45 protein-coding genes (1 of these 45 only partly in view) are annotated in these 57671 nt (G+C 72.4%); 20 read left to right on the forward strand and 25 right to left on the reverse strand.

The window, feature by feature from the left end; all coding sequences use genetic code 11:
• From ACSBPG_RS02645 to ACSBPG_RS02660, 4 genes are all read right to left on the reverse strand, one after another.
• Positions 1–645: the 5' portion of a tetratricopeptide repeat protein gene (locus tag ACSBPG_RS02645; protein ID WP_435535549.1), read on the reverse strand. Its footprint begins 429 nt before the window's first position; 645 of the gene's 1074 nt are visible here — the first part of the coding sequence; its start codon is at positions 643–645; the stop codon falls past the left edge of the window.
• Between the two features lie 12 nt (positions 646–657).
• Positions 658–1635, reverse strand: coding sequence for a replication protein RepA (locus tag ACSBPG_RS02650; protein WP_435535550.1), 978 nt, complete (start codon positions 1633–1635; stop codon positions 658–660).
• An 819-nt stretch (positions 1636–2454) separates the two neighbouring features.
• On the reverse strand, positions 2455–3330 hold the full coding sequence (locus tag ACSBPG_RS02655; RefSeq protein ID WP_435535551.1) for a hypothetical protein: 876 nt from the start codon (positions 3328–3330) through the stop codon (positions 2455–2457).
• An 8-nt stretch (positions 3331–3338) separates the two neighbouring features.
• Positions 3339–4871, reverse strand: a complete 1533-nt coding sequence (locus tag ACSBPG_RS02660; protein WP_435535552.1) for a hypothetical protein — start codon at positions 4869–4871, stop codon at positions 3339–3341.
• Between the two features lie 155 nt (positions 4872–5026).
• Here ACSBPG_RS02660 and ACSBPG_RS02665 point away from each other — a divergent pair, with 155 nt between their 5' ends.
• From ACSBPG_RS02665 to ACSBPG_RS02685, 5 genes are all read left to right on the forward strand, one after another.
• Positions 5027–5896, forward strand: coding sequence for a sulfotransferase (locus ACSBPG_RS02665; RefSeq protein WP_435535553.1), 870 nt, complete (start codon positions 5027–5029; stop codon positions 5894–5896).
• A 20-nt stretch (positions 5897–5916) separates the two neighbouring features.
• Positions 5917–6741, forward strand: coding sequence for a sulfotransferase family protein (locus tag ACSBPG_RS02670; protein WP_435535554.1), 825 nt, complete (start codon positions 5917–5919; stop codon positions 6739–6741).
• A gap of 44 nt (positions 6742–6785) precedes the next feature.
• Positions 6786–7517 carry a hypothetical protein gene (locus tag ACSBPG_RS02675; RefSeq protein ID WP_435535555.1) on the forward strand — a complete coding sequence of 244 codons (732 nt, stop codon included), beginning with the start codon at positions 6786–6788 and terminating at the stop codon, positions 7515–7517.
• 4 nt (positions 7518–7521) lie between these two features.
• Positions 7522–9171, forward strand: a complete 1650-nt coding sequence (locus tag ACSBPG_RS02680; RefSeq protein WP_435535556.1) for a hypothetical protein — start codon at positions 7522–7524, stop codon at positions 9169–9171.
• Positions 9172–9256: 85 nt separating this feature from the next.
• Entirely contained in the window at positions 9257–9553 is a 297-nt protein-coding gene (locus ACSBPG_RS02685; RefSeq protein ID WP_435535557.1) for a hypothetical protein, read from the forward strand.
• 51 nt (positions 9554–9604) lie between these two features.
• Here ACSBPG_RS02685 and ACSBPG_RS02690 read toward each other — a convergent pair whose 3' ends face one another.
• From ACSBPG_RS02690 to ACSBPG_RS02735, 10 genes are all read right to left on the reverse strand, one after another.
• Entirely contained in the window at positions 9605–12130 is a 2526-nt protein-coding gene (locus tag ACSBPG_RS02690; RefSeq protein ID WP_435535558.1) for a hypothetical protein, read from the reverse strand.
• Positions 12131–12243: 113 nt separating this feature from the next.
• Complete coding sequence (locus ACSBPG_RS02695) at positions 12244–13404, reverse strand: 2OG-Fe(II) oxygenase (RefSeq protein WP_435535559.1); 1161 nt, start codon at positions 13402–13404, stop codon at positions 12244–12246.
• Between the two features lie 51 nt (positions 13405–13455).
• Positions 13456–13611: a hypothetical protein gene (locus ACSBPG_RS02700; RefSeq protein WP_435535560.1), complete on the reverse strand. Its 156-nt coding sequence runs from the start codon at positions 13609–13611 to the stop codon at positions 13456–13458.
• Positions 13608–14408, reverse strand: coding sequence for an anti-sigma factor family protein (locus ACSBPG_RS02705; RefSeq protein ID WP_435535561.1), 801 nt, complete (start codon positions 14406–14408; stop codon positions 13608–13610). The genes ACSBPG_RS02700 and ACSBPG_RS02705 overlap by 4 nt, the downstream gene beginning before the upstream one ends.
• A gap of 4 nt (positions 14409–14412) precedes the next feature.
• Entirely contained in the window at positions 14413–14925 is a 513-nt protein-coding gene (locus ACSBPG_RS02710) for a sigma-70 family RNA polymerase sigma factor (protein ID WP_435535562.1), read from the reverse strand.
• Between the two features lie 162 nt (positions 14926–15087).
• On the reverse strand, positions 15088–15828 hold the full coding sequence (locus ACSBPG_RS02715; protein WP_435535563.1) for an SDR family NAD(P)-dependent oxidoreductase: 741 nt from the start codon (positions 15826–15828) through the stop codon (positions 15088–15090).
• Positions 15825–17180: an FAD-binding protein gene (locus ACSBPG_RS02720; RefSeq protein WP_435535564.1), complete on the reverse strand. Its 1356-nt coding sequence runs from the start codon at positions 17178–17180 to the stop codon at positions 15825–15827. The genes ACSBPG_RS02715 and ACSBPG_RS02720 overlap by 4 nt, the downstream gene beginning before the upstream one ends.
• The gene (locus tag ACSBPG_RS02725) at positions 17177–18154 is read right to left on the reverse strand and encodes a lysylphosphatidylglycerol synthase transmembrane domain-containing protein (RefSeq protein ID WP_435535565.1); all 978 of its coding nucleotides are present in this window, start codon (positions 18152–18154) and stop codon (positions 17177–17179) included. The genes ACSBPG_RS02720 and ACSBPG_RS02725 overlap by 4 nt, the downstream gene beginning before the upstream one ends.
• Positions 18155–18168: 14 nt before the next feature.
• Positions 18169–19047: a decaprenyl-phosphate phosphoribosyltransferase gene (locus ACSBPG_RS02730; protein ID WP_435535566.1), complete on the reverse strand. Its 879-nt coding sequence runs from the start codon at positions 19045–19047 to the stop codon at positions 18169–18171.
• Between the two features lie 175 nt (positions 19048–19222).
• Positions 19223–20080: an oxidoreductase gene (locus ACSBPG_RS02735; protein WP_435535567.1), complete on the reverse strand. Its 858-nt coding sequence runs from the start codon at positions 20078–20080 to the stop codon at positions 19223–19225.
• 141 nt (positions 20081–20221) lie between these two features.
• Between ACSBPG_RS02735 and ACSBPG_RS02740 the strand changes: the two genes are divergently transcribed.
• The 3 genes from ACSBPG_RS02740 to galE all read left to right on the forward strand — a co-directional run bounded on the left by ACSBPG_RS02740 (position 20222) and on the right by galE (position 23942).
• On the forward strand, positions 20222–21136 hold the full coding sequence (locus ACSBPG_RS02740) for a LysR family transcriptional regulator (protein ID WP_435535568.1): 915 nt from the start codon (positions 20222–20224) through the stop codon (positions 21134–21136).
• 83 nt (positions 21137–21219) lie between these two features.
• Positions 21220–22722: a hypothetical protein gene (locus ACSBPG_RS02745; RefSeq protein ID WP_435535569.1), complete on the forward strand. Its 1503-nt coding sequence runs from the start codon at positions 21220–21222 to the stop codon at positions 22720–22722.
• A gap of 224 nt (positions 22723–22946) precedes the next feature.
• Positions 22947–23942 (forward strand): UDP-glucose 4-epimerase GalE, encoded by a 996-nt coding sequence (gene galE, locus ACSBPG_RS02750; RefSeq protein ID WP_435535570.1) that lies wholly within the window; start codon positions 22947–22949, stop codon positions 23940–23942.
• Between the two features lie 79 nt (positions 23943–24021).
• Here the strand turns inward: galE and ACSBPG_RS02755 are convergent, their stop codons facing one another.
• Positions 24022–25827, reverse strand: coding sequence for a glycosyltransferase (locus tag ACSBPG_RS02755; protein ID WP_435535571.1), 1806 nt, complete (start codon positions 25825–25827; stop codon positions 24022–24024).
• Positions 25828–25952: 125 nt separating this feature from the next.
• Here ACSBPG_RS02755 and ACSBPG_RS02760 point away from each other — a divergent pair, with 125 nt between their 5' ends.
• Positions 25953–26882: an NAD-dependent epimerase/dehydratase family protein gene (locus ACSBPG_RS02760; RefSeq protein ID WP_435535572.1), complete on the forward strand. Its 930-nt coding sequence runs from the start codon at positions 25953–25955 to the stop codon at positions 26880–26882.
• 33 nt (positions 26883–26915) lie between these two features.
• Here ACSBPG_RS02760 and ACSBPG_RS02765 read toward each other — a convergent pair whose 3' ends face one another.
• The 4 genes from ACSBPG_RS02765 to ppk2 all read right to left on the reverse strand — a co-directional run bounded on the left by ACSBPG_RS02765 (position 26916) and on the right by ppk2 (position 31520).
• On the reverse strand, positions 26916–27875 hold the full coding sequence (locus ACSBPG_RS02765) for a UDP-glucuronic acid decarboxylase family protein (RefSeq protein WP_435535573.1): 960 nt from the start codon (positions 27873–27875) through the stop codon (positions 26916–26918).
• A 30-nt stretch (positions 27876–27905) separates the two neighbouring features.
• A complete protein-coding gene (locus tag ACSBPG_RS02770; RefSeq protein ID WP_435535574.1) occupies positions 27906–29237 on the reverse strand; it encodes a UDP-glucose dehydrogenase family protein in 1332 nt (443 codons plus the stop codon).
• Between the two features lie 45 nt (positions 29238–29282).
• Positions 29283–30473 carry a glycosyltransferase family 2 protein gene (locus ACSBPG_RS02775; RefSeq protein ID WP_435535575.1) on the reverse strand — a complete coding sequence of 397 codons (1191 nt, stop codon included), beginning with the start codon at positions 30471–30473 and terminating at the stop codon, positions 29283–29285.
• Between the two features lie 102 nt (positions 30474–30575).
• The gene (gene ppk2 / locus ACSBPG_RS02780; RefSeq protein ID WP_435535576.1) at positions 30576–31520 is read right to left on the reverse strand and encodes a polyphosphate kinase 2; all 945 of its coding nucleotides are present in this window, start codon (positions 31518–31520) and stop codon (positions 30576–30578) included.
• A 214-nt stretch (positions 31521–31734) separates the two neighbouring features.
• On the opposite strand from ppk2, the gene ACSBPG_RS02785 reads away from it, so the two are divergent.
• A complete protein-coding gene (locus tag ACSBPG_RS02785; protein ID WP_435535577.1) occupies positions 31735–35577 on the forward strand; it encodes a response regulator in 3843 nt (1280 codons plus the stop codon).
• 118 nt (positions 35578–35695) lie between these two features.
• Complete coding sequence (locus ACSBPG_RS02790; protein WP_435535578.1) at positions 35696–37357, forward strand: diguanylate cyclase; 1662 nt, start codon at positions 35696–35698, stop codon at positions 37355–37357.
• 4 nt (positions 37358–37361) lie between these two features.
• Here the strand turns inward: ACSBPG_RS02790 and ACSBPG_RS02795 are convergent, their stop codons facing one another.
• A complete protein-coding gene (locus tag ACSBPG_RS02795; protein WP_435535579.1) occupies positions 37362–37760 on the reverse strand; it encodes a response regulator in 399 nt (132 codons plus the stop codon).
• A gap of 222 nt (positions 37761–37982) precedes the next feature.
• On the opposite strand from ACSBPG_RS02795, the gene rfbD reads away from it, so the two are divergent.
• From rfbD to ACSBPG_RS02820, 5 genes are all read left to right on the forward strand, one after another.
• A complete protein-coding gene (gene rfbD, locus ACSBPG_RS02800) occupies positions 37983–38894 on the forward strand; it encodes a dTDP-4-dehydrorhamnose reductase (protein ID WP_435535580.1) in 912 nt (303 codons plus the stop codon).
• Positions 38891–40063, forward strand: coding sequence for a glycosyltransferase (locus ACSBPG_RS02805; RefSeq protein ID WP_435535581.1), 1173 nt, complete (start codon positions 38891–38893; stop codon positions 40061–40063). The genes rfbD and ACSBPG_RS02805 overlap by 4 nt, the downstream gene beginning before the upstream one ends.
• Before the next feature lie 77 nt (positions 40064–40140).
• The gene (locus tag ACSBPG_RS02810; protein WP_435535582.1) at positions 40141–41001 is read left to right on the forward strand and encodes a peptidoglycan-binding domain-containing protein; all 861 of its coding nucleotides are present in this window, start codon (positions 40141–40143) and stop codon (positions 40999–41001) included.
• Between the two features lie 70 nt (positions 41002–41071).
• The gene (locus tag ACSBPG_RS02815; RefSeq protein WP_435535583.1) at positions 41072–41758 is read left to right on the forward strand and encodes a formyltransferase family protein; all 687 of its coding nucleotides are present in this window, start codon (positions 41072–41074) and stop codon (positions 41756–41758) included.
• A 75-nt stretch (positions 41759–41833) separates the two neighbouring features.
• Positions 41834–42778 carry a replication protein RepA gene (locus ACSBPG_RS02820; protein WP_435535584.1) on the forward strand — a complete coding sequence of 315 codons (945 nt, stop codon included), beginning with the start codon at positions 41834–41836 and terminating at the stop codon, positions 42776–42778.
• A gap of 1 nt (position 42779) precedes the next feature.
• Here the strand turns inward: ACSBPG_RS02820 and ACSBPG_RS02825 are convergent, their stop codons facing one another.
• Positions 42780–44441: a glycosyltransferase family 4 protein gene (locus tag ACSBPG_RS02825; protein WP_435535585.1), complete on the reverse strand. Its 1662-nt coding sequence runs from the start codon at positions 44439–44441 to the stop codon at positions 42780–42782.
• A gap of 110 nt (positions 44442–44551) precedes the next feature.
• Between ACSBPG_RS02825 and ACSBPG_RS02830 the strand changes: the two genes are divergently transcribed.
• The 4 genes from ACSBPG_RS02830 to ACSBPG_RS02845 all read left to right on the forward strand — a co-directional run bounded on the left by ACSBPG_RS02830 (position 44552) and on the right by ACSBPG_RS02845 (position 52227).
• Positions 44552–45613, forward strand: a complete 1062-nt coding sequence (locus ACSBPG_RS02830) for a Gfo/Idh/MocA family protein (RefSeq protein ID WP_435535586.1) — start codon at positions 44552–44554, stop codon at positions 45611–45613.
• A complete protein-coding gene (locus ACSBPG_RS02835; protein WP_435535587.1) occupies positions 45603–47822 on the forward strand; it encodes a tetratricopeptide repeat protein in 2220 nt (739 codons plus the stop codon). The genes ACSBPG_RS02830 and ACSBPG_RS02835 overlap by 11 nt, the downstream gene beginning before the upstream one ends.
• A 355-nt stretch (positions 47823–48177) precedes the next feature.
• Positions 48178–49701: a calcium-binding protein gene (locus ACSBPG_RS02840; protein ID WP_435535588.1), complete on the forward strand. Its 1524-nt coding sequence runs from the start codon at positions 48178–48180 to the stop codon at positions 49699–49701.
• A gap of 150 nt (positions 49702–49851) precedes the next feature.
• Positions 49852–52227, forward strand: a complete 2376-nt coding sequence (locus tag ACSBPG_RS02845) for a tetratricopeptide repeat protein (RefSeq protein ID WP_435535589.1) — start codon at positions 49852–49854, stop codon at positions 52225–52227.
• A 4-nt stretch (positions 52228–52231) separates the two neighbouring features.
• Here ACSBPG_RS02845 and ACSBPG_RS02850 read toward each other — a convergent pair whose 3' ends face one another.
• Genes ACSBPG_RS02850 through ACSBPG_RS02865 form a run of 4 tightly spaced genes read right to left on the reverse strand, consistent with a single transcriptional unit; the run spans position 52232 to position 57617 of the window.
• Entirely contained in the window at positions 52232–53434 is a 1203-nt protein-coding gene (locus ACSBPG_RS02850) for a tetratricopeptide repeat protein (RefSeq protein WP_435535590.1), read from the reverse strand.
• A 26-nt stretch (positions 53435–53460) separates the two neighbouring features.
• A complete protein-coding gene (locus ACSBPG_RS02855) occupies positions 53461–54405 on the reverse strand; it encodes a glycosyltransferase family 4 protein (RefSeq protein ID WP_435535591.1) in 945 nt (314 codons plus the stop codon).
• Between the two features lie 56 nt (positions 54406–54461).
• Positions 54462–55844, reverse strand: coding sequence for an HlyD family type I secretion periplasmic adaptor subunit (locus ACSBPG_RS02860; RefSeq protein WP_435535592.1), 1383 nt, complete (start codon positions 55842–55844; stop codon positions 54462–54464).
• 6 nt (positions 55845–55850) lie between these two features.
• Positions 55851–57617 carry a type I secretion system permease/ATPase gene (locus ACSBPG_RS02865; RefSeq protein WP_435535593.1) on the reverse strand — a complete coding sequence of 589 codons (1767 nt, stop codon included), beginning with the start codon at positions 57615–57617 and terminating at the stop codon, positions 55851–55853.
• Positions 57618–57671: the final 54 nt, after the last annotated feature.

Raw genomic sequence — 57671 nt, forward strand, 5'->3', positions numbered from 1 at the left:
GACGCCGAAACGCCGGTCGGCGATGACGCTCTCCAGGAAGGGGCGCAACCCGAACCGGGCGTGGACGTAGGGCGCCATGGAATGGAAGGCGTTGCGCACCCCAACGAACACGGTGTGCGGGCGCCGCCGGACGGCGGCGCCGCACATCATGTCGGCCAGGAACTTCTCGCCCGCCCACAGCACCGTCGGCGTCGGCGCGTCGGCCAGCACCTCGACCAGCGCGGGTCCGTCGACGGGCCGGCTCTCGCGGGTGCGCATCAGCGCGCCGTCGGCGATGTTGAGCAGCGTCTCGGTCGCCAGCCCGACGTTGAGATCCGCTCCCATCAGGCAGCCGAAGAGGACGGCGGCGTAGGCGCCCATCGAGTTGCCGTAGGACACGACGCGGCCGCCACGCCGCCGGTGGCGGGCAGCCAGCTCGCGGAAGAAGGCGGCGCTCTCGCGCCACTCCCGGCCGACACCCGGCACCTCGGAAACGTAATAGCCGTTGTCCGGGCAGTTCACGAAGGCGACCGAGAAGGCGATGCCCTCCAGCGCCTGGAAGCCGTCGAAGCGGCCGGCCTCGGTGTTGGCCCCGCAGAAGAGCACGAGGAGATCGTCGCTATCCGGATTCTCGCGCAGGTGGAAGTAGGCGCCCTCACCGCTCATGGACGGCGACGCTCAGGCCGTCCTGACCGGGCGCAGCAGGACCTGGTGCTTGTTGGACGGCACCGCCGGCGCCGACGGCCGCAGCACCAGCCCCTTGGCGGTCGGCTCGACGTTGGCGTCGGGATAGACCGCCAGCACGTCCTTCAGCGCCTCCTTGAGACGGAAGGCGAGGACGCGGTGCTCGCTGACCGAGCCGAAATGCTGCGACAACGCGTGCCAGGGCACCACCGTCTGCTTGTCCAGGCGGTGCAGCCGGTGCACCAGCCAGACATAGGCGTCGAGCGCCAGGGCGGAGTTCTTGAGCTTGGCGATGGCGTGCTCGTCCAGGGGGACGGCGTGCTCCATCAGATGGTCGAAGAAGCTCTGGGTCAGGCGCACGTAGCGGGCCCACTCGCCGCCGGTGCGGAAGAGGTCGGGGGCGTCCTGGTCGTCGCGCCACAGCTTGATGCCGTCGATCAGACGCTGGTCGGAGATCTCGGCGGTCGAGCTTCCGGTGGTCGTGCGCAGGGTGAACTCGCAGCGCGCGATGCGCATGACCTGCTCGCGCACCGGCTTGTAGTTGCCGCGCTCGCCGCCGGTCGGCGACAGGCCGAGCCGGCGCAGCCAGGCGCTCATGCTGGGACCGAGGTCGATGGCCGGCTTGCGCGTCTTGCGCGCCTCGGTCTGCAGATAGATCATGATGAGGCGCGCCTTGGCGCCGTAGGGGACGCCGACCTCGACGACCGTGCCGTCGCGCAGCGGCAGGATGCCGGGCCGCACGACGAGCTGGTACTTGCCGTTGTTGCGCACCCAGGGAGCGGTCTCGTCCTTGGGTTTGCGGTGGGGCAGCGACGCCTGGCAGAAGCCGGCGTGCAGGTAGCCGATGGCGTCGACCTCGCTGCTCAGCGATTCGTGCGCCATGATCACGCGCCGCCGTTCCTTGGGATCGCTGGTGCGCGCCATCACCGCGTCCAGGCCCTCCAGGGTCAGCTGCTCGTGGATCTTGGCCATCGCCACCTCCGTCGCGGAACCGTCATCGTTCATGTCCCAGCTAGAACACAAAATGTGGGGCGATGGCTAGGCGGAACCACACCAGGATTCGCTGAAGTCGCAACGGCCGGGGCAGATTCCGTTGCAACTTCAGCGTCCATCCGCCGCCGTCCGGGGCGGGCGTTGCGACTTCAGCGTCGGCGCACCCCACGCCAGCCCTGGAAACGGCGGACCCGGCGTATCAAAATCAGCGACGGCGGGACGCGTATCCACAGGAACCTTCGATTGTCCACGCAGAGTCCGCAACGCGTCAGCATCGGGACTCGCCGATGTTGAAACACCGGCGACGCTGAATTGGAAACGCGGCAAGTTCATTTCACGCTGAAGTCGCAACCGGAACCCCGGTTATCCACGCTGAACTTGAATCCATTTCCTATATGAATCCCGATATCTCTTCCGAATAGATTCGGGCCGGGCGGCAGCGCGAGCCGGCGACCCCGGCAGAACTTCGACGCGGCGGGCCGGAGACTCGGGACGCCAGGGCCCCGCCAACCGGCACCGACGCTGAATTTGATACGGCAACCGGCGTCGGGTCCGGCCGACGGCCGCGTTCCGGCCGCCACGAAGGACGCTGAATTTGATACGTCAGGCGCCATCCGAACGACTCGCGCCCAACGCTGAATTTGTAACGCCGGACGGAACGGCCCAGGATCCGCGCGACTCCGTGCGTTTGTGCGACTCCGCCACGCTGAAGTCGCAACGCGGCCCGCTCCCGACCGCCCCGAGTCCCGCGCCACCGGCGGCGTTACCAATTCAGCGTGCCCGACTCGCCGCCGACCGTCACCGCCAGGTCGGCTCGGCGGGCACTTCCGGGCGGGCGAGCCAGTTGCCGAGATAGCGGTTGTTGCGATGGCGGATCTCCAGGAATCCGGCGGATTCGGCCGCCGGCTTGTAGACGCGGAAGGTCTTCAGCATGCCCAGCGTCGCCGCACTCTCCAGCGGCCCGGCAAAGGCGACGTCGCGGTCGAGAAACCAAGGGGAGGAGGCCCACCGGCGCATCTGCGCCGCGCTGAGAATGAAACAGCCGGCGTGCGGATTGTTGGGACGCTGGAGCACCACCCTGGCACCCATCACCGTTCCCGCGAGCCGCGGCTGCTCGTGCACGTTCTGCCAGCGCCCGGCGAAACCGGGATCGAGATGGCCGTCGATGTAGAGCTTTTCCGGCGAGTCGCGCAGCAGCTCGTAGCGGTTGGGCAGCAGCAGCGCCGACGGCCCGGCCAGCGACTGGAACCACGCCAGCTTCACCAGGAACAGCGGGTCCTGGACCAGCAGATCGTCCTCGAGATAGCCGTACCAGTCGTAGCCGTCGAGGTCGGCGGCCAGCGCCGCATGGCACTCGAAGCCGAGGAGCGTCGGTTCGGCGGCGGTGGGATGGTGGCGCCACGTCGCGGCGGGCAGGGCGAGCCCGTCCAGGGCATGGTGCGCGCCGGTGGTGCAGACGACCACATCCAGCACCGCCTCGGCCGCACCGTTCGCCCGTGCCCGCACGTTGTGGCGGCGGTTGAGCAGCAGCGACTGCTGCCCACCCAGCGTCCGGTGCAGGGCGAGAACGGTGTCGGCCAGCGCCGCCGCCCGCACGCTGCGGTCGGCGCCGGTCGACCCGTAGTAGCCGCTGCCGCCTTCGGCGTAATGGGGAATGGCGATCAGGATGCGCATGGGGCTCCTCAATCCAGACGGACCAGGCCGCGGCCTTCGGCCCGCTCGCGGTAGGCCGAGACCACCGAATCGTCGAAGCGCGGAGCCGGCTCCCAGTCGCCGTCGGTGTAGACGGGCCGGCCGAAGGGACGCAGGGTCGCCAGGAACTCGTCCCAGCTCTGGCCGCCACGGAACCGCACGCGGGGGTGCACGACGGCGACGTCGGGGCGCAGGTAGAAGACCTCCGGCCGGCCGAAACCGAAGACGTAGACGCTGCCGGGCGGCAGCGGAGCCAAGCGCTCGGCCAGGTCGCGGCGGATCTCGGGATAGGAGGCCCCGCCGCCGCGCACGAAGGCGAGCGCCGGACGGGCCACATTGTGCCCCCACGACAGCAGCCCCAGGCCGAGCGCCAGCCCCGTCAGCACCCGGGCGGCGCGGCCGCCACGGCGCAGCACCCGCCAGAACAGCCAGAGGGCCAGCGGCACCAGGCCGGTCGCCAGGAAGCGGAGGTCGAACGCCTCGAAGAACTGGCGCGCCCGCAAACCGTAGAGCGCGGCCAGGTAGACCAGCCCGGAGACCGCCGCCCAGGCGGCGAAGCGGTCGGCGAACGGATCGAGAATCGGCCAGGCGCGGCGGTCCCGCCGTCCCGTCAGGACCACCGCCAGCACCGGAGCGCCGACGAACAGCAGGGTCAGCAGAACCCCCCGCGGGCTTTCCGGGCCGGCGGTCTGCAGCACCGGGTTCGCCACCACCCAGACGCTGCGCGCCATGGCCAGCGCCAGATCGGCCAGGGGGACGGTGTTGGGCACGCGCAGGGTGCCGGTCCACAATCCCGTCTGCAGGTGGTTGTTCCACAGGTAGGCCAGCGCCAGCAGTCCGGCGGCGGCGAACCACAGGGCCAGCGGCACGGCGACGCGCCAGCGCCCCCACCAGGCGGCGCGCAGCACCGCCAGCCCGCCGACGACGAAGGCGTAGGCGCCGATGTAGCGCAGCAGGAACAGCGCCAGCGCGGTCGCCGCCGCCGCCGCCGCGAGGCGGCCCGGGCGGTGGCTGTCGTCGAGCGCCGCCAGCAGGGCGAAGAACAGGAACTGCACGGGCAGGAAGGGCGCCTCGGCGAGGCTCCAGGCGTGCATGCTCCACACCGTCGCGAACAGGTAGAGGGCGCCCGGGGCGATCGCCCGGCGGCCGAACACGCGGTGGAGGATCGCCAGGCCGGCGGCGATGGCGACGATGTTGACCAGCTTGGAGGCCCAGAACACGTCCAGCGGCGTCAGCAGCGACGCCGCGGCGATCAGCACGGGATAGCCGGCCGGCCACACCGCGAAGAAGGGAAACAGGGTGTCGCCGCGGTCGATGCCGCTCTTGAACACGCCGGCGGCGAAGCCCCGCCCCTCCTCCAGGAAGCGGGCGAGGCGCAGGTAGAGGGTGCCGTCGATGTTCAGCAGGCCGATCGGGCTGGTCCAGCTCGCCGTCACCACGCCGACGGCGGCGAGAACGAAGATCCCCGCCAGGACCAGGACCGGCAGGGACATCGGGCGCGGCGGCGCGGCGGAGTGGGGCATGCGGTCGGATCCGAGTCGGCGGGACATCCTTCATGCCCGAACCCTCGCTGAATTCGCAACACCCTCGGCCGGCCAAAGCCGTTGCCTCGCCCGCACCGGGTCTGGCATCAATACGCGCCTTGCGCCATCTCCTTCGACGACGGGACCCGAGAGCCGTGATCCGACCTTCCGCCCTGCTGCTGCCCACCGAGTTCGGGCAATCGATCGCCCGCAGCCTGGGACGCGGGGGGCTGTGCCGTCCCGTGGTCATCGGCGCCACCGGCGGCTCCGGCACGCGGGCCGTGCGGGCGGTCCTCGACCGGGCGGGCGTGTTCATGGGCGCCAACGTCAACAACGTCGGCGACGCCATGGACTACGAGCCGCTGCTGGACGAGCTGATCAACCGCATCCTCGAGGAGACCCACGCCACCGACTACGAGGTCGGCCGCCTGTCGCCGCGCCTGCGCGAGCCGGCGATCCATCGCCTGAGGACGCAGATCCGCGTCTATCTCCGGGACCGGCCGCGCGCCGCCGGGCGCTGGGGCTGGAAGAACCCGCGCTCCATGTACATCCTGCCGCTGATCCACGCCGTCTTCCCCGAGATGTGCTTCGTCCACGTCGTGCGCGACGGCCGCGACATGGCGGTGTCGACCAACCAGTGGCAGTTCAGGAAGCACCACGACGCCATGTTCGGCCGCGCCGCCGCCGAGGACGAGACGGCGGTGGCGTCGTGCGCCCTGTGGGGCCGTGCCAACCTGGGGGTCGCCGAGTGGGGCGAGCGGGTGATGGGCGGGCGCTACATCCGCATCCGGCTGGAGGATCTCTGCACCCGGCCGCTCGACACGGTGAGCGACCTGCTGCACCGGCTCGACCTCGACCCCGCGGCGGCGGCTCCCGCGGCCGCGCTGGTGGAGACGCCCCCCTCGCTGTACCGCTGGCAGCGCCTTCTCGACGAGGCGACGGTGCGAACGCTGGAGGAGGTGAGCGGCGACGCCCTGCGCCGCTTCGGCTATCTCGGCGCGGCGACGCCGGCCGCCGCGGCCTGAGCCGTCGCGGACGCCGGCCCATGCCCACCGCCAACCGGGCGCTCGTCGTGCTGGGGATGCACCGCAGCGGCACGTCGGCGCTGGCCGGGACCTTCCACAAGCTGGGCCTCGACTTCGGCAGCAACCTGATGCCGCCGGAGGAAGGCTCCAACGAGATGGGGTTCTGGGAGCACAACTCCATCGTGCCGATCCACGAGCGTCTCCTGCGGGCGCTCGGCTCCCATTGGAGCGACCCGGCGCCGCTGCCCGGGGGCTGGACCACCCGCACGGAGGTGCGGGCCCTGGCGCGCGAGATCGTCGACGTGCTGCGCCACGACTTCGACCGCCCCGGCGACTGGGGCATGAAGGACCCGCGGATGTGCCGGCTGCTGCCGCTGTGGCTGCCGCTGTTCGCCGAGGTCGGCGCCCGCCCGGTCTTCGTCCTGATCGGGCGCCACCCCTACGAGGTGGCGCAGTCGCTGCACAAGCGCGACGGCTTGCCGCTGGACCGCTCCTACGAGCTGTGGTACCGCCACATGGCCGAGGCGGAGGAGGCGACCCGGGATTTCCCGCGGGTCTTCCTGCGCTATCAGGCGCTTCTCGAGGATTGGCGCGCCTGCGTCGGCGGAGCGCTGGAATCGCTGGACGTCGCCGCCCTGCGGGCCGCCGTGGACGGACCGGCGGCGGCGGAGGTCGACGCCTTCCTCACCCCGGCGATGCGCCACAACGCCGCCGACGAGGCGCGCTTCCGGGCCGAGGCGCCGTCCCACGTCCAGGCGCTGCACGCCCGTCTGGGCGGCGCGGCGCGGCGACGGCGGCTTGGCGGCTGGGCCGCCCGCCTGTTGCAAGTTCTGCGTGGGCGGTGACCGGCGGAACGGTCGCCGTGTTCGCAATTCAGCGTGGAGTCCCGATGGAACCGGCCCGCACCCTGCTCGTCCTCACCCCTTCCGCCGACGCCGCGGCCGGCATCGGGGCGCTCGCCGCCGAGGCACGCCCGGCGATCCCCTGGAACACGCTGCACGTCCCGGCGATCGGCGACGGCCTGGCCGCGGCGGCGGCCCGCGCCGACCTCGTCGTCGCCCTCGACGGCTTCGCTGAAGACGCAACGCCGGTGCCCCCGGCCAAGCTGCTGCGCCCGGCCGCCGCCTTGCCGCCGCCGGCGCTCTACCGGCCGCTGCCCGAGGCGCCGAGCCGGCGGCTGGAACGCATCCTGGTGGTCGCCGACGAGCGGCTGGCCGAGCGCGGCGTGGCCCTGGCGCGGACGCTGGCGCACGGCGCCGCGACGACGCTGGGCGCGCCCACGGCCGCCCTGTTCCTGGCCCTGCCGGATCTCGACGGTGTCGCCGTCCGGGCCGTCGCCGGCGAGGCGGCCTGGCTCGACCTGCTGGCCCAGCACGATCTGGTGGTGACGGCCGACGCTGAAGTCGCAACGCTGGCCAACGCGCTGCTGAAGCCGGCCGTCCTCGTCGGCGGCCCGTCGACGGCGCCGTTCGTCTTCGCCGCGGCGGCCGACGGCGTGGCGGACGTGGTGGCGCGCTGGCGCCCGGCCGACTCGATGCCGGACCTGGTCAACTGGAAACGCGCCGGCCAGGCCGACTGGGTGGCGGCCCTCGACCGCGCCCTCGCGGCGCTGGGGCTGTAGGCCGATGCTGACCCTCATCGCCCGCCACGGCGACGCTCCCGACGGCGCGCGCAGCGCCGTGCACAGCGGCAACATGGGCGACGTGGTCTACGCGCTGCCGGCGCTGGCGGCGGCTGGCGTGGAGCGGCTGGTGCTGAACGTCTGCCGCGACCCCGGCGTCGGCGGCCGGGTGATGAGCGCCGCCATGGCCGAGTTCCTGGCGCCCCTGCTGCTGGCCCAGCCCGGCATCCGCCGGGTCGACGTGGCCGAGGTGCCGGTGCGCCTCGCCCCCGGCTTCGGCGCCCGGGCCCGCGGCGAGGTGCTGAGCCAGGGCCTGCCGCTGGAGCACGTGCCGGCGGCGGCGCTGGGCGTCGACCTGGTGCTCGACCGCTTCCGCCTGGAGCCGCTGGACCGCCTGCACCTGGTGGAGGCGCACGCCCGTGCCGCCGGGGTGCGCGTGTCCGGGGTCGGCCGCTTCCTGCACCTTCCCGAGGGGGAGGAGCCGGTGCGCCGCGACGGGCCGATCGTGCTGTCGTTGACCCCGCGCTACCGGCACCAGCCGGCCGAGTTCTTCGCCGCGCTGTTGAAGGGGCTGGGTCCGGTCGTCATGGTCGGCCTGCCGGAGGACGCGCCGGTGTACGCCGGGATCGCCGGGGAGCTCGTGACCGCCCGCGACGGCCTGGAGCTGGCGCGGCTGATCGCCGCGGCCCGCGCCTTCGTCGGCGCGCCGTCGATGCCTTACGCGCTGGCCGAAGGGCTGAAGGTGCCGCGGCTGGTGGACGTGCCGGCCTTTCCCGCCAACGCCTTTCCGCTGGGTGCCCGCGGCTGGGTGCTGCCGGCGCGGCCGCGGGCGGCGCGCCGCCTGCTGGAGGCGGCGTTGGCCGGCGACGCCGCGGCCGTCGCCGCGGCCCGCGGCGTGGGCGCGGACGTGCAGCTGGCGCCCGCCGCCGTGCCGCGCAGCCGCGTCAAGGCGTACGTGCGTCTGGGCGATGCGTACACCGAGCCGCCGACGGCGGTGACCGCGCTCGATCTCGTGCCGGTTCCCCAACGCCTCGAGCTCGTGCTGCCGCCCGTCGCCCACGCCCCGCGCGGCGTGCGTTTCGACTTCGGCGAACGGTCCGGCGTGTTCGACGTGGTGTCGCTGCGCGTCATCGACGCCGGCGGCGGGGAGCTCTGGCGGCTGGAGCCCGACCGCGGGGTCCTGGAGGCGCAGCCGCGCGGTGCCCTCGTCCTGTGGCCCGGCGGCCCGGACGGCCGGCTCGTCTGGGTCGGCCTCGAGGGGCAGGGCTGGATCGAGCTGCCGCTGCCGTCCGGCGTCCTGGGGCGGCTGCGCGGCGGCGGGCGCATCGTCGCCGACCTGCGGGTATGCGGTGCCGACGAGGCGGTCCGCCTGTGCGCCCGCGCCGCCGGCGAGGCGGCTCTGGCGGCGGAACGCGCCGGCCACGCCCGCGCCGCCGCGGAAGAGGTGCGCGACCATGCGCTGACGGAGGCGGAGACGGCGCGCGCGGCCTACGCCGCGACGCTGGCGGAACGCGACGCCGCGCTGTCGGAGATGCACCATCGCACCGGCGAGCGCGACGCGCTGCGCGCCGCCCTGGACGGGATCTACGCCTCCACCTCGTGGCGGGTGTCGGCACCGCTGCGCGTCGCCAGCCGCCTGCTGCGCCGCCGCTGACCGGCCGGCTCCCCACCGAATCTCTTTTCCTGCCGGCCCGTTCGCGCTAAATCAAAGGCGCCGAACCTTTTCGAGGACGAGAATCATGGCTGAAGGCACCGTGGACTACTACGCGATGGTCGAAGAGGCGTGGCAGCTCAGCGACACCGCCCGGGATTACGTGAAGAACGCCGGACGGGAGGTCGACAACACCGAGCTCTGGGAGAAGATCTTCGCCCCCTCGCCGCTGGTGGATCACGAGCGCACCCAGCGTGAGGGGGGCCAGCCCATGCAGAAGATCTTCTTCAAGAACCCGTACGGCCTCTACTACCGGCCGGACCATAAGGACTGGATCCCCTTCCGTCACGGGCAGCTCGATCCGGCCTATCTCCAGGCCGTGTGATCCCGTCCGCCGTCCCTCGCCCGCCGGCGAGGGACGGAGCGGGACGGCCGGTCAGCCGGCGAGGATCCAGCCGGCCTGCACGGCGGACGGGGCGATCCCCTGCAGCGTCACCGAATGGCCGTCGGCCAGGGCCAGCACGGCGTTGCCGCCGGCGTCCTGGCCGAGGCTCCAGGCCGCGCCCGGAGCGATCACCACCCGGTCGCCGGCCCAGGGCGCGAAGTCGGCGACGAGATCCGCCCCGGCACCGCCGCCGATCTCGAAACGGTCGGCCCCTTCGCCGCCCCACAGGGTGTCGTTGCCGCGGTTGCCGTACAGCCGGTCGTCGCCGGCCCCGCCGTAGAGGACGTCGGCGTTCAGGCCGCCGAACAGGGTGTCGGCGTCGGTCCCGCCGAACAACGTGTCGGATCCGCGGTTGCCGTAGAGGATATCGGCGTCGAGGTTGCCGTAGACCAGATCGTCGCCCGACCCGCCGAACAGCACGTCGTTGCCGCGGTTGCCGCACAGCCGGTCGGTGGCGGCGTTGCCGTAGATCTCGTCGTCGCCGGCGCCGCCCGACAGCTGGTCCAGCCCGTAACCGCCATGCATGGTGTCGGCGCCGGTGGCGCCGATCATCGTGTCGTTGCCGTCCTCGCCCCATAGGGTGTTGGCCGCGTCGTCGCCGACGACCCTGTCGCCGTGGTAGGTGCCCATGGCGTTGCGGGCATAGGGGACAGACTGCACGGCACCGTGCCCGTCGGCCACCGTCCGGGCGGCGAGGTCGAGGATGATCCCCTCGGGGGCGGCCGCGCCGCCGGCCGTCCAGGGCTGGTCGACGTCGCCCAGCAGGAAGGCGGCGGAGTCGTCGCTGCCGAGGTTGAAGTCCAGCGCCGTCAGCTGGTAGGAGCCGCCGATCCCGGTCAGCTCGATGGAGAACTCGGCGGCGAGGTCGTCGTCGGTGTTGCCCTCGACCACGACGTTGTTGCCTTCCACCGCCCAGCGCACCTGGCCGGCGGCGGAGAAGCCGGCCTCGCCGATGAAGGTGAAGCCCTGCTTGCCCGGCTCGGCGAACCGGGCGTCGATCTCCGAGAGATCGATGACGTCGCGTTGGGTGTGGGCGCCGGCCCCGCGGAAATCGACGATCTCCTGCCCGGGAACGAGCTGCGCGGTGGCGCCGCCGACCGAGGAGAAGGTGACGGTGTGCCCGCCCTCGAAGGATTCCGTCAGGCGGCCGCGGAAATCGGCGATGCGGTCGCGCGATCCCGGCGCCGATTCCGAGGGGTCGGCGATGGAGAAGGTGTCGGCGCCGGTGCCGCCGGTCAGCACGTCGGGACCGGCCCCGCCGGCGATCCAGTCGTTGCCGCCGCCGCCGTCGATCACGTCGGCGTTGGTGGCGTCCTGGGCGAGGCCGGCGTTGGTGCCGGCGCGGTAGCGGTCGGTGTAGTAGTCGCCGAACAGGCTGTCGTCGCCTTCCCCGCCCGACACCACGTCGGCGCCGGCGAGCCCCAGCATCGTGTCGCGTCCGGCACCGCCGTCGAGATGGTCGTCGCCGCCGCCGCCGTCGACGTAGTCGTTGCCGGCGCCGCCCAGCAGGATGTCGGCGTTGGCGGCGCCGACGGGGTCGCCGGAGAGGACGTCGTTGCCGGCGCCGCCGGCCAGCACGTCCGCGTCGTCGCCGCCCAGCAGCGTGTCGTCGCCGGCGCCGCCGGCGATGTTGTCCTTGAGCGGCGTGCCGGCGAGGCTGTCGTTGCCCGCGGTCCCGGTGCTGTCGTTGGCCAGGTTGTTGAGGCCGAGGTCGCGCAGGATGGCGATGTCGAGGGCGGTGAGGTCGAGGCGCGTTCCCGGGTGCGTCGCCGGTTCGAACAGCCCGCCCATGTCGCCGACGGCGGTGCTGTAGTGGAAGAGGTTGCCGTCCACCAGCGGCACCGGCTGGCCGTACACCATGGTGGCGCTCGGCCCGGCGAAGAAGGGCGCGGGGTTCGGCTGTGCGCCCTGGTAGATGGTCCAGCGGTCGAACACCGTCATGGTGGAGCCGATGGCGCCGGTGTCGTCGTCGCGCAGCCCCGACAGGCCGAGGCCGTGCGCCAGCTCGTGGCGCATCACGTCGTAGAAGTCGTACTGATCGTCGGGGACCAGGGGCTCGTCGATCGGCGTGCGGTCACGGGGGTTGGGATCGAAGTAGAACCAGCCTTCCGTCACCGCCTGGGTGTTCACGGTGATGATGATGTCGGGCGCCGCGCCGTTGGCGTCGATCCCGGTGGTGATCTCGTAGGCGGCGGTCGCCTGGCGGACGTCGTAGACCGTGCCGGCGGCCTGCTTGTGCCAGGCGGCGGGATCGGCGGGCAGGGCCGGCAGGTTCTTCAGCAGCATGTCCGAGGGCTGCGTGTACTGGCGCACCGGCACCAGGCCGCCGGGTCCCCCGGTGGCGAGGATGGTGGTGCCGAGATCGTCGGCCTTGACCAGGATGTCGAGGGTGGCGTCGGTCACATAGGGACGGCCGAGGCTGGCGACCGCCGCGGTCAGGATCGCCTCGACCGACGGTTGCACCGCGGCGATGGCGGCGGCGGTCTCGTCGAAGGTGATGGTGCTCTGCAACGCCATGGATCGGCCCCCGCGCTTCCGGCCGGCCGCCGGCCGGAAGGCGTCGTGTTCGGGTGGGAGATCCGCAACCCATACGGTGGGAAGGTTGACGTTCGCCTAACGCGGGGGCCGGCCTACGCGGCCGCCGGCTCGCTCGGCGCCGGCGCGGGCTGGTCGAGGAACTGGCGGTTGTTGCGCCGGACGGCCGCCTGCCGGTCGTCGTAGAGGAAGGTCAGGAACACCATCCGCCGGCCGGCGGTCACCGGCCGGACCTCGTGCAGCAGCGAGCACGAGAAGACCAGCGCGCCGCCGACCGGGGGACGGTACAGGGCGGGGCCGTATTCCGGGAACCACATCTCGCCACCTGCGTAGCGGTCGTCGAGCCCGATCGACACGGCGAACTGGCGGTGCGCGGTTCCCTTGGTGGTGTTGTCCCGGTGGGCCCGGAAATGGCCGCGGCTCTCGGCGTCGTAGCTGGCGACGATGTAGCGCTCGATGCGCGACATGCGGGCCTGGTAGCCGTGCTCGAGGGCGGGGAGGAGACGGCGGCGGATCTGGTCGACGACCGTCGTGCGCAGGGCCGGATCGTCGACCGACGCGTCGCGCCGCCGCTTCATGGCGGGATTGAGCATCGGCATCGTCCGGCCGTCGCGCTCCACCATGTAGCCGGACTCGCCGCCGCCGTCCGTCTCGTAGGCGGCGACCAGCCGGTCGCACAGGACGGGATCGAAGATCCGCGGCACGATCATCACCGGGGCGTGGCACGGCGCCGCGAACGGCTCCGGCACGGCGGGCAGGGATGCCAGGACGCCGGCGAGCCAGTCGGCGTGGCCGTCGGCGTCCCGGAAGCGCTCCACCGCGACGACGCGCAGCGCCGGGTCGAGCACGTAGGTGGCGGGCTCGTAGGTCGGCGGAGCGCCGCCGTCAGCGGCGGGCGCCGCCACCGCGCCGCCGAGCCGGCTGATGCGCATGTCGCTGTCGAAGAAGAAGCGCTGGCCCGGCGTGCGGTTGCGCAGCCGCCCCGTGCTCTCGTCCGTCGGATCGATGCTGACGCCGAAGAACGAGCAGTGGCGGTCGTCGAAGCGCTCGCCCATCGCGGCGACGCGCTGCAGGAAGCGCTCGCCGAATCCCAGCCCTGCCGAAACGAAGAAGCTCAGCACCAGGTAGCGCCCGGCCATGGAGTCGAAGTGGAAGTCCGGCCGGTTGGGCGTGCGCCCGCTGAAGTGTGGGAACGGGTCTCCGGGGGTGAGCAGCGGCATCGGCGTCGGCCCGATCTTGTGGGTATGTCGCGGCATATTCGCCGCCACCCGCCCCCGCAATCCCGGCTTGCCGGCGATCTTTTCCAGCTACCCCGTCGGGGTTCCGCCGCGGCGTCCGGGGTGGGGCGGCAACGCCGGCGCGCGTTCCCGGTCCGTGGTCAGCAGCCACACCAGGGCGAACAGCACCGACGCCGGCGCCACCGTCAGCAGCCGGCCCATGGCGCGCGGAAGCTCGCCGGTCAACCCGTGGTCTCTGCCATCTGGTTGGCGACACGCAGCAGATCCTCGTCCGTGTCGTCCCCGCCGAGCGTGTAGGCGACGCGGCCGGACTGCCAATAGACCAGGCGCAGCCCGTCGCGTTCGATCGCCTTCGGCGTGGTGCTCACCTCGTCCTCCTCGGTGACGACGAACAGGGTGATCAACTCGCCGTCGTTCTCGCGGTAGGCGATCTGCAGGGCGGTGCCCTCGTCCCAGGGCACCAGATCGGAGCCGAGATACTGCAGGCCGGCGGCGGCGCGGGGCAGCGTCACCAAGCGCCCGGCGGTCGCCGCCAGCGCCGCCGCCTGACGCGCCTGCAGGGCCGGGTCGGGCGCGACGACGGGCTGGACGGGGCCGGCCATGCGCGAGCGCACCGCCAGCGTGTGGTGGGCCTCGGCCGCCTCGTCGGCGAACAGGGGGACGCCGTCGCTCGCGAGATCCGCGGCGCGGGGCTCCGCCCAGTCCCGCAGGCCCCAGCCGCCGGCCAGCATCAGCGAGGCGGCGATGGCGGTTCCCACCCGGCGCAGCGCCGCCCGCCACAGCAGGCGCCGATAGAGGCGCTGCTCCAGGGCGGCGCCGGCGGGCGGCGTGGCGGCGGTGAGCCGGTCCAGCCCGGCGCGGATCTCGCGGTTGAGCCGGTGGTACTGGCGCAGCCGCGCCGCCTCGGCCGGATTGGCCTCGAGCCAGGCCTCGACGTCGGGCAGGCGGGCGGGATCGATCAGGCCGTCGACGTAGGCGTGCAGATCGTCTTCGGTGGGAATTCGGTCGTTCGTCCGGGACATCGATTCACCTCACCACGCGCAGCTTCGCCGGTCCGGAGTCCCGGTCGGTGGCCTTGCGCAACGCTTCGCGGCCGCGCGCCAGGCGGGACATCAGCGTACCGATGGGAATGTTCAGCATGGCCGCAGCCTCCTGGTAGGTCTGTCCTTCCAGGGCGACCAGCACAAGGGCCTGGCGCTGTTCGACGGGCAGGTCGAAGAGCGCGTCCATGGTCCGCTGCAGCTCCACCTGTTCGGGCTGCGCCGCCGGCACGGTGTCGTCGGCGTAGTCCTCCAGCATCGACGCGGCGCGGGCACGCACCTGGTAGCGGCGGGCGCTGGAGGCGTGGACGTGGTGCAGGATGCCGAACAGCCAGCGCCGCAGGTCGGCCTCCTGGCGGAAGCCGCCGGCGCCGGCGATGGCGCGCACCAGAGTCTCCTGGACGAGGTCTTCGGCGTCGTCGCGGTTGCGGACCAGCGCCAGCGCGTATCTCCGCAGGTTCCGCAGGTGCTCCGACAGGTCGTTTTTCAGGTTGAACATCGCGCCAGGCGGTACAGGGGATGCGGGTCCGGCCGGCGGAACCCGTTCCCGCCACCGCCCGTCCCATCTTGGTGCGACGCCCGGCGCCTAATCCCGGCGCCCGAAAATAGTTTCAGGGCGGGGCGGGCCGCCACGGCGGCCGTGCCGCCCGTCTGCCGGCGGTCAGATGGACAGGCGCTTGAACAGCGGCTCGGGGATGCTGCGGATGACGGTCATGATTCCATACCAGAACCATGGGAAGTACACCACCTCCCGGCCGCGCTTGGCGGCCGCCCAGCAGGCGGCGGCGCAGGACTCGGGCGAGGCGGCGAGGGGCACCTTCAGGCCCCAGGTCATCGCCGTGTCGAGGAATCCCGGCTTGACCGTCGTCACCGTCACGCCCTTGCGGAACAGGCGTGCCCGCAGGCCCTGGGCATAGGCGTGGAGGCCGGCCTTGGCGGAGCCGTAGATGTGGTTGGGCAGGCGCCCGCGGTCGCCGGCGACGGAGCCGAGGACCACCACCCGGCCGCACCCCTGCGCTTCCAGCAGCGGCGCCAGATGGCCGAGCACCGAGACGGCGCCGACGTAGGTGGCCTGGACGCAGGACAGCGCCAGGGCGACGTCGCGCTCCATCGCCGCCTGCTCCGGCATCAGGCCGAAGGCGAGGAACACGTTGAGGGTGCCGGGCGCCGCGGCGCGGGCCCGCGCCGCGAAGGCGGCGTGGGAGGCGGTGTCGGCGGCGTCGAACGGCAGGGCCTCGGCCGGCACGCCGCAGCGGGTGGCGAGGTCGGCGGCGGTGCGTTCCAGGTCGTCGCGGTCGCGGCCGGCCAGCAGGACCGCACAGCCCTGGCGGGCGGCGACCCGCGCGAAGGCGCGGGCGACGGCCGACGAGGCGCCGAGGATCAGCCAGGTTTCCGCGGTCATGCCCGGTCCCCGCCGTGGATGCGCAGGCGCCGCGCCATGTCGGACGACAGCCGGCGGTCGGGATCGACGGTCGCGAGCACGGCGCGGAACTCCTCCAGGCGCGGGTACATGGCGGCCAGCCCCTCGGCCGACAGCGCGCTGTCCTTGGCGAGGTAGATCCGTCCGCCATGGTCGCGCGTCAGCCGCTCCAGGGTCGTCAGCAGGTCCGCCACGCCGGCGCGGTGCGGCAGGTCGAGGGCCAGCGTGACGCCGCGCATGGGGAAGGAGAGCATGCCGCGCCCCGTCCCGCCGAGCGTCTTCAGCACCGCCAGGAAGGAGGCGGCGCGCGCCCCGGCGATCGCCTCCAGGAGGCGGCGGATGCCGGTCGGCGCCTCGGCGTCGGGCAGCACGCACTGGAACTGGTGGAAGCCGCGCCGGCCGTAGATGCGGTTCCATTCGTGGATGGCGTCGAGCGGGTAGAAGAACGTCTCCATCGGCACCGTCCGCTCACGCCCGGCGGCCGGCACGCGGCGCCGGTAGACGGCGTTGAAGGCGGCCACCGACAGCGGGTTCAGGGCCAGCGAGGGGAAGTCGACGGGCACCCGCCGGGCGGTCCGCGGCGCCAGTTCGGCGGCGACGCCGTCCGCCACCTCGCCGGTCTCGAGGATGCCGCGTCCCAGCGCGCCGCCGCGGGCCAGGGCGTCGATCCAGCCGACCGAATAGGTGGCGGTCTCCCGCGCCTCGGCGAAGGCGGCGAGGAAGGCATCGAGATCGGCGATGCGCCGCTCGCGCATGCGGATCCAGCGCGACGCCGCCGGCACCAGCCGCACACCGGCTTCCAGCACCAGCCCGGTCAGACCGCAGCCGCCGACGGTGGCGGCGAACAGGGCGGGATCGCCGTCCGGCGTCACCCGGCGCACCTCGCCCGAGGGCAGCAGCAGCGCCAGCCAGGCGAGATGGTCGCCGAAGCTGCCGATCCGGTCGTGGTTCTTGCCGTGCACGTCGTTGGCGATGGCGCCGCCGACCGTGGCGAAGGCGGTGCCCGGGGTGACCGGCACCATCCAGCCCCGCGGCAGGAACGTCGCCATCAGGTCGGCGAAGGTGACGCCGGCCTCGCAGGTGGCGACGCCGCTGGCCGGGTCGAAGGCGGTGATGCGGTCGAGGCGCTCCATCAGCACGACGCGGCCGGCCCCGTTCACCGCCTGGTCGCCGTAGCTGCGCCCGCGGCCGCGGGCCAGGACCGTGGCACCGGCCGCGCGGGCGTCGGCGACCGACGACGCCACCTCGGCCAGCCGCTCGGGCCGGGCGGCGGGGGCGGTGGCCGGCGCGGTGCGGCCCCAGCCGGCCAGGGTCAGGGTGTGCCAGCGGCTCATGCCGGGACGCTCCGTCGGGCGGTGCCGCGCAGGGCGAAGGGCAGCGCGGCGAAGCCGACCACCACGGCGAACCACAGGGTGGTGAGGCGGATCACCGCGGTGGCCGCCAGCGCCGTCGCCGGGTCGGTCCCGGTGGCAACCAGCAGGGCGACCATCGTCGCCTCGGTGCCGCCGAGCCCTCCCGGCAGCATGGAGACGGCGCCGACCAGCATGGAGAAGGCGAAGATGAAGACGCTCTCGGCCAGGGTGGTGCCGGTGCCGAAGGCGGTCAGCAGCCAGTGGAAGGCCAGGCTCTCCGCCAGCCAGCCGAGGCAGCCGAGGACCAGGGTGGTCAGGAACAGGCGCGGCGCGAAGAGGCGGACGTTGCGCCGCAGCGCCGTCCGCGCCCCGGCGAACAGCCGGGCGCCGCGCCGGCCGAGCAGGCGGAAGGCGACGCCGACCAGCGCCTCCAGCGCCGCCGGCCGCATCAGCGCGGCGTTGCCGGCCACCAGGCCGGCGAGCAGGACGGCGCCGATCCAGGCCTGGTCGGCGAACACGGCGAAGCCGACCAGGCAGAGGGCGGCCACCGAGTTGGCGTCGGCGACGCGGTCGCCGATCAGCAGCGGCGCCGAGCGGGTGTAGGGCACGCCGTGGCGCTTCTCCAGCAGCCACAGGCGCAACGCCTCGCCGATCTTGCCGGGGGTGGCGGTGAGGGCGAAGCCGGCGGCGAAGTAGAGCGCGGTGCGGACCGGCGGGACATGGATGCCGAGCCGCTCCTCGAAGAGGCGCCAGCGCAGGGTCCGCAGGGCGTAGTTGACCAGCGACAGGCCGAGCATGCCGCCGACCACCGCCGGGTCGAGCCGCGACACCGGGCCCACCACCTCGTCCCAGCCGGCCAGCACTCCGGCCAGGGCGAAGGCGGCGACCGACACGGCCACCGTCGCCACCGTCAGGTGCTCGGCGCGCGTCAGGGCGGCGCGGGAAAAGGCCGGCAAGGCGGGAATCCTTCTCAGAGATAGATCAGGGCGGCGAAGGTGGCGATCCAGCCGAGGATGGTCGCCACCATGAAGGGATCGCTGACGGCGATGCGCGTCGGCGAGCCCGACCGCTCCTCGACCAGCGTCAGTTGCAGATAGCGGAACACCCCGGCGACGACGAACGGGATGGTCAGGTACAGCCGGCTCGTCTCCATGCGCAGCACGACGTCGTCGTCGGTCGTGTAGATGATGTAGGAGACGACGAGGGCGGCCACGACCACCGTGAAGGCGGTGTCGAGGAACGGCTTGTTGTAGCCGTCGAGCGCCTTGCGGTGGCTGGCGCCGAGGTCGCGGACGAGGTCGTCGCGCCGCTTGGCCAGCGCCAGGAACAGGGCCAGCAGGAAGGTGCAGACGAGGATCCAGACGCTGGGCGTGATCGCCACCACCACCGCCCCGGCCTCGACCCGCATGACGAAGCCGACGGCGATGATCAGCACGTCGAGGATGGCGACGTGCTTCAGGCGCAGCGAATAGCCCAGGTTGAGCATGAGATAGGCGGCGGCGAAGGCCATGAACGCCGGCGCCAGCAGGAACGCGCCGCCGAGCCCGGCCGCCAGCAGCGCCGCCATGGCGGCGAAGGCGAGCGCCGGCGACACCAGCCCGGCGGCGATCGGCCGCAGGCGCTTGGTGGGGTGGCTGCGGTCGGCCTCGCGGTCGACGTAGTCGTTGACGATGTAGACCGCGCTCGCCACCAGGCAGAAGCACAGCGCCGCCAGCACCGCCCGCACCACCGACCCGGTCGACACCGCCGACGGGGTGAAGAACAGCGGAGCGAGGACGAAGCCGTTCTTGATCCACTGGTGCGGCCGCATCAGGCGCGCCAGGGCGAGCACGCGCCGGCCCGCGGACACGGGATGCCGTTCCGTGAGACCGACCGGCTCGGCGTCGGGCCGATGGGCCTCTGCGGTTTGATCGACCATGACGGGGCAACGCGGTGATGGGCACAGTCGCGTGTCGACCTACAGCATATCGCCCGGGCGGTAAAGGGGATACGTACGCCCCGGCCGGGCGGCCGGGGCGGCGAGGTCAGGGGGGCCCGCCGGGGGTGTGGTCGGTCGACCGGGTCACCGTCTCCCAGGCGGCGATCTCGGCGCCGAGGGCGTCGAGCTTCCGCCGGACCAGGGTCAGGGCGTCGGTGCCGAGCAGCAGGTGCATCGGCGGGGCGTCGGCCTCGACGATCCGGAGCAGGGCTTGCGCCGCCTTGGCGGGATCGCCGGCCTGGCGGCCGCTCTTTTCCTCCCGCGCCTTGCGGATGGGATCGAACAGCGCATCGTAGTCGGCGATGCTGCGGGCGGTCCGGATCATCGACCGCCCCGCCCAGTCGGTGCGGAACGAGCCGGGCGCGACGGCGGTGACCTTGATGCCGAAGCCGGCCACCTCCTGCGCCAGGGCCTCGGAGATCCCTTCCAGCGCGAACTTGCTGCCGCAGTAGTAGGCGATGCCCGGCATGGTGATGAAGCCGCCCATCGAGGTGATGTTGACGATGTGGCCGCGGCGTCGTGCGCGCATGCCGGGAAGCACCGCCTTGATCATCGCGACGGCGCCGAACACGTTGACCTCGAACTGGCGGCGCAGCTCCTCGATCGGCGATTCCTCCAGCGTCCCTTCGTGGCCGTAGCCGGCGTTGTTGACCAGCACGTCGATGGGGCCGAGATCCCGTTCCACGCCGGCCACCGCCGGCCCGATCGCCGCGGCGTCGGTGACGTCGAGGAGAACGGCGCCGGCGCGGCTCGGGTCGAGGGCGGCGAAGGCGTCGCGGTCGGTCCCGTTGCGCACCGTGCCGGCGACTCGGTGGCCGGCGGCCAGGGCCGCTTCCGCGAAGGCCCGGCCGAAGCCCGAACTGGCGCCGGTGATCAGGAAAGTCCGGCTCGTGGATTCGTTCATGCCGATGATCCCGTCAATGTCGATGATGGCGCGACGCCGCTCCTCCTGCGGTCCGGCGTCGGCCGGCTCGGACTCTAGCGGGACCCAATTCATTGGACTATCGTCCAGATACCGAACGCGTTCATTGGGTTTGGAGGCATAATGCGAGGGCACGAGTTCGCGGACCTCCGCGCCTTTGCGGTGATCGCCGAGCAGGGCAGCTTCGCCCGTGCGGCCGCCCAGCTCAGAATTTCGCCGTCCACGCTCAGCCAGACCATCCGCGAACTCGAAGCGCGGCTGGGCGTACGGCTGCTCAACCGCACCACCCGGAGCCTCTCGCTGACCGAGGCCGGCACCCGCCTGCTGGCGCGCTTCAGGCCGGCCATGGAGGAGATGGAAGCGGCGGTGGAGGACATCGCCAGCCTCCGCGGCACGCCGGCGGGCACGGTCCGGCTGCATCTGCCGCGTCCGGCGTGCGCGTTCCTGGTGGAACCGCTGCTCGGGCGCTTTCGCGAGCGCTATCCCGACGTCGTCCTGGAACTGGCGATCGACGATGCGGTGACCGACATCGTGAAGGCGGGCTTCGACGCCGGCATCACCCTCGGGGAACTCCTAGACAAGGATATGATCGCCGTTCCGCTGGGCGGCGACCTCCGCCAGCTGGCCGTGGCATCGCCGGACTATCTGGCCCGCCATGGCCGGCCGGCGACCCCGGCCGATCTCCACGGCCACCGCTGCATCAACTGGCGCAAGCCGGGCAGCGGCAAGCTGTACAACTGGGAATTCCAGCAGGACGGCCGCTGGATCGCCGTCGCCGTGGACGGTCCGCTGATCGTGTCCCACCGCGACGTCGCCCTGGAGGCCGCGGCGCAGGGTGTCGGCATCGCCTTCGCCTACTGGTCCGACCGATGGCTGCGCCCGCTCATCGAGGCGGGTCGGCTGGTCCCGGTCCTGGAGGAATTCTCGCCGGTCTTTCCGGGCTGGCACCTCTACTATCCGAAACTTCGCCACACCCCGGCGGCCGTCCATGCGCTGATCGACTTCCTGCGCCGGACCGTCGGCCCGTCCGCCGCGTGACGCGGGCGCGCCCCGGCTGGCGGAACGGTCACGCGCTGGGTATGGTCGCGCCGATGCGACCACCACGTCCGGGCGTCTCCGCCATGTCCGCCAGTTCCGCGACCGCCACCGCCGGCACCGTCCCCCTCGCGAGCCCGTCCGCCGTACCGCGCTGGAGCGGTTGGGCGATACTCGCCGCCGCCCTTGCCCTGTCCTACGCCCGGGCGCCCTGGCTCTTCGCCCATCCCCGGCTGGTGGCCGAGGACGGCTGGTTCCTGTCGCGGGCGGCGGAGATCGACGGGCTCGGCACGCTGCTCATGCTGCACTACCGCGGCTACTTCCAGCTCTTCAACAACCTGGTCGCCTTCCTCTCCTTCGAACTGGCGCAGGCGGACCTGCCGGAGGCGGTGCCCTACCTGATGGAGGGGGCGGCCCTGCTCGTCCATCTCCTGCCGGTGGCCATCATCGCCTTCGCCGGTGCCAGCTACGCCCGGCCGCCGGCGGTGCGCGCGGCGATGGCGCTGGGCGTCCTGGTGGTCCTGCCGCAGAACGAGGTGTGGCTGACGCCGATGATGTCCCATTTCCCGCTGGGGCTCGCGGCCTTCCTGGTCCTCCTCGACCGCGACCGGCCGGGCCGCGGCAAGGCGCTGGCCTACAACGGCGTGCTCGCCTTCGCGGTGCTGACCGGGCCGCCGGCCGCCCTGCTGGCGCCCGCCTTCGTCGTCAAGGCGCTGCTCGACCGGCGGCGGGACGTCATCGTCAACGCCGCGGTCGTCGTCGCCGGGCTGGCGGCGCAGATGCTCGCCATGAAGCTGTCGGGCAGCGCGGTGGTGCAGCCGGCCGCCGTGCCGCTGGCCGACAAGCTGCTGCTGGTGCCGGCGGCGCTGTTCTTCAAGTCGGTGCTCACGCCGACCCTCGGCTACGCCATGGCGAACGACGTGCTGTCCGCCCTGACCGGCGCACTCGGTCCGCGGGGCGCGGCGGCGGTCGCGGCGGCGGCGATGGCCGCCCTCGTCCTCGCCCTCGGCCGGCTGTTCGGCTGGCGCGCCCACGGCACCACCATCCTGCTGACCGGGCTGGCGGCCGGCGTCGTCGCCGCCGCCGCCATCGTGTCGGCGCCGGTGGACCCGACCGTCTACCTGCCGTCCTTCAACGCCTCGCGCTATTTCTACCAGACCAGCGCCATGCTGCTGTGCGCGCTCACCGCCATGGCGGCACCCCGGCTCCGCGACGCTCTCCCGGCGGGCCGGCGGGCGGTCGCCGCGGCGTGCGCCGTCGCCGTCGGGCTGCCGCTGCTGACCGGCCTATGGCATCTCGGGACCGGCATCGCCCGCAGCGGCCCGGACTGGGCCGCCCAGGTCGCCGCCTGGCGGGCCGGCACCGGCACCTGCTGCGTGTCGGTGTGGCCGGGGGCGGAATGGTACGCCATCTTCCTGCCGGACTACCGGAGCTGCGTCGAGGGCCGCCTCGACCTCCACGGCCTGGGGGCCGGCGACGGCGGCACCATGGCGGAGCGACTCGCCCGGCTGCGCGCCCGCTACGGCATCCAGTCGTGGGACCGGGTCCAGCTGCACAACCACCTGTGCCTGACGCCGCAGCCGAAATAGAGCAAGATCGCTTTTGGTCGATCCGGCCAAAAGCGATCCCGCTCGGGCGCCGCCGCCCGGGTGGGTGCGGCGAGTCGCCCGGGGGGAGGTCCGCCATCCGGCCGGACCGGGCGGGGTACACCGCCTCCGCCGCCGCCGCCGCGCAGGGGCGGCTTGGCAGTGGGCCGGCCGACCGGCATAACGGGGCGCAGCACTTCCCATCCTCGACGGACGCGGGACGCGACATGACTCAGGACATCGTTCTGGTGACGGGCGGGGCCGGCTACATCGGCAGCCACGCCGTCCTGGCGTTGCGGGCCGCCGGCGTCGGCGCGGTCGTGCTGGACGACCTGTCGGCCGGGCGGCGCGGTGCCGTTCCGGACGACGTGCCGTTCGTCCGGGGCGATGCCGGCGACGGCGAGCTGGTGGCCTCGGTGATCGCGCGCCACGGCGTCGGCGCGGTCATGCACTTCGCCGGCTCCATCATCGTGCCGGAGTCGGTGGAGAAGCCGCTCGCCTACTACCGCAACAACACCGTCAACAGCCACGCCCTGATCGAGACGGCGGTGCGGTGCGGCGTCGACCGGTTCGTCTTCTCCTCGACGGCGGCCGTGTACGGCATGCCCGAGACGCTGCCGGTGACCGAGGAGGCGCCGACCCGGCCGATCAACCCGTACGGCGCCTCCAAGCTGATGACCGAGACGATGCTGCGGGACGCCGCGGCGGCGTACGGGCTGCGCTACGGCATCCTGCGCTACTTCAACGTCGCCGGGGCGGATCCGCAGGGGCGGTCGGGGCAGTCCGGCACGGTGGCGACCCACCTCATCAAGATCGCCGCGCAGGTGGCGACGGGGCAGCGGGCCGGCATGACGGTGTTCGGCGACGACTACGACACGCCGGACGGCACCTGCGTGCGCGACTACATCCACGTGAGCGACCTCGCCGAGGCCCACGTCCTGCTGATCCGCCATCTCGCCGCCGGCGCCGCCGGGGTCACCCTGAACTGCGGCTACGGCCGCGGCTATTCCGTGCGCGAGGTGCTGGCCGCCGTCGAGCGCGCCGCCGGACGGCCGCTGCCGGTGCGGATCGGTCCGCGCCGTCCCGGCGACCCGCCGGCGCTGGTGGCGGGGGCGGACCGCATCCGCGAGGTGCTGGGCTGGCGGCCGCGCCACGCCGACCTCGACGGGATCGTCCGCAGCGCCCTGGAGTGGGAGCGGCGGACATCCGCGGCTGGCGGGTGACGCGTGTCGGGCCGGGGGCGGCCGTCAGCCCTGTGCTGAACCCGACCGGATCGCCGGCGGAGCCGCTGCCGGGACGGCCTCACCGTGCCGCCATGGCGCGGCGCCAGCCCTCCTCGTACTGGCCGGCGATGGTGGCGGTGGCGAAGCGGGCGCGCACCTCGGGAGCGGCGTCCCGCGCCTTGGCGGCGAACTCCGGCAGGGCCGCCTGCCAGCGGGCGAAGCCCTGGGCCAGGGCCTCGGCGTCGTCGGGCGGCACGGTGAAGCCGCTGCCGTAGTCCTCCAGCACCGCGCGGATGTCGCCGACGTCGGTGGCGAACACCGGCACGCCCATGGCCATCGCCTCCAGCATGGCGATGGGCAGCCCCTCGTAGCGCGACGAGACGACCAGCCCGGCCAGCAGCGGATAGACCTGGGTCAGGTCGTTGCAGAAGGGGATGCGCTGCACGTTGGCGAGGCCGTGCCCGGCGACGAACGCCTCGCACGCGCCGGCCAGCTCGCCGTCGCCGATCAGCACGAAACGGTCGTCGGAGCCGGCGGCGGCGGCGCGGCGGGCCAGCTCCAGAAAGTTGAGCGGCGCCTTCTGGTCGGTCAGGCGGCCGATGAAGGCGAAGCAGCGACGGTCGGCGGGGATGCCGGTCAGGGCGGAGAGCCGCGCCTTCTCCGCCGCGTCGGCCGGCGGCCGGTCGAAGCGCGGGGCGTCGATGGCGGAGTAGATCAGGTCGATGCGCGCCGGGTCCATGCCCAGGCGCTCGACGAACACGGTGCGGATGCGCCGGGTGATGGCGATGAAGCGGTCGAAGGATTGGATGCCGGGGTCGGGATAGTGGGCGATCCAGCCGACGTCGGTGTCGTAGACCTGCTGGTCGACGATGCCGGCGTCGCGGAACAGCTCGCGCAACGCCGCCGCGTGGTGGACCAGCCAGGGGGAGCCGTTGCAGATCCACACCACGTCCGGCCGGTGGGTGCGCGCCACCGCCGCCATCAGGGCGAGGTGGTCGGCGTTCTCCGCCACCTCGGCGAGGTCGTAGACGGGGGCCAGCGGCACCGCCTGGTGGTGCAGGCTGCCCTGGCGCGTCGCCAGCCGTTCGCTGGTCGCCATCACGAAGTCCCAGCGGCCGCGCAGGCTGCGCACGATCTCCACGGTGTTGCGCTCGACGCCGCCGACCGCCAGGAAGATCGGCAGCACCAGCACGGTCCGCCCGTTCGCCGCGGCGGCCAGCGGCAGGGCTCCTCCCGCCGTGGCGCGCGGCGCCGGCACCGCGGGGGCGCCGCCCAGGCCGATCCAGGCGCCGTCCCACTGCGGCGCGGCATGGCCCAGCGCCGCGCCCAGGCTCGTCGCCGTCGTCCCGGCCGGGGCCGGCAGCAGGCGCATCAGGCGGCCGGTGAGCGGCCGTGCCGGCGCGCGCCCCTCCAGGAACACCGGGGCGGCGTCCGCCGCGACCACCGCCTGGTCGGCCAGTGCCCCGGCGAGCGCCAGCGCCGGTGCCTCGTCGAGGGTGCGGCTGATCAGCAGGAAGTCGAGATCGCGGTGCAGCACCGCCAGGACGACGTTGCGCAGCTCGCGCTCGCCCAGCGCCGTGGCGCCCGAGCGCGGGGCGTAGACGTAGCGGCAGCCCCGGGCGGCGGCCTCGCCGGCGTGGGCCAGCGGCACCAGCATGGCGGGGGCGAGCGCCGCCAGCCGTTCGGCGAGGCCGGGCGCGTCGGCCGGCGCGACGATGCCGATGGCGGGCAGGGCGGCGGTGGCCGCAGTGGCGGAGGGCACCGCCGGCAGGGGTGCCGGGCCGGCGAGACGGCGGTACAGGCGGCGCAGGACGCGCTCGGCCGACGCGCCGCCGGGCGCCCGCGCCAGGACGCGGCGGACGAGCGGCTTCAGGGACTCCAGCATGCGGGCAAGGGCGGCGGTTGTCGGGGACGGGCGGGACGAGGCAAACTTAATAGACCGCCGGGCGGCCGACTGGTAGAGGAGATTGCCCCTGCGGCAGCGGGCGCCGCATCAGCGGAGGGAACAGCATGCGGACCATGAAGTGCGTCGTCCTCGGCGGCGGCGGGTTCATCGGCACCAACCTGTGCCGGCACCTGCGCGACCGCGTGGGCGAACTGCGCGCCTTCGGCCGCCGCCGCTCCTTTCCCGACGCGCTGAAGGGGGTGGCCTGGTACGAGGGCGGCTTCTCCGACACGGCGGCGCTGGCCACCGCGCTGGAGGGCTGCGACACCGTCTTCCATCTCATCAGCGCCTCGACCCCGGCCTCGGCCAACCTCGACCCGGCCCAGGACCTCCAGGCCAACGTGGCGGCGACCCTGCACCTCCTGGAGATGTGCCGCACCGGCACGGTCGGCCGCGTCGTCTTCGTCTCCTCCGGCGGCACCGTCTACGGCGTGCCGCGCACCGTGCCGACGCCGGAGACCGCCGCCACCGACCCGATCGCCGCCTACGGCATCGGCAAGCTGGCGGTGGAGAAGTACCTGGAGCTCTACCGGCACCTGCACCGGCTCGACCACCGCATCCTGCGCGTCGCCAACCCCTTCGGTCCCTACCAGACGGCGCACAAGCACCAGGGCGTGGTCGCCGCCTTCCTGCGCCGCGCCCTGGCCGGCCAGCCCGTGGAGATCTGGGGGACCGGCGACGTGGTGCGCGACTACGTCTACGTCGACGACGTGGTGGAGGCCCTGGCCCTCGCCGCCGTCCACGACGGCGGCGAGCGGCTGTTCAACATCGGCTCCGGCGAGGGCCGCAGCCTGGCGCAGATCGTCGCCGACCTCGGCACGGTGATCGGCCGGCCGCTGGAGGCGGTGCACCATCCCGCCCGCCCGGTCGACGTGCCGGTCAGCGTCCTCGACATCGCCCGCGCCCGCTCCGGCCTCGGCTGGACGCCGCGCACCGACTGGCACGACGGCCTGCGCCGCACCTGGGACTGGCTGCGCGCCGTCGCGCTGGAGTGATGCCGGAAAGCGAAGGAAGGGCGACGCGCGCCGTCAGGTGACGAAGCGCTGCCGGAAATAGGCGATGGTGCGCGCCAGCCCCTCGTCCAGGGGCACCTGCGGCTCCCAGTCCAGCAGCGCCTTGGCCCGCGCGATGTCCGGGCGGCGCTGCTTCGGGTCGTCCTGGGGCAGCTCCTTGTGGACGATGGGCGAGGACGACCCGGTCAGCCGCAGCACCTTCTCGGCCAGTTCCAGCATGGTGAACTCGCCGGGGTTGCCGATGTTGAGGGGGCCGGTGTGCTCGGCGCCCGTGTCCATGAAGCGCAGCATGCCCTCGACCAGGTCGTCGACGTAGCAGAAGGAGCGGGTCTGCGAGCCGTCGCCGTAGATGGTGATGGGCTCGCCGCGCAGCGCCTGCATGATGAAGTTGGACACCACGCGGCCGTCGTTGGGGTGCATGCGCGGGCCGTAGGTGTTGAAGATCCGCACCACCTTGATGGGCAGGCCGTGCTGGCGGTGGTAGTCGAAGAACAGCGTCTCGGCGCAGCGCTTGCCCTCGTCGTAGCAGGCGCGCGGGCCGATCGCGTTGACGTGCCCCCAGTAGTCCTCCGGCTGCGGGTGCACCGACGGGTCGCCGTAGACCTCGCTGGTGGAGGCCTGGAGGATCTTCGCGTTCAGGCGCTTGGCGAGACCCAGCATGTTGATGGCGCCGTGGACCGAGGTCTTGGTGGTCTGCACCGGGTCGTGCTGGTAGTGCACCGGCGAGGCCGGGCAGGCGAGGTTGTAGATCTCGTCCACCTCGACGTAGAGCGGGAACGTCACGTCGTGGCGCATCGTCTCGAACAGCCGGTTGTCGAGGAGATGGGCGACGTTCTGCCGCGACCCCGTGAAGTAGTTGTCGACGCACAGCACCTCGCAGCCGCGGGCGAGCAGGCGCTCGCAGAGGTGCGAGCCGAGGAAGCCGGCGCCGCCGGTCACCATGACCCGCTTGCCGTAGCCGCGCAGGGCGGTCATGCCGTCACCGTAGGGCATCGCCGGCGGCGCTCAGGCCGCCGCCCCGCCGGCCGCCCCCGGGGGGCGGCCGATCGAGGTGTAGCGGAAGCCGGCCGCCGCCATCTCGCCCGGGTTGTAGATGTTGCGCAGGTCGACCATCACCGGCGCCTTGAGCAGCCTCTTCACCCGCTTGAGGTCGAGCGCCCGGAACTCGTTCCATTCGGTGATGATGGCGACGCAGTCGGCCCCTTCCAGGGCGGCGTAGGCGTCGTCGCACCAGACGACGCCGTCCATCAGCCTCTTCGCCTCGTGCATGCCGGCAGGGTCGAAGGCGCGCACCGTCGCCCCCGCCTTCTGCAGCGCCGGCACGATGTCGAGCGCCGGGGCGTCGCGCATGTCGTCGGTGTTCGGCTTGAAGGTCACGCCCAGCACCGCCACCGTCTTGCCCGCCACCGAGCCGCCGCAGGCGGCGACGACGCGCTCGGCCATCTGGCGCTTGCGCTTGTCGTTGATGTCGACCACCGTCTCGACGATGCGCACCGGGCTCTCGTGCTGCTGGGCGGTGCGCACCAGGGCCAGCGTGTCCTTGGGGAAGCAGGAGCCGCCGTAGCCCGGGCCGGCGTGCAGGAACTTGCGGCCGATGCGGCCGTCGAGGCCCATGCCGCGGGCGACGTCGTGGACGTTGGCGCCCACCTTCTCGCAGAGGTCGGCGATCTCGTTGATGAAGGTGATCTTCACCGCCAGGAAGGCGTTGGCGGCGTACTTGATGAGCTCGGCCGTCTCCAGCTCCGTCATGACGATCGGCGTCTCGATCAGGTAGAGCGGCCGGTAGAGGCCGCGCATCACCTCCTGGGCGCGCGGCGAGGTGGTGCCGATGACCACGCGGTCGGGCCGCATGAAGTCGCCGATGGCCGAGCCCTCGCGCAGGAACTCCGGGTTGGAGGCGACGTCGAACTCGGCGTCGGGACGGTTCTCGCGGATGATGCGGGCCACCTCCCGGCCGGTGCCGACCGGCACCGTCGACTTGGTGACGATCACCGTGTAGTGGTCGAGGTGGCGGGCGATCTCCGCCGCCGCACCGTAGACATAGGACAGGTCGGCGTGGCCGTCGCCGCGGCGCGACGGGGTGCCGACGGCGATGAACACGGCGTCGACCCCCGCCATCGCCTCGCCCAGATCGGTGGTGAAGGACAGGCGTCCGGCCGCCACGTTGCGCGCCACCAGGTCGTCCAGCCCGGGCTCGTAGATCGGGATCTCGCCGCGCTGCAGCCGCTCGATCTTGCCGGCATCCTTGTCGACGCAGCAGACGTGGACGCCGAACTCGGAGAAGCAGGCGCCGGACACCAGTCCCACGTAGCCCGTGCCGATCATCGCAATGCGCATGCTAACGTCTCCGCGCCTCTGTCATGGGGGGTTGCAGGAGCGATCTCAGACGGCCCGCTGGGCCGCCCAGGGCAGCGCGCGGGCCAGGGGAAAGGCGTCGCCGAGGATCTCGTTGCGGGCGGCCCGGTGCAGGTGCCGGGTGGCGCGCTCGAGGATGTGGCGGTAGGCGTCGGTCAGGTTGGCGTCCGGCCGGCCCCAGGCCTGCACGAAGCCTTCGAGATAGGCGAGCTCGAACACGCCGCGCAGCAGGTCGTCGTGCCAGTGCTGGGAGCCGATGCGGTGCTCGACCTCCAAGAGGCGGGCCCAGGCCTTCAGCCCGTCGGCCACCGCCATCAGGTCGGCGAGGTCGCGGTCGTCGCCGGCGCCGGCACTGTCCAGCACCCGCACGAGCGAGGCGATGCCCAGCAGCTCGCCGACTTCCCCGTGCTGGTCCAGGAACACCTTGGCCATGCGCCCGCAATTGGCCTGGCGGCCGATGAAGCCGGCCACGGTGTAGGCGTGGTGGTGGGTGCCGACGGAGGCCGGGGTGTAGAAGAGCTGCAGCCCGCCCGGTCCCTTGGCGAGGCGGTAGGCGAACTCGATGTCCTCGAAGCCGTAGAGGGTGTAGCCGTGGCTGAAGCCGTCCCGCTCCCAGTCGGCGACGACCGCCCGCTTGACCGAGACGTTGGCGGTGTAGAAGAAGCGGAAGTCCAGGAAGCTGTAGGGCGTGAAGTCGGCGTAGCCGAACTGCTCGCCGCCCTTGCCCTGGATGTGCGCCATGACGAAGTTGACGTCGGCCTGCGGCCGGTCGGGCCACACCACCTTGCCGAGGACGCCGAAGCCGGGGTCCGGGTTGGCGGCGTGCAGTTCGGCGTGGACGCGCAGGAAATCGGCGTTGAGCGGCTGGATGTCGTCGCCCAGGAACAGCAGCACCGGGTGGCGCGCCAGACCGGCGCCGACGTTGCGGGCCTGGCCGGGGCCGCCGTTGGGGATGCTCTTCCAGGTCAGGTTCGGCAGGCGCCGCGCCAGCTCGGCCAGGCGCGCCGGGGTGTCGTCGGTCGAGCCGTCGTCGATGACGACGAACTCGTGCTCCAGGCCGGCGCCGGTGCGCGCCACCGCCTCCACGGTCTCCGCGAGCAGCGCGCCCCGGTTGTAGGTCGGGATGACGATCGACAGCGGCGCCAGCCGGCCGGCGCGGACGGTGCCGCTCTGCGGGGCGGGGGCGGGTGGGGCGGCCGGTCGGGCGTCGAGTGGCATCGCGAACGGTGAAGCTGCGGGTCGGAAGCGCGCGGATGCTATCGCCCGCCCCTGGTCAAGGCAAGCGGCCATTCGGCGAGCGCCGGCCGGGGGTGGTGCGCCTCAGAACACCTGCGGTACCCAGTTCTGCTTCGACTTCCGGGGGCGCTGGTAGCCGTCGTCGCTCTGGCGCGGCGGCAGCTCCATCTGCGTCGGCGCCAGATCCTTGTAGGGGATCTGGTGCAGCAGGTGCCAGATGCAGTTGAGCCGGGCGCGCTTCTTGTTGTCGGCGTCGACGATGTACCAGGGGGTCAGCGGCCGGTCGGTGTGCTCCAGCATGACGTCCTTGGCCTTCGAATACTCCACCCAGTGCTTGCGGGATTCCAGGTCCATCGGGCTGAGCTTCCAGCGTTTGATGGGGTTCTGCATGCGTTCGGCGAAGCGCTTCTCCTGCACCTCGTCGCTCACCGAGAACCAGTACTTCACCAGGACGATGCCGGAGCGCACCAGCATCTCCTCGAACAGGGGGCAGGCGCGCAGGAATTCCTGGTACTCGTCCTCGGTGCAGAAGCCCATCACCCGCTCGACGCCGGCCCGGTTGTACCAGGACCGGTCGAACAGCACGATCTCGCCGGGGGCGGGGAGCTGGGCGACGTAGCGCTGGAAATACCACTGGCCACGCTCCCGCTCGGTCGGCGTGCCGAGCGCGACGACGCGGCAGACCCGCGGGTTCAGGCTTTCGGTGATGCGCTTGATGACGCCGCCCTTGCCGGCGGCGTCGCGCCCCTCGAAGATCACCACCACCTTCAGGCCCTGGATGCGCACCCATTCCTGCAGCTTGATGAGCTCGAACTGCAGGCGTGCCAGCTCGTCGACGTACTTGTAGGACTTGCCCGGCTCCGCCAGCGGCTTGGCGTCGCCCAGAACGTGCCAGTGCGATTCGATCCTGGTCACCTCGCGGGCGTCCCGCAGCAGCTCGCCGCCCGGGGCGGGCGCGGCCCCGGCGGTCTTCTTCCCGGCCTTTCCCGTGTCCTTGGTCTTGGCGGGCCGCGGGGGGGTGTCGTCCATGGTGCGCTCTCCGGTGCGTGGCGTTGGCGGACTCCGGACGCTAAGCGGCGGCGTCACGGACATGCAACCGCCGTGTGCCGGGGGTGACGATTTCGCGCACGCACCATCCGACGTCCAACGATTGTCCCAGCCGCCGCCGGCGTCCGTCAACGCCCGATTAACCCGCGGGGGCGTAGCGTTGGCGTCCTTTGTCGCGTTTCGGGACGGTCGGGCGGTGGCGCGGGTCGAGAAGAGATCGGGATGGCTGGGCCTGCGGAACCGGCTGCTGCTGCTCGTCCTGGCGGTGCTCATGCCGGTCGCCGCGCTGGTCGTGCTCGAGACGCAGCAGCAGCGCCGCACGACGATCGCCGCCGCCCAGCAGGAGAGCCTGGAACTGGCCCGCATCGCCGCCCTGCAGCAGCGGGAGAAGACGGAGCAGATGCTGGCGATGATGCGCGCCGTGGGCGAGCGCATCGCCGGCCTGCCGCCGGAGACCTGTGCCGAGCGGCTGCGCGACGTCACGGCGACGCAGGCGTGGGTCGTCAGCGTCGTCGTGGCGCGCCCGGACGGCGTCGTCCTCTGCTCGTCGCGGACGGGCACCGCCCCGCTGTCCATCGCCGACCGGGCCCATTTCCAGGCGGCGCTGGACCGCAAGGCGCTGGCGTTCAGCGGCTACATCGTCGGACGGATAGCGGCCAAGCCGTTGCTGGCGATGGCCGAACCGGTGCTGGACGCCGACGGGAAGGTGGTGGCGGTGGTCGCCGCCGGGCTCGACCTCGGCTGGCTCGGCCGGCTCGCCCGGCAGGTGACGGAGGGCACCAAGGATTTCGCGCTGGTGGTCGACGGCGACGGCACCGTGCTGGCCCGCTATCCCGACGCCGACGACGGGATGGTCGGCCGGCCGGTGGCCAGCCATCCCTTCGTCGCCGCCATGCTGGCGGCCGACGAGGGGCGGATCGACGGCGCCGATCCCGACGGCACCGAACGGCTGGCCGGCTTCGCGACGCTGGGGCCCAGCGGCGCCAGGATCGCCGTCGGCGTCGCCAAGGACGCGCTGCTCACCGCCGTCGACGCCCAGTTCCGCCGCAACGTCGGCCTGCTGGCCGCCCTGACGGTCCTCGCCTTCGCCATCGGCTGGGTCGGCGTCGAGCTGTCGGTGATCCGCTGGGTGGCCGGGCTGCGCGGCACCGTCGACCGGCTGGCCGCCGGCGACCGCGCGGCGCGGGCGGCGGGGCCGCGGGGAAACAACGAGTTCGCGGTCCTCGCCGGTGCCTTCAACGCCATGGCCGATCGCCTCGACGCCGCCTACGCCGACCTGGCCGGCCGCGAGTCGCGCTTCCGCGACCTCACCGAGGTGTCGACCGACTGGTACTGGGAGACCGGACCGGACCATCGCGTCACCGCCGTCTCGACCGGGCTGCGGGCGCTCGGCGTGGAGCCGCAGGCCCTGATCGGGCGGCGCTGGGAGGAGATCACCGGCGACGCCGACCCGACCGGCTCCTGGACGGCCTTCCGGGACGGCGCCGGCGTGCGCCAGCCGTTCCGCGACGTGGTGACGCGGCTGTTCGACGCCGGCGGGCGGGTGCGCCACATCGCCCTGTCGGGCCGGCCGGTCGCCGGGCCGGACGGCGCCTTCGCCGGATACCGCGGCGTCGGCCGCGACATCACCGCCATGGTCGCCGCCGAAACCGCGCTCAAGGAGAGCGAGGCGCGCTTCCGCGTGCTGGCCGACAACGCCTCCGACGTGATCGCCCTGCACGCCGCCGACGGCGCGTTCCTCTACGTCTCGCCGTCGAGCCACGCCGTGCTCGGCTGCGCTCCGGACACCCTGGTGGGCCGCTCGCCGCTCGACCTGGTCCTCGCCGAGGACCGTCCCCTGCTGCGCGCCATGCACCGGCAGCTGATCGCGTTCGGCAGCTGCGAGCCGGCGACCTACCGCATCCAGCGGGCGGACGGCGGCTGGATCTGGGTGCAGACCGCGTGCACGCTGGTGGGCGGTCCCGACGCGTGGCCGCGCATCGTCACCAGCTCGCGCGACCTGACCGAGCGGGTGCGCCACGAATGCGAGCTGCGGGCCGCCCACGACAGCCTCGAGGAGCAGGCCGCACGGATGGCGGCCCTGGCGGAAGACGTCGACCACGCCCGCGAGATGGCCGAAACCGCCAGCACCGCCAAGTCCGAGTTCCTCGCCAACGTCAGCCACGAGATCCGCACGCCGATGAACGGCGTCATCGGCATGACGGCGCTGCTCCTCGACACGCCGCTCGACGCGGAGCAGCGCGCGTGCGCCGAGTCGATCCGCGACAGCGCCGAATCGCTGCTCGGCATCATCAACGACATCCTCGACGTCTCCAAGCTGGAGTCCGGCCGCGTCGACCTGGAGGAGATCGACTTCGCCCTCGACGAGATGGTGGACGCCGTCGTCGCCCTCCTGGCGCCGAAGGCGCACGAGAAGGGGCTGGAGATCGGCGCCCTGGTGGCGCCCGAGGCGCAGGGGGCCTACCGCGGCGACCCGACCCGGCTGCGCCAGGTGCTCCTCAACCTGGCGGGCAACGCGGTGAAGTTCACCGCCCACGGCACGGTCGCCATCGAGGCCGGCATCGACGGCGAGGACGCCGACGGCGGGGTGCGGCTGCGCATCGCCGTGAACGACACCGGGATCGGCATGGACGCCGCCCAGACGGCCCGCCTCTTCACCAAGTTCACCCAGGCCGACAGCTCGATCACCCGCCGCTTCGGCGGCACCGGCCTGGGCCTCGCCATCTGCCGCGAGCTGGTCACCCTGATGGGCGGCGACATCGCCGTCGTCAGCGAGCCGGGGCGGGGCAGCAGCTTCGTCTTCCGGGTGCGCCTGCGCCGCGCCGCCGACCCGCTGATCGGCCGCACCGCCCTGCCGGACCAGCTGCGCGGGCTGCGGGCCCTGGTCGTCGACGATGGCGAGCTGAACCGCCGCATCCTGCAACGCCATCTCGGCGCCTTCGGCATGACGGTCACGCTGGCCGCCGGCGCCGGCGAGGCCCTGGCGGAGCTCGACCGCGCCTGGCGGTCCGCGGCGCCGCCCGACCTGGTCCTCATCGACCATCGCATGCCGGGCATGGACGGGGTGACCCTGGCGTCGTGGATCCGCCACCACGTCCAGTTCGCCGAGACCAAGCTGATGCTGGCCAGTTCGGCGGGCGGCCCGGACGCGGCGCAGTCCGTCCTGTTCGACGGCGTCGTCGCCAAGCCGCTGCGCCAGCCGGTGCTGCTGGAGGCGCTGACGCACGTCTTCGGCGGCCAGGTCGCCCCCGGCGCCCCGGCCCGGGTCGCCGCCGTCCCGGCGGTCCCGGCGGCGGGCGGGCGCCGCGTGCTGGTGGTCGAGGACAACCAGATCAACCAGCGCATCGCCGTGGTGATGCTGGAACGGGCCGGCTACCGCGTCGCCGTGGTCGAGGACGGGGCGCGGGCGGTCGAGCAGGTGCTCGCCCATCCCTTCGACCCCGGGCCCTTCGACCTCGTGCTCATGGACGTGCACATGCCGGTGATGGACGGGCTCGAGGCGACCCGGCGCATCCGCGCCGCTGAAACCGGGCGCCGCACGCCGATCGTCGCCATGACCGCCAACGCCATGCAGGGCATGCGCGAGGAGTACCTGGAGATCGGCATGGACGACTACGTCGCCAAGCCCTTCGCCCGCGACGCCTTCCTCGCCACGGTGGCACGCTGGACGGAGGCGGCCGGCGAGCCGCCGCTGCTCGACGAATCGGTGCTCGCCGCCCTGGACGCGCTGGGCGCGGGCGACGAGATGACGCTCGTGATCGGGGGCTTCCTCAAGCAGGGCCGGGACTGCCTGCGGCGGATCGACGAGCTGGCGGCGGCCGGCGCGCACGCCGAGCTCGCGGAGCAGGCGCACCAGCTGGTGTCCGCCGCCGGCAATCTCGGCCTGCGCCGGATGCAGGCGCTGGCGGAGTCGCTGGAGCGGGCGTGCCGCAGCGGCGACGGCCGGACGGCCGGTGCGCTGGCCGCCCGGCTGCAGGCGGCCGGCCCGCCGAGCTGGGCGGCGCTGGAGCGGCGTTGCGTCGCCACGGCCGCCGAGTGAGGCGTCGAGCAGACCGGAACGACACGGCGGCGATTCCGGGACATCGGACACGGACCGGCGGGCAAGGGCGGCGCATGCCGCCCGCCCGCCGCACAAGCGAGGGATGATCGGGCACGCCATGGCGAACAGCACCGACGGAACGTTCGAGGCAAACGGAACGTTCGAGAAGGATCTCGCCGACCTGGCGGACCTGTACCACGGCACGCTGCGCGGCAAGGCCGACGCCATCGCCGCCGCGTGGCCGCCGGCCCGCGACGGCGACGGCGCCGCCGTCGCCGCGCTGGTCGCGCTGGTCCATGCCGTCGCCGGCTCCGCCGAAACCTTCGGTTACGACGACGTGTCGACCTTCGCCGGGACGGCGGAGCGGCTGCTGCGCGGATCGCTCGGCGAGGACGGCCGCATCGCGGCGGGCCGCGTCGATGCGGTTTCGGTGGTGCTGACGGCCCTGCAGGACGCGATCGACGCCGGGCTGCGGCGCCGCCCGGCCGTCGGCCTGACGGTGAAGGGCGGCGTGCCGCCGCAGATGGCGACCACCGTCTTCCTGATCGACGACGACGAGCCGCTGGCCCGCTGGCTGGCCGAGGCGACCGAGCCGTTCGGTTACCGGCTGCGCTGCTTCCCGACGCCCGAGGCGGCGGTGGAGGCGGCCGGGCGCGAACGCCCCGAGGCGGTCATCCTCGACCTCGGCCTGTACGGCGCCGGTCCGCCGGGCGACGCGGCGGCCGGCTTCGGGCCGGACGTGCCGGTGGTCTTCCTCACCGGCCGCGCCGACTTCGCCGGGCGCCTGGCGGCGGTGCGCGCGGGGTGCGCCGGTTATCTGGTGAAGCCGGTGGACGGGCTCGACCTCGTCCATGTGCTGGACGAGCTGACGGGGCGCCGCGAGGCGGAGCCCTACCGCGTCCTCATCGTCGACGACGACCGGGCGGTGCCCGAGATCTTCGCGCTGGCGCTGCGCCGTGCCGGGATGGAGGCGACCGTGCTGAACCGGCCCGAAGGCATCCTCGAGGCGATGGCCGAGGTGTCGCCCGACCTGGTCCTGCTCGACATGTACATGCCCGGCTGCAACGGGGTGGAGATCGCCCAGGTGCTGCGCCAGCACCGCCGCTTCCTCGCCACGCCGATCGTGTTCCTGTCGCGCGAGGGGGACCGCGACCTGCAGCTTGTCGCCATGCGCCCCGGCGTCGACGACTTCCTGACCAAGCCGATCGGCGCCGGCCACCTGGTGGACGCGGTGCTGCTGCGCGCCGAGCGGGGCCGGGCGCTGCGCGCCGCCATGCAGTCCGACAGCCTGACCGGCCTGCTCAACCACGCCCATTTCAAGCAGCGCTTGGCCGGCGAACTGGTGCGGGCGCGCCGCGTCGGCGCCCCGCTGTCGGTGGCGCTGATCGATCTCGACCATTTCAAGCAGGTCAACGACCGCTACGGGCACCTCGCCGGCGACCGGGTCATCCGCACCCTGTCGCGCCTGCTGAGCCGGCGGCTGCGGCGGACGGACGTGGTCGGCCGCTACGGCGGCGAGGAGTTCGCGGTGCTGCTGCCGGACACCCACGAGGCGACCGCCGTCATGGTGCTGGACGACGTGCGCGAGGCCTTCGCGCGGATCGTCTTCACGGAGGGCGAGGCGTCCTTCTCCGTCACCCTCAGCGGCGGCGTCTCCGCCTACGGCGAGGCGTCGACGGCGACGGCCGCCAGCCTGCTCGCGCGCGCCGACGCCGCGCTCTACGCCGCCAAGGACGCCGGGCGCAACCGCATCCTGCGGCCGCCGCAGCCGGCGGCGTGACGGCTCACCGGGTGGCGCACAGGGCGCGCACCTGGTCGGCCAGGGTGGCGGGGCTGAACGGCTTGGCGATCACCCCGGCCGCCCCCATGGCCCGGTAGCGGGCGGCGTCCGCGGCGTCGGGGTTGGCGGTGACGAACGCCACCGGCAGCGCCGCCAGGTCGGGATCGGCGCGCAGCGCCGCCAGCACGGTCGGGCCGTCGCATCCCGGCATGTGGACGTCGAGCAGCACCAGGTCCGGCCGGAGCGCCTGCGCCGCCGCGACCGCGGCGGCCCCGTCCCGGCACGCATCGACGGCGAAGCCGCCGTGCCGGCCGAGGACGAGCCGGACGAGCGCCTGCAGCAGCGGATCGTCGTCGACGTAGAGGACGCGGATGGGGGTATCGGTCGTGTGACTTCCACTCATCGGCTGGCCCCAAACTGAAGGGGTTGGACGATAGCTCATGGGATGCCGCCTCGCCTCATCGAAACTCGGCCGGCCGACGGCCGGTCCTCCCCGCCCCCGCCCCCGCCCCTCGGGTCGCCGGCGGCGCTTTCCATGGCAGCGGGCGGGGCGCTGGTATAGGATGCGCGCCGCCGCTTCCGGCGATGTGCCGGTGCCGCGGCCGTTGCATGGGACAGGCCGTCAGTGACCGATTCGGATCAGACCACCCGCATCCTCGTCGTCGGCGCCAGCGGCCAGGTGGCCCGCGAACTGGCGCGGGCGCCGCTGCCCGCCGGGATCTCCCTGCGCGGCGTCGGCCGGCCCGAGCTCGACATCGCCGACCGCGCCGCGGTGCACGCCGGGATCGCCCGCTCGGGCGCCGCGGCGGTCGTCAACGCCGCCGCCTACACCGCCGTCGATCGTGCCGAGGCCGAGCCCGACGCGGCCTTCGCCGTCAACGCCAAGGGCCCCGGGTTCCTGGCCGAGGCGACCGCGGCGCTCGGGCTGCCGCTGGTCCACCTGTCGACCGACTACGTCTTCGACGGCAGCAAGCGCGGTCCCTACCGCGAGACGGATCCGGTGGCGCCGCTCGGCGTCTACGGCGCCAGCAAGGAGGCCGGGGAGCGCGCCGTGCGCGACGGCAACCCGCGCCACGTCATCCTGCGCACCGCGTGGGTCTACAGCCCGTTCGGCGGCAACTTCGTCAAGACCATGCTGCGGCTGGGGGCCGAGCGCGACGAGCTGCGCGTGGTCGCCGACCAGCGCGGCTGCCCGACCTCGGCCGGCGAGCTCGCCGCGGCGATCGTCGCCATTCTCGGCCGCGTCCTGGATCGGCCGGACGAGGCGCCGTGGGGAACCTACCACCTCGCCGGCGCCGGGGAGACCACCTGGCACGGCCTGGCGGAAGCGGTGTTCGACCGCGCCGCGCCGCGCCTCGGCCGGCGCCCCGCGGTGGTGCCGATCACCACCGCGGAGTACCCGACGCCCGCCCGCCGTCCCGCCAACTCGGTCCTCGACTGCACGCTCGCGGCGCAGCGCTTCGGCGTCCGGCTCCGCCCGTGGCGCGAGGCGCTGGCGACGGTGGTGGACGAGCTGCCGGTCGCCGCCGCACCGTGATCACCGTCGCCCATCTCATCACCGGCCTGCAGACCGGCGGTGCCGAGACGATGCTGGCCAAGCTGGTCCGCACCATGGACCGCCGGCGGTTCCGCAACGTCGTCATCGCCATGACCGGCGGCGGCAGCGTGGCCTCCGAGCTGGCGAACAGCGGCGTGCCGATCCTGTCGCTGCAGATGCGGCGCGGCGCCGCCGACCCGCGCGGCTTGGCCCGGCTCGTCCATCTGCTGCGCGACGAACGCCCCCATCTCCTGCAGACCTGGCTCTACCACGCCGACCTGATGGGCACCGTCGCCGGGCGGCTTGCCGGGGTGCCGCGGATCGTCTGGAACCTGCGCTGCTCCGACATGAACCGGCCGAACTACCGCTGGCTGTCACGCAACCTGCCGCTGCTGCTGGCGCGGCTGTCGGGCATGCCCGACGCGGTGGTCGTCAACTCCTCGGCCGGGCGGACCGTCCACGAAGGCTACGGTTACCGGCCGCGCCTCTGGCAGCTCATCCCCAACGGCTTCGACACCGACCGTTTCCGGCCGAACCCGGAGGCCGGGGCGTGGCTGCGGCAAAGCCTCGGCCTGCCGCCGGAGGCTGTCCTCATCGGCCTGCCGGCCCGCCTCGATCCCATGAAGGACCACCCCGGCTTCTTCGCCGCCGCCGCCGCGCTGGCGGCGCGGGAGCCGTCGGCGCGGTTCGTGCTGATCGGCGCCGGCCTGGAGGCGCGCAACGCCGCGGTGGCACGGATGGTCGGTGCCTGCGGCCTCGCCGACCGGGTCGCCCTGCTGGGCGAGCGGCGCGACATCGACCGCATCCTGCCCGGGCTCGACGTCGTCACCCTGTCCTCGGCCTTCGGCGAGGGCTTTCCCAACGTGCTTGGCGAAGCCATGGCGTGCGGCGTGCCGTGCGTCGCCACCGACGTCGGCGACGCCGCGGCGATCGTCGGCGACGCCGGGCTCGTCGTCGAGCCGCGCGACCCGGTGGCGCTCGCCGTCGCCTGGCAGCGGGTGCTGCGGCTGGGGCCGGAGGCCCGCGCCGCGCTCGGCGCCGCCGGCCGCACGCGGGTGCTGCGGCACTTCTCGCTGCCGGTGATCGCCGCCCGCTACGAGTCGTTCTACGGCGACCTCGCCGGGCCGGCCGCCGCCGCGGCGGCGCCGGCCCTGCCGGGATGCGCCTGAGGCCGGACGGGGAACCCGGCAACCTCTCCCCCTGTTGGCGTGCGTGCACCAATCCTGCCAACGGGGGGAGAGACGCCATGATCCGCGCTTCCGCGCTCGCGCTCGCGTTGCTGGCCTCGACGGCCGGCCTCGCCGGCGCCCAGACCTACGGCAACGGCGGTCGCTACACCGATGGCGCGGCGGCGGTCGCCCCGGGCTATTCGGTGACGGCGCTGCAGCGTGCCCTGCAGCGGGCGGGGTACGACATCGGCCAGCCCGACGGCGCCATGGGTGCCCGCACCCGTGCGGCCATCACCGCCTACCAGCGTGACAACGGCCTGCCGGTCACCGGCGAGCCGAGCCCGCAGCTCTACGCCCGGCTCACCGGCGGGATGGCGCCCTCGGCCGGCGCCACCGGCGGCTACGGACAGCCCGTGCCTTCCGGCTCCGCCCTGGGGGGCGACGACCTCGTCGCCGACGTGCAGCTGGCGCTGCGGCAGCGGGGCTACGGCGTGCGCGAGGTGACGGGCTCGCTCGACGCCGAGACCCGCGCCGCCATCCGCGCCTACCAGCGCGACGCCGGGCTGGCGGTCACCGGCGAGCCCGACCGGCGGCTGCTGGCGGCGCTGGAGGGTGGCGACGCCCGCCGCGGCACCGCCGGGCGGGACGGTCAGGGCGACGGCCGGCGCCGGGACGACTTCGCCTTCGAGATCGAACAGCGCCTGCAGGACAAGGGCTTCACGGTCGGGCCGGTGGACGGCGAGATCGACGCCCAGACGACGGCGGCGATCCGCCAGTACCAGGAGCTGCGCGGCTTCACCGCCACCGGCGAGCCCAGCCGCCAACTGCTGGCCGACCTGCGCGCCTCCAACGCCACCGCCGGACCGACGACGCCCGAGGGGCTGGCCGGCAGCCTGCTGCGCGGCTTCGGCCGCCAGTTCCAGCAGCCGGGCCAGTAAGCGGCCTTGCCGGGGACGGGCGGCCGCGCGTAAACCGCTGGCGTCGAGCGGTTGCTGCGGGAGCCCGTCCATGGTGCCGAAGATCGTCGTCCTCACCGAGCCCCGCTACACGGTCGTCCTGCTCGCCCTGATCGAGCACATCGACCCGCGGGCGACGGTGCGCTTCCTGACCAGCGCCGCCGACCTGCGCGCCTGGTTCGCCGCGGAACCGCCGGCCCCGTCACAGCCGGTGCGGCTGATCGCCTTCTTCACCGACGTCGTGGTGCCGCCGGAGGTCCTCGACGGGATCGGCGGCCCCGCCTACAATTTCCATCCCGGACCGCCGTCCTACCCCGGCCGCTATCCCCTGGCGATGGCGCTCTACGACGGCGCCCGCCGCTTCGGGGCGACCTTGCACGTCATGACGCCGCGCGTGGACAGCGGTCCCATCGTCGGCGTCGTCGAGTTCGACGTGCAGGAGGGGGCCGACCTGGACTGGCTCAACGCCCGCACCTACAAGGCGGCGTTGCGGCTGTTCCAGCACTTCGGCCCGGCCTTGGTGCGCTCGCCGGCCCCCCTGCCCACCCTGGAGCGCGCGTGGTCGGACCGGCGCTCCACCGCGCGGACCCGCGAGCGCCTGTGCGAGATCCCTCCCGACATCGCCGCCGACGAGCTCGAGCGCCGCCTGCGCGCCTTCTCGCTGATCGAGCCCCGGCCCTTCCGCATGACCCTGCACGGCCGCCGCTTCCGCCTGGTGCCGGAGGACGACGGCCGCTGAGGAGGCGCTGGCGGCGGCTCGATTGCCTCGCCACCCTGCCGTGCGGCACGGCGGGAGAGGGAGGCAGGGGGCGGGGTGGGGCAGATCCACGATCTCATCCGGGAGCACGGGGTCGAGGCCGCCCGGACCATGGCGGCGGACGCCGACCGGCCCTTGGTCGATCTGGCGGCCGAGGCGCTGACCTTCGACCGCCGCGAGATCGCCTACCTCTATTCCGGATTGGCCCAGACTCCGCTGCCGCACCGCCGGCCGGCCGACGCGGCGGTGGTCTGGCGGTGCCGGCAGGGGCCGTACTCGCTGAGCGTCGAGCCGTCTCCCGGTTCGCCGCCTTCCGCCGGCGTGCCCTACGGCAGCCGCGGCCGCCTCATGCTGCTGTATCTGCAGACCGAGGCGATGCGCACCGGCTCGCCCGAGGTCCGGCTCGGGCATTCCCTGCGCGATTGGATGCGGCGGATGGGCGTCGCCTCGGGCGGCAGCAGCTACGCCGCCGTCCGCGACCAGGCCGAGCGCTTGGCGGCGTGCGTGCTGCGGGTCGGCTGGGCGCCCGCCGCCGCCGGCGACCCGCGTCCCGCCGGCGTCGTCGATGTCCCGCTGCTGGCGCCATGCGCCGGGCGGCGCGGCGCCTGGGGCGAGACGGTCCGCCTGTCGGACGCCTTCTTCGAGACGCTGCGGCGGCACCCGCTGCCGGTGTCGGCGCGGGCGGTGCGGGCGGTCCAGAACTCCAGCGCCGTGATCGACGCCTACGTCTGGCTGTGCCACCGCTTGGGCACCGTCAGCAAGCCGGTCGACGAGCCGTGGGCCGGGCTGCACCGCCAGTTCGGCGCCGAGTACAGGGAGATCCGGCAGTTCCGCGCCAAGTTCGCGGCGGCCCTGCGGGAGGCGCTGGCCGTCTATCCCGGCGCCAACGTCGAGATCCGCGGCGACGGCGTGCGGCTGCTTCCCTCGTCCCCGGCGGTCGGCGTGCGGCGGCTCCTCGTCGTCGGCCACCCCGTCGGGGCCGCGCGATGGCCGGGGCTCTGAGTCACCCCGCCTTGAGGGCCAGCAGGCCCATCTTCAGCAGCCAGGCGACGCTGTGCTGCACCTTGGCGGCGTCGCCCGGGGCCAGCCCCTCGATCTCGCCGAGGGTCAGCGTGCCGGCCGCGCCGACCCGGTCGAGGAGGGCGCGCAGGGCGCCGTCGTCGAGCTGCCAGTAGCGGGCGAAGCTGTTGATCTCCACCGAGCGCAACCGCGCCAGGCGCGCCGGCGCCTCGGCGTCGGCCAGCGCCAGCACGCTGTCGGCGCCCAGGCTGGCGCTGGCGAAGTTGGCGAAGAGGGTGAACGGGTCCTGGTGCAGCGGGTAGGACGGGTGGGGGATCCCCGCCCCGGCGCGGCGCACCTCGGCCAGCTCGGCCCACAGCGCCCGGAACTGGGCCGCCACCACCGGCCAGTCGTAGACGGTGCGCGCCCGTTCCCGGCCGGCCGCGCCGAGGCGGCCGCGCAGCCCGGCGTCCTCGGCGAGGCGGGCGAAGGCGTCGGCGGCCGCCGCGACGTCGACGGCGATGGCCTGGCTCACCGCGCCGACGTAGTTCTGGTAGCTCATGAGCTGGGCGGCGTGCGGGCGGACGATGTCGATGCCGCTGCCCGGCGGCGGCACGACGGTGGGGATGCGGAAGCCGACCGTGCCGTGGGGCACGGTGTCCTTGTAGCCGTCCCAGTCGCTGACCACGACCGGCAGACCGGCGGCCATCGCCTCGACCGGGGCGAGGCCGAAGGTTTCCTGGACATTGTCCACCAGCGAGGTGAAGACGTCGGCGGCGAACCAGATGTGGGCGCGCACGTCGGGGTCGTTGCCGTCGACGAAGTGGACGGCGACCGTGGGCGCCACGCCGGCCGCCAGCTTGGCGTACTGGCCGCGGTGCGCCTCGTGGGGGAACCAGCCGGCGAACACCAGGTGCAACCGCCGCCCGGTGCGCCTGGCGGCCGCCTCGGCGGCGGCCAGGGTGGCGAAGGGGTGCATCTTCTCGAAGAAGGACAGCCGGCCCATCCACAGCAGCACCACGTCGTCCTCGGCGACGCCGAGCTTGGCGCGCCAGGCGCGGCCGCGGGCCTGGCGCTCCGGCGTCGCCGCGAAGGCGGCGCAGTCGACGCCCAGCGGGATCACCGGCAGCCGGGGCAGCGGCGTGCGGGCGCCGCCGAAACGGGCGCGGTAGTAGTCGCCCCAGCCCTCCAGCAGGTCGGTGGTGGTGCGCAGCACGGCCGAGGAGGTGCAGACCAGGGCGTCCCACGGCTGCACCGGTGCGGTCAGCACCCTCGACAGCACCTCCTGGGTGGCCGGCGGCGCCAGCGTGTGGATCAGGCCGCACAGGCTGTAGGCGGTGGCCTGCTCCGGCCGGCGCTGCCAGGCGAAGTGGTAGATGTTGGGCTGGCCGTGCATCAGCACGTCGACGCCCGGCGTCTGCGGGATCTGCTCCGGGCGCAGGACGGCGAGGCGGGCCGCGGTGGCGGCGTCGAGGCCGAACTGCTGGGCGACGGCCTGGGGGGTGCGGCGGTCGAGCGTGCAGAAGCGCTGCGGCCGGCCGGCGCCGTCGGCGAGCTGGGCGGCGACCAGGGCGCGGATCAGCCCGGCGTTGGCGACGTCCTTGCCGAACAGGCGGGGACCGGTGTTGCTGGTGCCCTCGGTCAGGAAGATGGCGGCGTCGTGCATGGCTGGACCGGCGGCTGGGGGAGGATGGGCCGGCCGTTTTCGCTTGGCCGGTGCGGCGCGACCCGCTAAGCGTACGAGTCGGAGCGAGGAACTAGCAGGAAGGCGCCGTCTTGAGCAATCCCGTGCGTGTCGGCGTGCTCGGCTGCGGCCGGGTTTCGCAGCGCTATCTCGAAGTGTTCCGCGACGAGCTGGCGGGGGAGACGCAGGTGGTCGCCTGCGCCGATCTGGTGGGCGACAAGGCCGGGCGGTTCGCCGCCGCGCTGGGCGCGCGGGTGGTCGACGGGATCGACGGGATCGCCGCCGAGCGGCCCGATCTGGTGTGCGTGCTGACCGAATCCGGCAACCACGCGCGCCATGCCCTGGCGCTGATCGAGCGCGGCCTCAACGTCGTGGTGGAGAAGCCGGTGGCGCTGCGCCCCGACGACGCGCTGGCCATGCGCGACGCGGCGGCGGCGCGCGGGGTGATCTGCGCGGTGGTGAAGCAGAACCGCTACAACCCGGCGATGCGCTTCCTGCGCGGCGCGGTGGACGCCGGGCGGTTCGGCCGCCTCGTGCTGGCCGGCGTGCGCGTCCACTGGTGCCGCACCCAGGCCTACTACGACGATCCCTGGCACGGGCGCTGGTCGATGGACGGCGGCGTGCTGGCGCAGCAGGCGATCCACCACCTCGACGCCCTGCAGTGGATCGCCGGCCCGGTGGCGGCGGTGTGCGCCCACGGCGAGGCGGTGCTCAACCGCCTGGAGGCGGAGGACACGGCGGTGGCGGCGGTGCGCTTCGCGTCGGGCGCCATGGGCACCATCGAGGCGACGACCTCGGCCCGCCCGCGCGACGTCGAGGCCTCGCTCCACGTCGTCGGCGAGGGGGCGCTGGCGAAGATCGGCGGCATCGCCCTGAACCGCATCGAGACCTGGGAGCCGGTGGCGCCGGAACCCGGGGATGCCGGCGTGCCGGAGCGCCATTCCCAGGAGGTGCCGAGCGGCTACGGCCTCGGCCACGGCCCCTATCTGCGCGGCGTGATCGAGACGCTGCGGGCCGGCCGCACCGACGTGCCGGTGGGGGTGGACGAGGGCATGGGCGCGCTGCGCCTGCTGCACGCGCTCTACGCCAGCATGGAACGGGGGGGCTGGGTGTCGCTGGCCGACGGCCCGGTGTCGACGCGCCTTGGCCTCTGACGACCGGCTGGCGGCCGGGCGGGCGGCCTTCGCCGCGGGACGGTGGGGCGAGGCGGCGGCGCTGTTTCGGCTGGCGATCGCCGCCGATCCGGCGTCCATGGCGGGTTGGGCCAACCTGGCCGGCGCTTCGCGTCGGATCGGCGGGGCGGCGGAGTGCGTCGCCGAATCGGCGTTGCGCCGCGCTCTGGCGGTCGAGCCGACACGGGCGGAACTGCATTTCAATCTCGGCAATCTGCTGCGGGCCGGCGGTCGGAGCGAGGCGGCGGTCGAGCCGTTGCGTCGGGCGCTGGCGATCCGCCCCGATCTGGTCGAAGCGCTGGTCACCCTCGGTCTGTGCGCGCACGAGTCGGGACGGGCCGGTTCCGCCGTCCGGGCCGTGCGCCGAGCGCTGGTGGTCCATCCGGAGCATATGGAGGCCCGGGTCAATTTCGCCGCGTTGTTGACGGCCGCCGGTTGCGCGCCGGACGCGGTGGAGGCGTCGGCAGAGGCGTTGCGTCTGCGTCCCGAGGATGCCGGCCCATGGCGGGATCGCGCCGTCGCCTTCCTCATGCTCGGGCGAAGCGACGAGGCGCAGAGGGCTTTGGAGCGCAGTGCGGCGCTCGATCCCGCGGCAGGCATCACGTGGTTCCGGATGGCTCAGGTGCCGCCCGAGACCGCGCGCGGGAAGAGGATTGCCCTGCTGCGCCGTGCCGTTCGGCTGGACCCGGCGGACGTCGACGCGGGCAGGGACCTGAGCGGCCACCTCATGGCGGATCTCCGGCGGCCAGGCGCGCTGGCGGTCGCCCGTCAGGCCGTCGCGCATCGGCCGGACGCGCTTCGGCTGCTGGAATGGTTGGGTGATATGTCCAACCGGGCCGGCCGGCCCGAAGACGGCGAACGCTGGGGCCGCCGGGTGCTCCGGTTCGAAGGCGACAACCCGAAAGCTTACGCCGTACTGATGGTGGCGTTGCGGGACCGTGGCCGCATGGACGCGGCGCGGAGCGTGTCGCAGCAAGCGCTCGCCCTGTGGCCGGACGACCAGCGCGTGCTGGTTAACGTCGCCGTCATGGCCGTCGAGAGATCGGACTGGCTCGCCGTCGAAAGGCTGACGCGCCGCGCCCTGCATCTCGACCCCTCCCGTGGGCCGGTGCACTACATCCTGGCCCTGGCGCTGCGCGGTCAAGGACGGACCGCCGAGGCCCTGCGGTCCTTTGACGACGGGGTTCGCCTGGCGCCGGAGATGCCGCGCGAACGTTTCAACCGCGCCGCCGCGATCCTCGCGTCCGGCGATCTGGAGCGCGGTCTGGAGGAATACGAGTGGCGCTGGCACCTCGCCGACTTTCCTGCGGGCCGCCGTCTGCTGCCGCAGCCGAGCTTCCCGTTTCCCGTGTGGCAGGGAGAGGCGCTGTCCGGTCGCCGGCTCCTGGTCTGGGGCGAGCAGGGAGTCGGCGACGAGATCTGGGACGCCGGCAATCTGCCGGCGGTCCTGCGTCGCGCCGCCGGCTGCATCGTCGAGTGCGAACCCCGGCTGGTGCCGCTCTTCCGCCGATCCTTCCCGGCCGCCACCGTCGTGGAACGGACCGCCCCGCCCGACCCGCGCACCGCCCGGGCCGACGTCCAGTGCCCCATGGGCAGTCTGTTGCGTCATGTCCGACCGCTGGAGGGCCTGCCCCCGCCCGGCTACCTGTGCCCGGACGCCGATCTCACGGCGCGGCTGCGGGCCCGCTACCGGCGTGACGGCCGGCCGGTGGTCGGGATTTCCTGGCGCAGCCGCAAGCCGGTGGTGCATCGCTCCTTCGCGGCGCCACTGGGGCACTGGGCGCCGATCCTGTCGCTGGCCGGCGCGAACATCCTCAGCCTCCAGTACGGGGACGTGTCTGACGACGTGGCGGAGATCCGCCATGCGCTCGGCATCGACATCCAGGTCGATGCCGACATAGACGCCCTGAGCGACCTCGATGCCTTCGCCGCTCAGGTGGCCGCGTGCGACGTGGTGGTTTCGATCGCCAATGCCACGGTCCCCATGGCGCATGCGGTCGGGCGCCCTGCGGTGGCCGTGCTGCGTCACGACCAGGACGATTGGCGCTACGGGGGCGGCTGCCCGCGGCCGCCGCCCTATCCGCTTGTGAGGACCGTGCGGCAGTGCGCCACAGGAGACTGGGCCGTCGCCCTGCAGTGCGCCGCCGAGCTGGCGGCCGATGTGCTGTCAGGTCGCGGGACCTGCGACTGATGCCGTCCGGATTTTCGCGGATCGTCGTTGGCGTCCACTCACCGGCCGGATCGGCTCGGTCCACATGGTGCGGCAAGCGCCGCTGCAACATGTGCTCCTTCCGCAACACCGTAATTCAACCTGCGGCGACGCGGCAATTTCGGATATTACGGGTTGCGAGCCGCGCTTGCGTGCGGGGTTGGGGCACTGTACAAGGAATGCGCCTCGTGCTCCTTGGCCGGCAAGGGCACGGGGCTCGTGAATTGATGGGGGCGAAGATGGAGATTGGATCATTGAGTTCCCGTTGGAGCTGACCGGTGATTCAGCCCCCCAACAATACTCGCAATAGCTTCGAAGCTTACGGGAGTTGAAAGAAATGTCGAACATCACGGGTACCACGTCGAGCGAAAACCTTACCGGGACCTCGGGTACCGATACCATCACTGGCTTGGCTGGTTCTGACTCGATCACCGGTGCCGACGGCGCCGACATCATCTACGGCAACCAGGGCAGCGATCTGATTTCTGCCGGTGCGGGCGCCGACACGGTCTTCGGCGGCCAGGACGGCGACACCATCAGCGGCGACAGCAGCGGTGACCTGCTCTACGGCCAGATTGGGAACGACGCCGTCTATGCCGGCGCCGATGCCGACACGGTCTTCGGCGGCCAGGGCAACGACACCCTGTTCGGCGAGGACGGCGACGACCTGCTGTACGGCAACCTCGGTGACGATCAGCTGATCGGCAGCGACGGTGCCGACACCCTGTTCGGCGCCGACGGCAACGACGTGCTGCTCGGCGGCACGGGCAACGACGTCCTGTACGGCGAACTCGGTGCCGACACGCTGTCGGGCGACGCCGGTGCGGACACGCTGTTCGGCGGTCAGGGCAACGACAGCCTGATCGGCGACGCCGGTGCCGACCTCCTGTATGGCCAGCTCGGTGCGGACACCCTGAACGGTGGCGACGGCAACGACACGCTGTTCGGCGGCCAGGGCAACGACCTTCTGGCGGGCGGCTCGGCTGCCGACCTGCTGTACGGCAACCTGGGTGCTGACACGCTGAGCGGCGGTGCCGACAACGACACGCTGTTCGGCGGCGACGGCAACGACGTGGTGTCGGGCGAGGCCGGTGCCGATCTGCTGTACGGCGACGCCGGTGCCGACACGATGATCGGCGGCGACGGTACCGACACGCTGTTCGGTGGCGACGGCAACGACGCGCTGTCGGGTGACATCGGTGCCGACGTCCTGTACGGCGAGGCTGGTGACGACGTCCTGGCGTTCGGCGCCAGCGCGCTCAGCACCGTGGCCTACGGCGGTGAGGGCAACGATAGCTTCTCCGTCACCGCCGGTGGCTCGGCCACGTTCGTCCTGTACGGCGATGCCGGTGCCGACACCATCGCCGGTGGCTCGCTCGCCGACACGATCTTCGGTGGCGACGGCAACGACATCATCTCCGGCTCCGACGGTGCGGACATCCTGTCCGGCGGCGGCGGCGACGATTCCCTCGTTGGCGGCAGTGCCGCGGACGTGATGTACGGCGGTGACGGCAACGACACGCTCGTTGGCGGCGGCGCCTCCGACGACGACGCGATGTACGCCGGCGACGGCGCCGATCGCTTCGTGTTTGCGTCCGGTGGTCTCAGCGCCGGTGTGGGAACCGCGGGCAACATCTTCGGTTTCCAGGACGGCCAGGACGTGATCAAGCTGTCGAACTTCGGTTCGGTCGCCGCGTACGTCGCCAGCGGCACGACGTTCGATACGACCACCATCCCGACGGTCATCTTCGCCTCGGCCGGCGCCAACGGGGTGACGGCATTCGTTCACGCCAACGGCACCTATCTGACGCTGCACATCGAGGGCGTCACGACCCTCGACATCAACGACTTCTCGTTCTGATCCCGCAAGGGTCGCGAGAAACGGGGGGCGCCCTTCGGGGCGCCCCTTTCTTTTTATCTATGCCGAATGGAGCTGAGCGCACCACCCGTTTCGTGTTCTGCGCTACTATGGGGACCGCAATGCCCACAGTGGGCGGCATGAGAGCGTGATATGACCTTGCTGAACAACATGGCTTCGAGCGACGAGTCCAAACTTGAACTGGCGCGCCGAGCGCTGCGGTCTGGGGATATCGGACAGGCCGAGAACTTGGTCCGAGATGTTCTCCGAGCCGATTCACGGTCCGTCGCGGCGCTCAATCTGCTTGGAAACGTCGACATCCGACGGGGGCGACCGCTTGACGCGGTTCGATCGTTCGCCGCGGCCGCCGCGTCCGATGATGGCCCCATGTCGGCGCTCAATCATGCACAGGCCTGGGACATGGCTGGCGACCACCGTCGAGCCGTGGCTCTGTACCAAGCGCTCCTTGAACGCTTCCCGGATCATCCGACCGCGCGCCAACGTCTCGTCAAGGCCCTGTTCGCCGTTGGCGACAGCGAACGTGTGGTGGCATCCCTCGACCATCGGCCGGTGGATGCACTGCGGGACGCCGAGTCCTGCACCTACGCGGCAATCTGCCATTTCCAAAGGTCACAGGAGCGGCGTGGCGAGGCGTTCCTCGAGCGCGCTCTTGCCATAGATCCCACCTTCGTCACCGCCGCGCTGTTGAAGGCGGCACGGCTGGTGGCCAACGGCCGGTACGCCGAGACCGTAGCGCTGCTGGAGCCTTTGCCGGAGGGCGGATCCGACGACGCCGAGGTCCACATGACCCTCGGGAGGGCGCTGAAGGGGCTGGGGCGTGACAGCGATGCCCTGCCGCATTTCCTGACGGCGGCAAGGGCGCCGAGCCTGGCTTCCTTGGCCGCCCGCGAAGCGGGCCTGATTCTGCACGGTTCGGGGCGGCACCGAGAGGCGGTCGAGCACCTGCAACTGGCCCATCAGGCCGACCCGGGCAACATCGCGCTTGCCGAACGGCTGATCGAGTCCTTGCTGGCCGTTAGGCACGGCCGTGAGGTCTTTCCGGTCGTCCGCGCCGTTCTCAACGGCAGCGAGCCTGACATTGCGGTCTGGAACGGTTTCGCCATCCACGCGAAGACCGCGGGCGACAAGGAACTGTCGGTCCGGATACTGCGCGCCGCCCTTCTGCGCGACCCGGCGAACGCCACGCTGCTCTACAACGCCGGCATCACGCTTAACGAACTGTCGTTGGCGGAAGAGGCGGAGACGCTGCTTCTCCGGGCGGTCCGGCTGTCGCCCAGCTATGCCAAGGCTTGGAACGCACTCAGCGTTTCCCTGTCGATACAGTTCCGTTTCGACGAGAGCGAGGCCGCCGCCCGGACCTCGTTGCGGCTGAAAGGCGACAACCGCGCGGCATGGCTCAACCTCGCCGTCGTGCTGCGCGCCCAGGCCCGTTTCGTCGAGTCCGTTGCCGCCTTCCGCAAGGCGCTGGAGATCGACGCAAAGTACGGCGAGGCGAACTACAATCTCGCCTACACGTTGCTCATGGTCGGTGAACTGCAGGAAGGTTTCCGCCAGTACGATTGGCGCTTCGCCATGCCCGACTTCCCCTCCCCCAAGCGGCCTTACCGGCAACGGGAGTGGACCGGCCAGGATCTCGCGGATTCGGGCATCGTCGTCTACATGGAACAGGGCATGGGCGATGAGATCATGTTCTCGTGGTATCTGCACCACCTGAAGGGGCGGGCGGGGCGCATCGTCGTCGAATGCGATCATCGCCTGATCGCGCTGTTCGAGCGGAGTTTCCCCGACATCACCTTCGTGCCCCGCACCAAAGCGCCCGATCCCCGGGCGGTGGCGCCGCACATCACGTACAAGGTGCCGGTCGGCCACTTGCCGAAGTTCTTCTGCATCGAGACCCGCGAGCACATCCACCGCACCTGCCATGTCGTGGGCCGGCCCTATGTGCGCGGCGAGCCTTATCTGCAGGTCGATCCCGAACGTCGTGCCCATTGGGCCGCATGGCTGAAGGAGCGGGCCGGCGGCCGGCCCCTGGTCGGCACGTCCTGGCGCAGCGCCCGGCATTCGCGGGCACGCGACCTGCAGTACCTGGAGCCTGCGGAAATCTCCCGCGCCTTCGGCAGCGGCGTGGCCGTCGTCAACCTTCAGTATTCAACGGCCGACGAGGAGTTGGAGGAGTTCGGGCGCCTGAGCGCGCAGCACGGATTTCCCTTCATCCATCCCGAGGGCATCGATCTCAAGGACGATCTGGACGACGTGATGGCGCTGATCGCCGCGCTGGATCTCGTGATCACACCGCTGATCTCCGTCGCCTGGATGGCCGGTGCCCTGGGGGTGCCAACCTGGGTGTTCCGGACGTCGGAGGTGTCGCGGATCTGGCAGCAGCTCGGCATGCCCTACGTCCCGTGGTGCCCGAGCATGCGGCTGTTCTTCCGCCATCCTTTGGAACCGTGGAAGCGACCGCTCGCCACGGTGCGGGGCGAGGTGGAGGCTTGGCTCGCGTCGCGCTGACCGGTCAGCGCCACTGTTCGGCGAGCGCGGTGGCGACCTCCTCCAGCGGGGGCCGCCATTCGCCGAGCTTCCGTTGGCGGAAGAGACGGGCGGTCGGGTACCATGGCGTGTCCGTCCGGTCGCTCAACCACCGCCAGTCGGCCTGCGCCGCGAGCAGGATCCAGACCGGCTTGCCGAGCGCTCCCGCGAGATGGGCGACGGACGTGTCCACCGCGATCACCAGATCGAGCTGGGCGATGACGGATGCGGTCGCGGCGAAGTCGCTGAGAGCGGACCCGAGCTCCACCAGCCGGGAATCGCCCACCGGATCGCCCTTTTGCAAGGCGTAGAAGTCGACGCCGGGCACGTCCAGGAGGCGTGAGAACGTCGGGAAGGGAATGCTGCGCCAACCGTCGCGAAGGTGTCGGGGATTGCCCGCCCACACCACGCCGACGCGAGGCTTTCCACGGTCCGGCACGATGACGGCGGGTTCCGCTGGCGGACGGAGGTAGGGAACGGCCGCCGGAATCGTGTCGGGCGTGGTTCCGAAGCGGGCCGGCAAGCTCATCATCATCTCGGCCGCATCGAAGTGGCGCAGCCGTCCCACGACGACCTCGGCGACGCCGTCTGCCGTTCGAAGCAGGCGGGCGAGCGACGGCTGGCAATTGACGACGACCCTGGCTCCGCGTTCCGCCAGCAGGGCGGCGTAGCGGACGAACTGGATCGTGTCGCCGATCCCCTGCTCGGCCATCAGAGCGATCGTCCGGCCGTCCGTCGCCGCGCCATCCCAGACGGCGATCCCGGCTGTCTCCATGACGCGCAGGAACTCGCGCCGGACCTGGCGCTCGTCGTAATGGGCGAAGCCTGCGTCCCAGGCGCCGGCCTGCATCAGGGCCAGGGCGAGGCCCATGTGCATCGGTTCCTCTCCCGGAGAGAGGTTCAATGCACGATGGTAGGCGCCGATGGCCCCGGCCTGGTCACCGAAGGCGCGCCGTGCGTTGCCCAGGTTCAACCACAGCTTTGCCGAATGGGGGCGCTGCGCCACGGCGGTGTGGAGCAGGGACACCGCCTCTTCGAACCGATAGAGCTGCTGCAGGGCACGGGCCCCTTCCGCCAAAGCCGGAACGCAGTCGGGACGCGCACGGATGATCTGCCTGTACAAATCCGCGGCGCGCTTGAAGTTGCGCCCGGCCATGGTGCGCTTGCCGAGCGCCAGGGCCTCCTGCAAGGAGTAGGACCGGACGGACGGAGAGGTCACAGCGCCGTCTCGTCGTGCCAGAACTCCAGGAGCTCGCGCTCCATCCGCGCGATGCCATAGCGTTCGGCCGTGGCCCGCCCGGCGGCATAGCGGCGTGCCGTTTCGGCATCCTGGCGCTCGCAGACCTCCATGGCACGCGCCAGCGCATCCGTGCAGCCGGTCCAATCCTCGGCGGCGCACCAGAAGCCGTTGTCGTCGGTGGCGAATTCATCGCCGCCTCCGCCCGTGAATCCGGCCACCAGGCAACCCGCGGCCATCGCCTCCAGGGGGGGCAGACCGAATCCCTCCATACGGCCGAGCGCCAGGAATACGGCCGACTCGCCCAGGACGCGTGCGACCTCGTGACGGGGCACGCCGTCGATGGAGGTCCATGGAACGCGAGCGTAGCGAGGGTGCCGACGCCGGAACGTCTCGCGCAGGAAGTTGGCCTCCACCGGCATCTTCCGGGGCATGACGGCGATCTGCCGACGTTTGACCTTGGCCGGCCGGAAGAGCGCCGTGTCGATGCCGTTGTGAACGACCGGCACCCGCGTGTAGCCCAGCACCGTCCGCACATAGTCGGCGATCACCTCGCCGCAGCAGAACACCGTGGACACGCCGTAGTGATCGTAGCTGCCGCCGCGGCCGAACCCGTAGTAGATGTAGTGGTGGTTCTGACAGAACACCACCTTGCGTCCGGGCTTGTCGGCCATGGCGGCCAGCACGTCGTTCCACGGTTCGGGTATGACCAGGACGTCGCTCGCCGTGGGGACGAACTGGTCCGTCATGGCAAGCGTCGGGACTCCCGTGTCGAAGTAGTCGGGGCGCATGTCGCGCCGAACGAGCAACGCCGCATCGAAGCCGTTCCGGACGAGGATGCGGACATGCTCCCGGGCGATGATCGTCCCGCCGGTCGGTTTCTCCGGGTTGTCGGTGACGTACAGGATGCGGCGCGCCGCCATAAGGATTCCGGGCTCGTGGTCGTGGCTGGACTCGGTTGCGCTGAAGCCGTCCGGGATCAGGGCTCCCGCAACGCCAGCTCGAAGCTCTGGATCAGCGGGCTCAACCAATAGGTCAGCAGCGTCCGCTCACCCACCGAGATGATCGCCGTGGCCGGCATGCCCGACGTCAGTTCGACGTCCGGCAGGATGTGATCCTTGGAGTCCGCGTCGAGCTTGATCAGTGCCCGATAGTACGGCTGGCCGGTCACCTGGTCGGCTATGGCGTCGGCCGATATCGAGTAGAGGGACGCCTTGATGGGATGGGTGTAACGCTGGCTGAAGGCGGTCAGGCGAACCTGGACTTCCGCGCCGACGACGACGTTGTCGATGTCGCGGGGGCTCACCTTGGCTTCGACGATGAGTTCGTCGTCCTCCGGCACGATGTCCATCAGCGGCTGGCCGCCATTGACCACGCCGCCCACGGTGTGGATCTTCAGGTCGACCACGCGGCCCGACCGCGGCGCGACGATCTCGAGGCGCTTGAGGGTGTCCTCGGCGATGACCCGGCGCTCGCGCAGGTCGTTCAAGGTCACGCCGGTGGCCCGCAACTCGTTGACGACGTCGCGGTCGAACTGCTGGCGCAGGTCGATGACCTGCAGTTCCATCTCGCCGATGCGCTGCTTGCTCCGGGCGATGGTGGCGTCGGTGCTGCTGATCTGGCCTTCCAGGCTGACGACGTTGCGTTCCAACGCCAGCAGCCGGGGCAGCCGTTCCAGGCCCTTGTCGTGCAGTTCGCGCACCCCGGCCGCTTCGCGTTCGATGAGGGCGAGTTGCTTCACCAGCGACTCCCGCTGACCGTGGAAGGCCTCGATCTCCGTCCGGGTCTGGGCGACGCGCTCGCGCAGGATGCTGATCTGGCCCTCCAGGGTGGTCCGGCGGCTTTCGAACAGGTTGCGCTGCGCCTGGATCATGTCGGCGACTTCCGGCTCGTCCTTCCGCGCCAGGACATCGTCCGGGATCTCCATGGCGCTCAGACGGTCCCGTTCGGCGACCAGGCGGGCTTCCTGGATGCGGGCGGCGTCGTACTGGTTCTGAACCATGTCGAGTTCCGCCTCCGCCCGCACGCGGTCCAGGCGCACGACGACGTCGCCCGCGTTGACGTGGTCGCCTTCGCCGACCAGGATCTCCGACACCACCCCGGGGGCGGCCGGCTGCACCGTCTTGCGGGCGGAGTCCACACGCAGACCGCCCTGCGCTATGACGGCGCTTCCCAGCGGGACCGCCGCGGCCCACGTGCCAAATCCACCGAAGAACAGCAGGATGATCAGATAGCCGATGCGGCTGGCGCGGCGCCACGGGGGCGGCTCCGTGAGGACGGCGCTTCCCGTCGTCGGCGCCAGCGTGCGGCCGTCGACGGTGGCCGGCATGCCGGCGGCTCCCAGGGTCAGGCTGCGGCTCATGATCGGTTACCCATTCGCCTGCTTGGAAATCATGGTGACGTTCGGAGCGGTGCGCTGACCGGTGATCAACGGCAGGATCTGGTCGCGCTCGCCCAGGCGCTGGATGGTGCCGTTCTGCAGCACGAGCACCTTGTCGGCCACCGAGAGGATGCTCGGACGATGGGCGATGACGATGATGGCCGCCCCGCGTTCCTTGGCCGCCAGGACGGCCTTGAGGAGCGCCTGTTCGCCGGCCGCGTCGAGGCTGGCGTTCGGCTCGTCGAGGATGAGCAGGCGGGGATTGCCGTAGAGCGCCCGGGCCAGGCCGACGCGCTGGCGCTGGCCGCCCGACAGCAGCGCCGCCTGGTCGCCGACGTCGGTGTCATAGCCGCGCGGCATGTGCATGATCATCTCGTGCAGGCCGGCCATTTCGGCGGCGTCGATGATCGCTTCCGGCGTGGCGTCGGGGTCGAGGCGGCAGATGTTGTCGCGCAAGGGACCGCCGAACAGTTCCACGTCCTGCGGCAGGTAGCCCATGTAGCGGCCGAGGTCCTCCGACGGCCACGAGGCCATGTCGGCGCCGTCCAGCCGGACATGGCCCTGGGTCGGGGCCTGAAGGCCGGCGAGCAGATGGGCCAACGTCGACTTGCCCGCCGCGGACGGGCCGACCACCCCCAGCACCTCGCCGGGCTCGACGGAAAAGGAGATGCGCGACAGGACGGGCCGCTCGGCACCGCGCGGGTGGAACCAGACGTTCTCCACCGTCAGGTGCCCCTTGGGGTTCGGCGGCACCACCGTCGAGCGCGGCCGGGAGGCCGTGCGGCGCAGGATCTCCTGCAGGTCATGGTAGTTCTGCTGCGCATCCTTGAGGGCGCGCCAGTTGGAGATGATCTGTTCCAGCGGCATCAGGGCGCGGCCGGCCAGAATGGTTGCCGCCATCATGGCGCCGCCGGTCAGCGTGCTGCCCGGCGTGATGATCTCCAGAGCCGCGGTCGACATGATCCCCATCTGGATCGCCATGCGTGCGTACTTGGAGGTTGCCGCGATGACGGCCGCCCGTCGGCTGGCCGATCCCTGGTCGTTGAGCACCTCGGCGTTGCGCTCGCTCCAGCGGGCGAGCACGGCCGGCGTCATGCCCATGGATTCGACCACGTTGGCGTTGCGCACGGCCGCCTGGACCTGGCGGTTCGCCACGGCGTGGGCACGGTTGGCTCGGGTCAGCGCGGGGCGCGTGATGTAGTTGTTGGCCAGGGTCAACAGGACCAGGACCGCCGAGCCGGCGACCGCAACGATGCCGATCCAGAAATTCAGAATGAACAGCACCGCCAGGAACACCGGAATCCAGGGGGCGTCCATCAGCACGTAAATCTGTTGGCCCGACAGGAACATGCGCAGGGAATTGAGCTTGTTCAACGCATCGGTGCCACGCGGGTTGCCGCGGATCAACGCGTTGGCGATGCAGGCGTTCAACAGGGCCGGGCTGAGCTGCCGTTCGATCCAGGCGCTGAGCTGGATCAGCACGTTCGATCGCGCGACGTCGACGGCGAGCTGGATCAGCAGCGCGAAGTTGGCGATCAGGAACAGGAAGGCCAGGGTCGGCAGGCTGTGGCTGTTCAGCACCCGGTCGAACACCGAGAACATGTAGAGCGGCAGGACCAGGATGAACAGGTTGACGACGAGGCTGAACACGCCGGTCGCCACGAACGCGCTGCGGCAGGCCGCGAACACCTGGCGGATCAGGTCCTCTCCGGCTGGGGCGGCGGCCGGGGCAGGCTTCTTGCCGAACACGCTCATTCTCGTCCGTTCCTGGAAATGGGGATCGCCGGGTGGCTCACGGTCGTCGCATCA

Source organism: Azospirillum sp. ST 5-10, assembly GCF_051225715.1.
Taxonomy (GTDB): Bacteria; Pseudomonadota; Alphaproteobacteria; order Azospirillales; family Azospirillaceae; genus Azospirillum.

Bases quoted from the DNA above. Each gene is read 5' to 3' on its own strand.
- ACSBPG_RS02650 (WP_435535550.1), bottom strand. From the start codon at position 1,635: ATGGCCAAGATCCACGAGCAGCTGACCCTGGAGGGCCTGGACGCGGTG.
- ACSBPG_RS02655 (WP_435535551.1), bottom strand. From the start codon at position 3,330: ATGCGCATCCTGATCGCCATTCCCCATTACGCCGAAGGCGGCAGCGGC.
- ACSBPG_RS02660 (WP_435535552.1), bottom strand. From the start codon at position 4,871: ATGCCCCACTCCGCCGCGCCGCCGCGCCCGATGTCCCTGCCGGTCCTG.
- ACSBPG_RS02670 (WP_435535554.1), top strand. From the start codon at position 5,917: ATGCCCACCGCCAACCGGGCGCTCGTCGTGCTGGGGATGCACCGCAGC.
- ACSBPG_RS02675 (WP_435535555.1), top strand. From the start codon at position 6,786: ATGGAACCGGCCCGCACCCTGCTCGTCCTCACCCCTTCCGCCGACGCC.
- ACSBPG_RS02680 (WP_435535556.1), top strand. From the start codon at position 7,522: ATGCTGACCCTCATCGCCCGCCACGGCGACGCTCCCGACGGCGCGCGC.
- ACSBPG_RS02685 (WP_435535557.1), top strand. From the start codon at position 9,257: ATGGCTGAAGGCACCGTGGACTACTACGCGATGGTCGAAGAGGCGTGG.
- ACSBPG_RS02690 (WP_435535558.1), bottom strand. From the start codon at position 12,130: ATGGCGTTGCAGAGCACCATCACCTTCGACGAGACCGCCGCCGCCATC.
- ACSBPG_RS02695 (WP_435535559.1), bottom strand. From the start codon at position 13,404: ATGCCGCGACATACCCACAAGATCGGGCCGACGCCGATGCCGCTGCTC.
- ACSBPG_RS02705 (WP_435535561.1), bottom strand. From the start codon at position 14,408: ATGTCCCGGACGAACGACCGAATTCCCACCGAAGACGATCTGCACGCC.
- ACSBPG_RS02710 (WP_435535562.1), bottom strand. From the start codon at position 14,925: ATGTTCAACCTGAAAAACGACCTGTCGGAGCACCTGCGGAACCTGCGG.
- ACSBPG_RS02715 (WP_435535563.1), bottom strand. From the start codon at position 15,828: ATGACCGCGGAAACCTGGCTGATCCTCGGCGCCTCGTCGGCCGTCGCC.
- ACSBPG_RS02720 (WP_435535564.1), bottom strand. From the start codon at position 17,180: ATGAGCCGCTGGCACACCCTGACCCTGGCCGGCTGGGGCCGCACCGCG.
- ACSBPG_RS02735 (WP_435535567.1), bottom strand. From the start codon at position 20,080: ATGAACGAATCCACGAGCCGGACTTTCCTGATCACCGGCGCCAGTTCG.
- ACSBPG_RS02740 (WP_435535568.1), top strand. From the start codon at position 20,222: ATGCGAGGGCACGAGTTCGCGGACCTCCGCGCCTTTGCGGTGATCGCC.
- ACSBPG_RS02745 (WP_435535569.1), top strand. From the start codon at position 21,220: ATGTCCGCCAGTTCCGCGACCGCCACCGCCGGCACCGTCCCCCTCGCG.
- galE (WP_435535570.1), top strand. From the start codon at position 22,947: ATGACTCAGGACATCGTTCTGGTGACGGGCGGGGCCGGCTACATCGGC.
- ACSBPG_RS02755 (WP_435535571.1), bottom strand. From the start codon at position 25,827: ATGCTGGAGTCCCTGAAGCCGCTCGTCCGCCGCGTCCTGGCGCGGGCG.
- ACSBPG_RS02760 (WP_435535572.1), top strand. From the start codon at position 25,953: ATGCGGACCATGAAGTGCGTCGTCCTCGGCGGCGGCGGGTTCATCGGC.
- ACSBPG_RS02765 (WP_435535573.1), bottom strand. From the start codon at position 27,875: ATGACCGCCCTGCGCGGCTACGGCAAGCGGGTCATGGTGACCGGCGGC.
- ACSBPG_RS02770 (WP_435535574.1), bottom strand. From the start codon at position 29,237: ATGCGCATTGCGATGATCGGCACGGGCTACGTGGGACTGGTGTCCGGC.
- ACSBPG_RS02775 (WP_435535575.1), bottom strand. From the start codon at position 30,473: ATGCCACTCGACGCCCGACCGGCCGCCCCACCCGCCCCCGCCCCGCAG.
- ppk2 (WP_435535576.1), bottom strand. From the start codon at position 31,520: ATGGACGACACCCCCCCGCGGCCCGCCAAGACCAAGGACACGGGAAAG.
- ACSBPG_RS02790 (WP_435535578.1), top strand. From the start codon at position 35,696: ATGGCGAACAGCACCGACGGAACGTTCGAGGCAAACGGAACGTTCGAG.
- ACSBPG_RS02795 (WP_435535579.1), bottom strand. From the start codon at position 37,760: ATGAGTGGAAGTCACACGACCGATACCCCCATCCGCGTCCTCTACGTC.
- ACSBPG_RS02810 (WP_435535582.1), top strand. From the start codon at position 40,141: ATGATCCGCGCTTCCGCGCTCGCGCTCGCGTTGCTGGCCTCGACGGCC.
- ACSBPG_RS02815 (WP_435535583.1), top strand. From the start codon at position 41,072: ATGGTGCCGAAGATCGTCGTCCTCACCGAGCCCCGCTACACGGTCGTC.
- ACSBPG_RS02825 (WP_435535585.1), bottom strand. From the start codon at position 44,441: ATGCACGACGCCGCCATCTTCCTGACCGAGGGCACCAGCAACACCGGT.
- ACSBPG_RS02840 (WP_435535588.1), top strand. From the start codon at position 48,178: ATGTCGAACATCACGGGTACCACGTCGAGCGAAAACCTTACCGGGACC.
- ACSBPG_RS02845 (WP_435535589.1), top strand. From the start codon at position 49,852: ATGACCTTGCTGAACAACATGGCTTCGAGCGACGAGTCCAAACTTGAA.
- ACSBPG_RS02855 (WP_435535591.1), bottom strand. From the start codon at position 54,405: ATGGCGGCGCGCCGCATCCTGTACGTCACCGACAACCCGGAGAAACCG.
- ACSBPG_RS02860 (WP_435535592.1), bottom strand. From the start codon at position 55,844: ATGAGCCGCAGCCTGACCCTGGGAGCCGCCGGCATGCCGGCCACCGTC.
- ACSBPG_RS02865 (WP_435535593.1), bottom strand. From the start codon at position 57,617: ATGAGCGTGTTCGGCAAGAAGCCTGCCCCGGCCGCCGCCCCAGCCGGA.